General features: G+C 70.9%; 50 protein-coding genes (1 of these 50 only partly in view). 24 read left to right on the top strand and 26 right to left on the bottom strand.

All coding sequences use genetic code 11. From position 1 onward, the window contains the following. Nucleotides 1-309 precede the first annotated feature (309 nt). Nucleotides 310-663 (top strand): hypothetical protein, encoded by a 354-nt coding sequence (locus HLB44_RS04905; RefSeq protein WP_173121142.1) that lies wholly within the window; start codon nt 310-312, stop codon nt 661-663. Nucleotides 664-772: 109 nt separating this feature from the next. On the opposite strand, the gene HLB44_RS37745 is transcribed toward HLB44_RS04905, so the two are convergent. The 4 genes from HLB44_RS37745 to cysT form a co-directional block, all read right to left on the bottom strand. Beyond that, nucleotides 773-901 carry a hypothetical protein gene (locus tag HLB44_RS37745; RefSeq protein WP_281375108.1) on the bottom strand — a complete coding sequence of 43 codons (129 nt, stop codon included), beginning with the start codon at nt 899-901 and terminating at the stop codon, nt 773-775. Between the two features lie 280 nt (nt 902-1,181). Continuing rightward, nucleotides 1,182-2,201, bottom strand: a complete 1,020-nt coding sequence (locus HLB44_RS04900; protein ID WP_173121140.1) for a sulfate/molybdate ABC transporter ATP-binding protein — start codon at nt 2,199-2,201, stop codon at nt 1,182-1,184. Continuing rightward, nucleotides 2,198-3,046, bottom strand: coding sequence for a sulfate ABC transporter permease subunit CysW (gene cysW / locus HLB44_RS04895; protein WP_246312034.1), 849 nt, complete (start codon nt 3,044-3,046; stop codon nt 2,198-2,200). The genes HLB44_RS04900 and cysW overlap by 4 nt, the downstream gene beginning before the upstream one ends. A 65-nt stretch (nt 3,047-3,111) precedes the next feature. Then, nucleotides 3,112-3,948 carry a sulfate ABC transporter permease subunit CysT gene (cysT, locus tag HLB44_RS04890; protein ID WP_173121136.1) on the bottom strand — a complete coding sequence of 279 codons (837 nt, stop codon included), beginning with the start codon at nt 3,946-3,948 and terminating at the stop codon, nt 3,112-3,114. A 129-nt stretch (nt 3,949-4,077) separates the two neighbouring features. Here cysT and HLB44_RS04885 point away from each other — a divergent pair, with 129 nt between their 5' ends. The 6 genes from HLB44_RS04885 to HLB44_RS04860 all read left to right on the top strand — a co-directional run bounded on the left by HLB44_RS04885 (nt 4,078) and on the right by HLB44_RS04860 (nt 11,024). After that, nucleotides 4,078-5,301, top strand: a complete 1,224-nt coding sequence (locus tag HLB44_RS04885) for an NAD(P)/FAD-dependent oxidoreductase (protein WP_173121134.1) — start codon at nt 4,078-4,080, stop codon at nt 5,299-5,301. Between the two features lie 15 nt (nt 5,302-5,316). Continuing rightward, nucleotides 5,317-6,072 (top strand): class II glutamine amidotransferase, encoded by a 756-nt coding sequence (locus HLB44_RS04880; RefSeq protein WP_173121132.1) that lies wholly within the window; start codon nt 5,317-5,319, stop codon nt 6,070-6,072. 88 nt (nt 6,073-6,160) lie between these two features. Next, nucleotides 6,161-7,339 carry a sensor histidine kinase gene (locus HLB44_RS04875; RefSeq protein WP_173121130.1) on the top strand — a complete coding sequence of 393 codons (1,179 nt, stop codon included), beginning with the start codon at nt 6,161-6,163 and terminating at the stop codon, nt 7,337-7,339. Continuing rightward, complete coding sequence (locus HLB44_RS04870) at nt 7,329-8,399, top strand: sensor histidine kinase (protein ID WP_173121128.1); 1,071 nt, start codon at nt 7,329-7,331, stop codon at nt 8,397-8,399. Before HLB44_RS04875 ends, HLB44_RS04870 begins: the two co-directional genes overlap by 11 nt. Before the next feature lie 9 nt (nt 8,400-8,408). Beyond that, a complete protein-coding gene (locus HLB44_RS04865; protein ID WP_173121126.1) occupies nt 8,409-9,179 on the top strand; it encodes a LytR/AlgR family response regulator transcription factor in 771 nt (256 codons plus the stop codon). 150 nt (nt 9,180-9,329) lie between these two features. Then, nucleotides 9,330-11,024, top strand: a complete 1,695-nt coding sequence (locus tag HLB44_RS04860) for a M14 family metallopeptidase (RefSeq protein ID WP_173121124.1) — start codon at nt 9,330-9,332, stop codon at nt 11,022-11,024. Nucleotides 11,025-11,057: 33 nt separating this feature from the next. Here the strand turns inward: HLB44_RS04860 and pdxR are convergent, their stop codons facing one another. Beyond that, on the bottom strand, nt 11,058-12,449 hold the full coding sequence (pdxR, locus tag HLB44_RS04855) for a MocR-like pyridoxine biosynthesis transcription factor PdxR (RefSeq protein WP_173121122.1): 1,392 nt from the start codon (nt 12,447-12,449) through the stop codon (nt 11,058-11,060). 75 nt (nt 12,450-12,524) lie between these two features. Between pdxR and HLB44_RS04850 the strand changes: the two genes are divergently transcribed. The 4 genes from HLB44_RS04850 (at nt 12,525) to HLB44_RS04835 (ending at nt 16,069) form a co-directional block, all read left to right on the top strand. After that, a complete protein-coding gene (locus HLB44_RS04850) occupies nt 12,525-13,151 on the top strand; it encodes a LysE family transporter (protein ID WP_173121120.1) in 627 nt (208 codons plus the stop codon). A 36-nt stretch (nt 13,152-13,187) separates the two neighbouring features. Continuing rightward, the gene (locus HLB44_RS04845; protein WP_173121118.1) at nt 13,188-13,883 is read left to right on the top strand and encodes a response regulator; all 696 of its coding nucleotides are present in this window, start codon (nt 13,188-13,190) and stop codon (nt 13,881-13,883) included. Then, complete coding sequence (locus HLB44_RS04840) at nt 13,880-15,055, top strand: ATP-binding protein (protein WP_173121116.1); 1,176 nt, start codon at nt 13,880-13,882, stop codon at nt 15,053-15,055. Before HLB44_RS04845 ends, HLB44_RS04840 begins: the two co-directional genes overlap by 4 nt. 117 nt (nt 15,056-15,172) lie before the next feature. Continuing rightward, a complete protein-coding gene (locus HLB44_RS04835) occupies nt 15,173-16,069 on the top strand; it encodes a dioxygenase family protein (RefSeq protein ID WP_173121114.1) in 897 nt (298 codons plus the stop codon). 15 nt (nt 16,070-16,084) lie between these two features. Here the strand turns inward: HLB44_RS04835 and HLB44_RS04830 are convergent, their stop codons facing one another. Further along, nucleotides 16,085-19,363: a PAS domain S-box protein gene (locus HLB44_RS04830; protein WP_173121112.1), complete on the bottom strand. Its 3,279-nt coding sequence runs from the start codon at nt 19,361-19,363 to the stop codon at nt 16,085-16,087. A 275-nt stretch (nt 19,364-19,638) separates the two neighbouring features. On the opposite strand from HLB44_RS04830, the gene HLB44_RS04825 reads away from it, so the two are divergent. Both HLB44_RS04825 and HLB44_RS04820 read left to right on the top strand, forming a co-directional pair. Beyond that, nucleotides 19,639-20,493, top strand: a complete 855-nt coding sequence (locus tag HLB44_RS04825) for a TIGR02285 family protein (protein WP_173121110.1) — start codon at nt 19,639-19,641, stop codon at nt 20,491-20,493. Continuing rightward, entirely contained in the window at nt 20,490-22,883 is a 2,394-nt protein-coding gene (locus HLB44_RS04820) for an ATP-binding protein (RefSeq protein WP_173121108.1), read from the top strand. The genes HLB44_RS04825 and HLB44_RS04820 overlap by 4 nt, the downstream gene beginning before the upstream one ends. 4 nt (nt 22,884-22,887) lie before the next feature. Here HLB44_RS04820 and pyrF read toward each other — a convergent pair whose 3' ends face one another. Beyond that, entirely contained in the window at nt 22,888-23,718 is an 831-nt protein-coding gene (gene pyrF / locus HLB44_RS04815; protein WP_173121106.1) for an orotidine-5'-phosphate decarboxylase, read from the bottom strand. Between the two features lie 63 nt (nt 23,719-23,781). On the opposite strand from pyrF, the gene HLB44_RS04810 reads away from it, so the two are divergent. Then, nucleotides 23,782-24,291 (top strand): GNAT family N-acetyltransferase, encoded by a 510-nt coding sequence (locus HLB44_RS04810; protein ID WP_173121104.1) that lies wholly within the window; start codon nt 23,782-23,784, stop codon nt 24,289-24,291. Between the two features lie 7 nt (nt 24,292-24,298). Here HLB44_RS04810 and HLB44_RS04805 read toward each other — a convergent pair whose 3' ends face one another. The 4 genes from HLB44_RS04805 to HLB44_RS04790 all read right to left on the bottom strand — a co-directional run bounded on the left by HLB44_RS04805 (nt 24,299) and on the right by HLB44_RS04790 (nt 28,714). Then, entirely contained in the window at nt 24,299-24,841 is a 543-nt protein-coding gene (locus tag HLB44_RS04805; RefSeq protein WP_173121102.1) for a PEP-CTERM sorting domain-containing protein, read from the bottom strand. A 183-nt stretch (nt 24,842-25,024) separates the two neighbouring features. Further along, the gene (purB, locus tag HLB44_RS04800; protein ID WP_173121100.1) at nt 25,025-26,392 is read right to left on the bottom strand and encodes an adenylosuccinate lyase; all 1,368 of its coding nucleotides are present in this window, start codon (nt 26,390-26,392) and stop codon (nt 25,025-25,027) included. A gap of 40 nt (nt 26,393-26,432) precedes the next feature. Then, complete coding sequence (locus HLB44_RS04795) at nt 26,433-27,497, bottom strand: M48 family metalloprotease (protein ID WP_173121098.1); 1,065 nt, start codon at nt 27,495-27,497, stop codon at nt 26,433-26,435. Next, entirely contained in the window at nt 27,494-28,714 is a 1,221-nt protein-coding gene (locus HLB44_RS04790) for a YjgN family protein (protein ID WP_173121096.1), read from the bottom strand. The genes HLB44_RS04795 and HLB44_RS04790 overlap by 4 nt, the downstream gene beginning before the upstream one ends. Nucleotides 28,715-28,969: 255 nt before the next feature. On the opposite strand from HLB44_RS04790, the gene HLB44_RS04785 reads away from it, so the two are divergent. Next, a complete protein-coding gene (locus HLB44_RS04785) occupies nt 28,970-30,670 on the top strand; it encodes an ATP-binding protein (RefSeq protein ID WP_173121094.1) in 1,701 nt (566 codons plus the stop codon). 16 nt (nt 30,671-30,686) lie between these two features. Here HLB44_RS04785 and HLB44_RS04780 read toward each other — a convergent pair whose 3' ends face one another. Genes HLB44_RS04780 through HLB44_RS04745 form a run of 8 tightly spaced genes read right to left on the bottom strand, consistent with a single transcriptional unit; the run spans nt 30,687 to nt 39,630 of the window. Continuing rightward, on the bottom strand, nt 30,687-32,141 hold the full coding sequence (locus tag HLB44_RS04780; protein ID WP_173121092.1) for an amidohydrolase family protein: 1,455 nt from the start codon (nt 32,139-32,141) through the stop codon (nt 30,687-30,689). Further along, the gene (locus HLB44_RS04775; RefSeq protein ID WP_173121090.1) at nt 32,138-33,034 is read right to left on the bottom strand and encodes a MurR/RpiR family transcriptional regulator; all 897 of its coding nucleotides are present in this window, start codon (nt 33,032-33,034) and stop codon (nt 32,138-32,140) included. Before HLB44_RS04775 ends, HLB44_RS04780 begins: the two co-directional genes overlap by 4 nt. 7 nt (nt 33,035-33,041) lie before the next feature. Then, nucleotides 33,042-34,304, bottom strand: coding sequence for an amino acid deaminase (locus tag HLB44_RS04770; RefSeq protein WP_173121088.1), 1,263 nt, complete (start codon nt 34,302-34,304; stop codon nt 33,042-33,044). Continuing rightward, nucleotides 34,301-35,269, bottom strand: coding sequence for an ABC transporter ATP-binding protein (locus HLB44_RS04765; RefSeq protein ID WP_173121086.1), 969 nt, complete (start codon nt 35,267-35,269; stop codon nt 34,301-34,303). Before HLB44_RS04765 ends, HLB44_RS04770 begins: the two co-directional genes overlap by 4 nt. Then, complete coding sequence (locus tag HLB44_RS04760; RefSeq protein WP_173121084.1) at nt 35,266-36,294, bottom strand: ABC transporter ATP-binding protein; 1,029 nt, start codon at nt 36,292-36,294, stop codon at nt 35,266-35,268. Before HLB44_RS04760 ends, HLB44_RS04765 begins: the two co-directional genes overlap by 4 nt. Next, a complete protein-coding gene (locus HLB44_RS04755; RefSeq protein WP_173121081.1) occupies nt 36,294-37,127 on the bottom strand; it encodes an ABC transporter permease in 834 nt (277 codons plus the stop codon). Before HLB44_RS04755 ends, HLB44_RS04760 begins: the two co-directional genes overlap by 1 nt. Before the next feature lie 5 nt (nt 37,128-37,132). Then, nucleotides 37,133-38,074, bottom strand: coding sequence for an ABC transporter permease (locus HLB44_RS04750; RefSeq protein ID WP_173121079.1), 942 nt, complete (start codon nt 38,072-38,074; stop codon nt 37,133-37,135). Nucleotides 38,075-38,082: 8 nt separating this feature from the next. Then, nucleotides 38,083-39,630, bottom strand: coding sequence for an ABC transporter substrate-binding protein (locus tag HLB44_RS04745; protein WP_173121077.1), 1,548 nt, complete (start codon nt 39,628-39,630; stop codon nt 38,083-38,085). Between the two features lie 156 nt (nt 39,631-39,786). Between HLB44_RS04745 and HLB44_RS04740 the strand changes: the two genes are divergently transcribed. Next, on the top strand, nt 39,787-40,182 hold the full coding sequence (locus tag HLB44_RS04740) for a RidA family protein (RefSeq protein ID WP_173121075.1): 396 nt from the start codon (nt 39,787-39,789) through the stop codon (nt 40,180-40,182). On the opposite strand, the gene HLB44_RS04735 is transcribed toward HLB44_RS04740, so the two are convergent. Then, nucleotides 40,179-41,282, bottom strand: a complete 1,104-nt coding sequence (locus HLB44_RS04735) for a winged helix DNA-binding domain-containing protein (RefSeq protein WP_173121073.1) — start codon at nt 41,280-41,282, stop codon at nt 40,179-40,181. The two genes, HLB44_RS04740 and HLB44_RS04735, sit on opposite strands and share 4 nt — an antisense overlap. Then, nucleotides 41,243-42,610 carry a reverse transcriptase family protein gene (locus HLB44_RS04730; protein ID WP_173121071.1) on the bottom strand — a complete coding sequence of 456 codons (1,368 nt, stop codon included), beginning with the start codon at nt 42,608-42,610 and terminating at the stop codon, nt 41,243-41,245. The genes HLB44_RS04735 and HLB44_RS04730 overlap by 40 nt, the downstream gene beginning before the upstream one ends. Nucleotides 42,611-42,883: 273 nt before the next feature. On the opposite strand from HLB44_RS04730, the gene HLB44_RS04725 reads away from it, so the two are divergent. Further along, the gene (locus HLB44_RS04725; RefSeq protein WP_173121069.1) at nt 42,884-43,987 is read left to right on the top strand and encodes a hypothetical protein; all 1,104 of its coding nucleotides are present in this window, start codon (nt 42,884-42,886) and stop codon (nt 43,985-43,987) included. Between the two features lie 6 nt (nt 43,988-43,993). On the opposite strand, the gene amaB is transcribed toward HLB44_RS04725, so the two are convergent. Further along, entirely contained in the window at nt 43,994-45,496 is a 1,503-nt protein-coding gene (gene amaB, locus HLB44_RS04720) for an L-piperidine-6-carboxylate dehydrogenase (RefSeq protein ID WP_173121067.1), read from the bottom strand. A gap of 18 nt (nt 45,497-45,514) precedes the next feature. Further along, nucleotides 45,515-46,609: a saccharopine dehydrogenase family protein gene (locus HLB44_RS04715; protein WP_173121065.1), complete on the bottom strand. Its 1,095-nt coding sequence runs from the start codon at nt 46,607-46,609 to the stop codon at nt 45,515-45,517. A gap of 119 nt (nt 46,610-46,728) precedes the next feature. Between HLB44_RS04715 and HLB44_RS04710 the strand changes: the two genes are divergently transcribed. Next, nucleotides 46,729-47,169, top strand: a complete 441-nt coding sequence (locus tag HLB44_RS04710; protein ID WP_173121063.1) for an Lrp/AsnC family transcriptional regulator — start codon at nt 46,729-46,731, stop codon at nt 47,167-47,169. A gap of 25 nt (nt 47,170-47,194) precedes the next feature. On the opposite strand, the gene HLB44_RS04705 is transcribed toward HLB44_RS04710, so the two are convergent. Then, complete coding sequence (locus HLB44_RS04705) at nt 47,195-47,860, bottom strand: hypothetical protein (protein WP_173121061.1); 666 nt, start codon at nt 47,858-47,860, stop codon at nt 47,195-47,197. Between the two features lie 203 nt (nt 47,861-48,063). Continuing rightward, nucleotides 48,064-49,626: a phospholipase D-like domain-containing protein gene (locus HLB44_RS04700; RefSeq protein ID WP_173121060.1), complete on the bottom strand. Its 1,563-nt coding sequence runs from the start codon at nt 49,624-49,626 to the stop codon at nt 48,064-48,066. 162 nt (nt 49,627-49,788) lie between these two features. Here HLB44_RS04700 and HLB44_RS04695 point away from each other — a divergent pair, with 162 nt between their 5' ends. The 5 genes from HLB44_RS04695 to HLB44_RS04675 all read left to right on the top strand — a co-directional run bounded on the left by HLB44_RS04695 (nt 49,789) and on the right by HLB44_RS04675 (nt 54,808). Then, on the top strand, nt 49,789-50,433 hold the full coding sequence (locus HLB44_RS04695) for a Crp/Fnr family transcriptional regulator (RefSeq protein ID WP_173121058.1): 645 nt from the start codon (nt 49,789-49,791) through the stop codon (nt 50,431-50,433). Nucleotides 50,434-50,765: 332 nt separating this feature from the next. Then, entirely contained in the window at nt 50,766-51,617 is an 852-nt protein-coding gene (locus tag HLB44_RS04690) for an alpha/beta fold hydrolase (RefSeq protein ID WP_173121056.1), read from the top strand. A gap of 201 nt (nt 51,618-51,818) precedes the next feature. Continuing rightward, complete coding sequence (locus tag HLB44_RS04685; protein ID WP_173121054.1) at nt 51,819-52,721, top strand: amino acid ABC transporter substrate-binding protein; 903 nt, start codon at nt 51,819-51,821, stop codon at nt 52,719-52,721. 51 nt (nt 52,722-52,772) lie between these two features. Beyond that, a complete protein-coding gene (gene cuyB / locus HLB44_RS04680) occupies nt 52,773-53,516 on the top strand; it encodes a cysteate racemase (RefSeq protein WP_173121052.1) in 744 nt (247 codons plus the stop codon). A gap of 5 nt (nt 53,517-53,521) precedes the next feature. Beyond that, entirely contained in the window at nt 53,522-54,808 is a 1,287-nt protein-coding gene (locus HLB44_RS04675) for an FAD-dependent oxidoreductase (protein ID WP_173121050.1), read from the top strand. Nucleotides 54,809-54,820: 12 nt separating this feature from the next. Here HLB44_RS04675 and HLB44_RS04670 read toward each other — a convergent pair whose 3' ends face one another. Then, entirely contained in the window at nt 54,821-55,708 is an 888-nt protein-coding gene (locus HLB44_RS04670) for a LysR family transcriptional regulator (RefSeq protein ID WP_173121048.1), read from the bottom strand. Nucleotides 55,709-55,801: 93 nt separating this feature from the next. Between HLB44_RS04670 and HLB44_RS04665 the strand changes: the two genes are divergently transcribed. Further along, nucleotides 55,802-56,258, top strand: the 5' portion of a protein-coding gene (locus tag HLB44_RS04665; protein WP_173121046.1) for an alpha/beta hydrolase. Its footprint extends 410 nt past the window's final position; 457 of the gene's 867 nt are visible here — the first part of the coding sequence; its start codon is at nt 55,802-55,804; the stop codon falls past the right edge of the window.

Here is a 56,258-nt window from a genome sequence, read left to right as displayed (position 1 = left end):
TAGACAAGTTGTCTAGTCATACTAGACATGCGGGGGGTGGTGCCTCCGCAGAACTGCAAGACTTCCAAATTACTGAGTCGCAACTTGATCAAGGAGATCGTCATGTCGAACCCAGCAACCTGCATTCGCTCTCGCCCGAGGCCGGTAGCCCACGACTGGGCCATCGCGGCCGGAAAGGAGGCGTGACTCACGCCTCAATCAACGAAAGGTAAGGAATGTCGACTCAGCGCCAGCTAAATTGCGCGCCGGCCGGGGAGAGACTGGCAAGGCCGCATGCCGCTGTATTCGACTCACACAAGGGCACTTCGAATGGCAAAGACACTTGCCGCGATCATCGATGGTGTTCTCGTTCCTCCTGCCGAAGTGAAGGCACTTCGCGCACTTGTGCACCTGCGTCGCCCGGCAACCGTACCGGAGATCGCAAGGTCCATGAACGACGAACTCAGCGATGCATCGCTGTACACCTTGCTCGGCCGGTTGGCCGGACAGCGCGGGCTGGTGACCCGCGAAGAGGCGACCGTCGACGTACAGGGAACTGCACTAAGACGAGTCTTGTGGCGTCCTCACCCGGCGTCGGTACGTCATTTCAGTGATCCAGAGGAGACCACGGATGACACCACCTTCGCAGAAGGACCCAGAGCGCGAGCTCGGGCCCCCGGGTGACCGGATAAAAAGACTGGCACAGCGATGCGGCCCACTACGGGTTGTCCTGTCGCACAGCCACATCCTGCAGATCATCGAGGATCATCAGGCGATGTGGCTAGAGTGCCGGTCAGATGCCGAAAGGCATCAGATCCGGTCGCGCATGCGGCGCCAGATCGCACGAGCGATCGGCGTCACAGCGGGGCTCGATGTGAGCGCGCATGGGGTGTATGTGCTCGCCGTCGGGGATCTTGTCCACGGCGCGAGTTTGATGGTTCTCGGAATAGCGGCGGCCTACTGGCTGAGCAAGGGAGGCGGGTAGCCGGCAGCAATCGGCGTCGAGTGGAATGGCCGGGCGAGACCAGGTCGAACGCGATCAACGGTCGTGCGGTGGGGGACAGCTCGCGAGGGGCTGCGCTTGCAGAGCGCAGCCCTTTGTCGCTCTTGGCGGTTCGAGGCTCATTCCGCTGCTAGGGGTGCGGCGAATCAGAGCTTCAAGGGGTGGGGTGGACGTCCTACAACCTGGTGAGCTCAACCGCTCAGATCAACGCCGCCGGATCATCCACCGGCTCGCTGAAGCGCGTCACGCGGCGCGGCTGCAGGTGCACGCGCTGGCCGGGCGCGAGCTGCAGCGTATCGCGCAGCTGCAGCCAGCGCGCACGCGGCAGCTCGACATCGACAGTGCCTTCGTCGTCGCGCTTGAGCTCCAGCCGCGTCACCGGGCCCAGCGTCAGCACCTGCGCCAGCGTCGCGCTCCAGGTGCCGTCGCCGGCGTGCTCGACGATGTCGAGCTCGTGCGGGCGCACGTACAGCGCTTCGCTGCGGCCGTGGAACAGGTTGACGTCGCCGAGGAACTGCAGCACGAAGGGTGAGGCCGGCTTGTCGTAGACCTCGTCGGGGGAGCCCACCTGCTCGATGCGGCCCTCGTTCATCACGACGATGCGGTCGGACACTTCCATCGCCTCGTCCTGGTCGTGCGTGACGAAGACGCTGGTCACGTGCATCTCGTCGTGCAGGCGGCGCAGCCAGCGGCGCAATTCCTTGCGCACCTTGGCGTCGAGCGCGCCGAAGGGCTCGTCGAGCAGCAGCACCTTCGGCTCGACGGCCAGCGCGCGGGCCAGCGCGATGCGCTGGCGCTGGCCGCCCGAGAGCTGGTGCGGGTAACGATCGGCCAACCAGTCCAGCTGCACCAGCTTCAGCAGCTCCATCACCTTGGCCTTGATCTGCGCATCGCTCGGCCGCGTGTCCTTCGGCCGCACGCGCAGCCCGAAGGCGACGTTCTCGAAGATGTTCATCTGCGGGAACAGCGCGTAGTGCTGGAACACGAAGCCGACGCGGCGCTCGCGCGCGCTCGACGAGGTGGCGTCCTCGCCGTGGAACAGCACCTGGCCGCTGTCGGGCACGTCGAGCCCCGCGATGATGCGCAGCAGCGTGGTCTTGCCGGAGCCCGAGGGCCCGAGCAGCGCCACCAGCTCGCCCGACTCGACGGTCAGGTTCAGGTTGTCGCAGACCTTCAGGTGGCCATAGCGCTTGTTGAGGTCCCGAACTTCTATGCTCATGTCTTCACCTCGGCCTTCGCCGCCTTCATCTGCTGCTGCACGCGCCGCTCGACCGCGAGCTTGAGCACCAGCGTCACCAGCGCCAGCAACGCGAGCAGCGACGCGACCGCGAAGGCGGCGGCGAACTGGTATTCGTTGTAGAGGATCTCGATGTGCAGCGGCAGCGTATTGGTCTGGCCGCGGATGTGGCCCGAGACCACGCTGACGGCGCCGAACTCGCCCATCGCCCGCGCGTTGCACAGGATCACGCCGTAGAGCAGCGCCCACTTGATGTTCGGCAGCGTGATGCGGCGGAACAGCTGCCAGCCCGAGGCGCCGAGCACGGTGGCGGCTTCCTCCTGCTCGCGCCCTTGCGCCTGCATCAGCGGGATCAGCTCGCGCGCGACGAACGGGAAGGTGACGAACAGCGTCGCCAGCACGATGCCCGGCACCGCGAAGATGATCTTCAGGTCGTGGTCGCGCAGCCACTCGCCGAACCAGCCCTGCAGGCCGAACACCAGCACGTAGATCAGGCCCGCGATCACCGGGCTGACCGAGAAGGGCAGGTCGATCAGCGTCAGCAGCAGGCTCTTGCCCTTGAAGTCGAACTTCGCGATGCACCAGGCCGCGGCGACGCCGAAGATCGCGTTCAGCGGCACGCTGATCCCGGCGGCGATCAGCGTCAGCTTCACGGCCTCCCAGGCGTCGGGCTCGGTGATCGCGGCCAGGTAGACCCCGACGCCCTTCTTGAAGGCCTCGAAGAAGACGGCGGCCAGCGGCAGGAACAGGAACAGCGTCAGGAAGGCGAGCGCGATGCCGATCAGCAGGCGCCGCACCCACGCCGGCTCGGCGGTCGGGTGCCGCATCGCTGACGGCGAAAGGGAGCGGCCATCGGTCGCCGATGCGACGGGCCGAGAGAGGGCGACGGTGTTCATCCTTGTCCTTGCCGCCGCCGCGCCCAGCCCTGCAGCGCATTGATCACCAGCAGCATCAGAAAGCTCGCCGCCAGCATCACGACGGCGATCGCCGTCGCGCCGGTGTAGTCGTACTGCTCGAGCTTGGTGATGATCAAGAGCGGCGTGATCTCGCTGACCATCGGCAGGTTGCCGGCGATGAAGATCACGCTGCCGTATTCACCGAGCGCGCGTGCGAAGGCCAGCGCAAAACCGGTGATCAGGGCAGGCAGCACGATCGGCAGGATCACGCGGCGAAAGGTCTGCCAGCGGTTGGCGCCGAGGATCGCCGCGGCTTCCTCGTATTCGCTCGACAGGTCCTCCAGCACCGGCTGCAGCGTGCGCACGACGAAAGGCAGGCCGATGAACAGCAGCGCGACGAAGACGCCGATGGGCGTGAAGCTGATCTTGACCGGCAGCCACTGGCCGATCCAGCCGTTCTGCGCGTACAGCGCGGTCAGCGTGATGCCGGCCACGGCAGTGGGCAGCGCGAACGGCAGGTCGACCAGCGCATCGACGATGCGCTTGAACGGGAACTCGTAGCGCACCAGCACCCAGGCGATCACCAGACCGAAGACGGCGTTGGCCAGCGCCGCCAGCAGCGAGGCGCCGAAGCTTAAGCGGTAGCTGGCGACCACCCGCGGCGAAGCGACGGCATCCCAGAACGCCGGCCAGCTCATCGTCGCGGTCTTCAGGAACGCGGCCGACAGCGGCACCAGCACCACCAGGCACAGATAGGTCAGCGTCAGCCCCAGCGCCAGGTCGAAACCGGGCAACACGGAATGGCGGCGCAGCAGGGCACGGGACAGCAGCATCGGCACACAGTCGACGAAAAGCGCGATGCTAGGCAGCCCGGCTGCCGGGCCGAACGACCCATTCGGCGTTTGCTTATTCGAAAACCGACGAAGCGGATCGTGCCGGACCGCTGCCTACAATTTGGCGCAATGAGCCCGCCCGCCTTGCCCGAGAGCTGCGATGTGCTGGTCGTCGGCGCCGGCCCGGCCGGCAGCGCCTGCGCGACCGCGCTGGCGCGCGCCGGGCGCGACGTCGTGCTGGTCGACGCGCAAGCCTTTCCGCGCGACAAGGTCTGCGGCGACGGGCTGATCCCCGATGCGCATCGCGCGCTGCAGCGCCTCGGGCTGGCCGGCGAGGTGATGGCCGCGGCGCGCAGCGCGCGCCATGTCGGCTGCATCGGCCCGCGCGGCGGCCGCATCGACGTGCCGGGGCGGCTGGCGGTGCTGCCGCGGCGCATGCTCGACGACATCGTCAAGCGCGGCGCCGAACGCTCCGGCGCATGTTTCTTCGCGCCGTGGCGCTTCGAGGCGCCGCTCGAAGACGGTGGCCGGGTGATCGGTGCGCGCCTGAAGCAGGGCGATCAGCGCCGCGCGCTCCATGCACGCTGGACCGTCCTGGCCACCGGCGCCGTGCCGCAGGCGCTGCTGGCCGCCGGCATGTGCGAGCGCCAGACGCCCAGCGGCATCGCCCTGCGCGGCTATGTGCACAACCCGGCGATGCGCGGCCGCATCGAGGCGCTGGAGGTGGTCTGGCACAAGCGCCTGCGCAAGGGCTACGGCTGGATCTTCCCGTGCCCGGACGACACCTTCAACGTCGGCGTCGGCCTGGCGCACAGCCACGCCAAGGGCTCCGACGGCCACGCGACGATGGCCGACGTCAACCTGCGCGAGATGTTCGCCGCCTTCGCCGAGGTCTACGCGCCGGCGCGCGAGCTGCTGGCCGGTGGCACGTGGCTGGGCGCGATGAAGGGCGCGCCGCTGCGCTGCTCGCTCGACGGCGCGAAGCTCGCGCGGCCCGGGCTGCTGGTCACCGGCGAGGCCGCTGGCAGCACCTATGCCTTCACCGGCGAGGGCATCGGCAAGGCGCTGGAGACGGGCCTGCTGGCCGCCGATGCGCTGCTGGCGGATGACATCGATGACGCGCTGATGGCACGTTATCAAACCAGCATCGCCGCGCTGAAGCCGCGTTTCGACCTCTACGAGCGCGCCAACCGCGTCAACGACCATCCGTGGCTGGCCGACCTGCTGATCTGGCGAGCAAACCACAGCCCGCGCATCCTGCGCCGCATGGAAGGCGTGCTGGAAGAGACCGGCAACCCTGGCCACCTGGTCAGCCTGCGTGGCCTGACCAAACTCTTCCTGCCGATCCCCTGAGAAAGCGTCACCGACATGTGCCAGCTGCTCGGAATGAACGCCAACACGCCGACCGACGTGATGTTCTCGTTCACCGGCCTGGCCACCCGCGCCGCCGAGCACAAGGACGGCTTCGGCATTGCCTTCTTCGAAGACCGCGGCGTGCGCCTGTTCGTCGACCCGCACTCGGCGCTGGTGTCGCCGGTGGCCGAGATGGTGCGCCGCTATCCGATCAAGAGCGACAACGTCATCGCCCACATCCGCAAGGCGACGCAGGGGCACATCGCGCTGGAGAACACGCATCCGTTCATGCGCGAGCTGTGGGGCCGCTACTGGGTGTTCGCGCACAACGGCGACCTGAAGGGCTTCGATCCGCGCTTGCACGGCGCCTTCCGCGCCGTCGGTTCAACCGACAGCGAGCGTGCCTTCTGCTGGCTGATGCAGGAGCTGGCGAAGGCGCATGCCAGCGTGCCGTCGACGCCTGAGCTGACCTGCACGCTGCGCGAGCTGCTGCCGACGATCGCCCGCCACGGCACCTTCAACCTGCTGCTGTCGAACGGCCAGGCGCTGTGGGCGCATGCGACGACGGCGCTGTACTGGCTCGAGCGCCGCCACCCGTTCAGCGCCGCGCACCTGGCCGACGAGGACCTCTCGGTCGACTTCGGCGCGCTGACGCAGCCGACCGACCGCGTCGCGGTGATCGCCACCGAGCCGCTGACGCGTGACGAGCCGTGGACGGCCTTCGCGCCGGGTGAGCTGCGCGTCTTCGTCGGCGGGCGCACCACCGACTGAGCCGCGCCGGTGGCCGCTGATGCCACCGAACCGGCGTTTCGCCCGGCGCTGCGCCGGTGCCGCGACGCCGCCACCTAGACTGACGCCGATGCTGCACGCCCCCCCGCCCACGCCGCTGCCGCGCGCCGCCGCCGCGCGCTTCGCCCGCTGGTGGTACGGCGATCTCGGCCCCGAGCTGCGTGCCGAGGCCGAGGCGCTCGACCGGCGCCTGGTCCAGGGGGGCATCGGCTTGTGGCTCGGCGTGTCGGCGAGCCTGTCGGCCACCGTGCTCGGCTTGCAGGCGTCGGGGCTGCCGCTGCACTGGTCGGTGTCGGTCGCGCTGCTGTTCGTCATCGGCAGCGGCCTGGCGATGCGCCGCGCCTGGCTGCAGCCGGAGAAGTTCGATGGCCGCCGGCTGCGCAGTGCGGCGCTGCTGATGGTGCTGGCGACCTATGCCGGCGCACTCGGCGGCATCTTCGCCGGGCTGTGGGACGCCGGCGTGCCGGAGGGCGCCGGGCGCCTCGCGCGTGCGCTGTGGCGCGCCACGCCGGCGCAGCTGCTCGCCGGCATGGCCTTGCTGCTGCTGCTGTGGGCCGTGGCCTCCGGGCGGCGCGCGCAGATCCAGCGCGCGCTGCTGCGTTCGCAGCTCGAAGCGGAGCGTGACGCCGCCGCGCGCCATGCCGCCGAGGCGCGGCTGAAGCTGCTGCAGGCGCAGATCCAGCCGCACTTCCTGTTCAACACGCTGGCCGCGCTGCAGCACTGGGTCGATACCGGAGACCAGCGCGCCGCGCCGCTGCTGCGCTCGCTGACGAACTTCCTGCGCGGCTCGACCGAGCTGATGCTGCGCGAGCAGATCACGCTGGCCGACGAGCTGCCGCTGGCCGAGCACTACCTCGGCATCATGGCCTCGCGTTTCGGTGAGCGGCTGCGCTACCGGTTCGACGTTGCCGACGATTGCCGCGTCCAGCCGCTGCCGCCCGCGCTGCTGTTGACCTTGCTGGAAAACGCTGTCGAGCACGGCATCGCGCCGCTGCTGCGACCGGGCTGCATCACGTTGCGCGCGCGGCGCAGCGACGGCAGATTCGAGCTGACGATCGCCGACGACGGCGCCGGGCTGGCGGCGGCCTGGCACGACGGCGTCGGGCTGACCAATTCGCGGCTGCGGCTGCAGCACCGCTTCGGCGCGCGGGCGCGGCTCGAACTGCGCGCGGCGGCACAGGGCACCGTGGCCCGACTGACGATCGACGACGAGGAGCGCAGCGTCGCAGGGAGCGCAAATGAGCACTGACCGCATCGACTGGAGCCAGCTCTGGTACCCGGGCCCGACACGGGTCTTCAGCGACGCCGAGCTGGCGCGCGCCGGCGGCGACCGGCCGAGCCGCACGCTGGTCGTGGTGGTGCTGATCAATGTCGCGCTGGTCGTGCAGGGCCTGCTGCAGGTCTGGCCGGCGCAACAAATGCCACGCCTGCTCGCGCTGCTGGTCGGCCTGCTGTGGCCGGCCTGGCACGTGGCGCTCGCGCTGTGGCGCCGGCCGACGCGGCGCCGGCTCGCGCTGGCGTCGGTCGGGGCCGGCGTGGTCTGCACACTGCTGATCATGGCGCTGAAGTGGCGGCTCGCGGGCGATCCGTCGCTGCGCTGGTTCATCAACACCACCTTCATCGTGCTGCTCGGCTGCACCGTCGGCTTCCTGTTCGTCACCCTCTACCGCGGGCACCAGATCGACGCCCGCCTGCGCGAGCTCGCCGAGCGCGAGCAGGCGATCGACATGGCGCGCCAGCTGGCCACCGCGCAGATCCAGCCGCACTTCCTGTTCAACTCGCTGGCCTCGCTGCAGCACTGGGTCGACGCCGGCGATCCGCGCGCGTCGAGCCTGCTGCAATCGCTGACCGGCTACCTGCGCGCCACGCTGCCGTTGTTCAAGCGCGAGCGGCTGACGCTCGGCGAGGAGCTCGATGCCGCCGCGCGCTACCTCGAGGTGATGCAGGCGCGGCTCGGCGAGCGGCTGCGCTTCGTGATCCACGCCGATGCCGCGGCGCGCGCGCAGCCGCTGCCGCCGGGGCTGCTGCTGACCTTGGTCGAGAACGCCGTCGAGCACGGCGTGGGCCCGAGCATCGCCGGCGCCGAGGTGCAGATCACCGCGCGCCGCGACGGCGAGCGTGTCGTCGTCGAGGTGCGCGACAGCGGCGCCGGGCTGCCGGCGCGGCTCGACGAAGGGCTCGGCCTGAGCAACTCACGCGCCCGCCTCGCGCAGGCCTGGGGCGAGGCGGCGCGGCTCACGCTGCTGCCGCAGCCCGCGGGCGGCACCTGTGCCCGGCTCGAGCTGCCGGCGACTTCCGTTGTCAACTGACGCACCGAGATGAACCGCATCACCGCCCTGATCGCCGACGACGAAGAAGCCCCGCGCGCGCAGCTGCGGGCCGCGCTGCAGCGGCGCTGGCCCGGGCTGCAGATCGTCGCCGAGGCGGTCAATGGCGTCGACGCCTGGGACGCCTTCCTCGAGCACGAGCCGGCGCTGTGCCTGCTCGACATCCGCATGCCCGGCCTGACCGGCATCGAGGTCGCCGAGCGCATCGCCGGTCGCGCGCAGGTGGTCTTCGTCACCGCGCACGGCGACCATGCGCTGGCGGCCTTCGATGCCGGCGCGGTCGACTACGTGCTCAAGCCCGTCGATGACGAGCGGCTCGCGCAGGCGCTGCAGCGCGTGCAGGCGCGGCTGGCGCTGCCCGCGCCGCCGGCCGCCGCAGACGCGGTGGCGCTGCAGGCGCTGCTCGCGCAGCTGTCGGCGCAGGTGCGCCGGCCGGCCCCGCTGGAGGTGATCCAGGCCGGCGTCGGCAAGGAGGTGCGGCTGATCCGCATCGAGTCCGTGGTCTATTTCGAGTCCGACGCGCGCTACACCCGCGTCGTGCACGAAGGCGGCGAGGCGCTGATCCGCACGCCGCTGAAGGAGCTGCTGGCGCAGCTCGACGCGCAGCGTTTCTGGCAGGTGCACCGCTCGGTGATCGTCAACCACCACCACATCGCCGCGGCGCTGCGCATCGACGAGGGCACGATGCAGCTCAGCCTGCACGGCCGGCCGGAGAAGCTGCCGGTGTCGCGGCACTTCCAGGGGCGGTTCAAGGGCCAGTGAGCCGTCGGGCCGTTCCCAAGGCGAACACCGGAGGCCGCCAGGCCCAAGCTTGCCTCATGACCGCCCGGCGGAGCGGCCGCGGTACCCCGCGGACGAGGGGCGTGATGTGCGCGACACTCGGCAGCTTCGCCCGCCATGCCCATGCCACCCATGCCCGCGTTGCCCGTTCCCCGCTTCGACACCTTCTACCGCCACGCCGAGCTCGGCCAGCTGCTGCAGGACTATGCCGCCGCGCGTCCCGAGCTGGTCACGCTCGAATCGATCGGCAAGAGCCACGAAGGCCGCGACATCTGGCTGGTCACGCTGACCAGCGCCGCCACCGGCACCGACCGCGACAAACCCGCTTTCTGGGTCGACGGCAACATCCACGCCGGCGAGCTGACCGCGTCCACCGCCTGCCTGTACTGGCTGCACCAGCTGGTCAACGGCTACGGCAAGGAGGCGCAGATCACGCACCTGCTCGACACCCGCGCGATCTACATCTGCCCGCGCCTGAACCCCGACGGCGCCGAGCTCGCGCTGGCCGACAAGCCGCGCTACATCCGCTCGTCGACGCGGCCCTACCCGTTCGACGAGGACCCGGTCGAAGGGCTGACGGTCGAGGACGTCGACGGCGACGGCCGCGTGCTGCACATGCGTTTGCCCGATCCGCACGGGCCGTGGAAGTGCCACCCCGACGATGCGCGGCTGATGGTGCCGCGCGAGCCGGGCGAATTCGGCGGCCAGTACTACCGCGTGATGCCCGAGGGCACGCTGACGCACTTCGACGGCCTGCAGATCAGCGTCAATCCGAACCGCGAAGGGCTGGACCTGAATCGCAACTTCCCGTCGTACTGGCGGCAGGAGTACGAGCAGATGGGCGCCGGCCCGTACCCGACCAGCGAGCCCGAGGTGCGCGCGATGGTCGCCTTCATCACGCAGCATCCGAACATCGGCGCGGCGGTCAGCTTCCACACCCACTCGGGCGTGATCCTGCGGCCGATGGGCACGCAGAGCGACGACGACATGACGCCCGAGGACCTGTGGGTCTACAAGCGGCTGTCGGCGCTCGGCGAGAAGCTCACCGGCTACCCGGCGATCAGCATCTACCACGACTTCAAGTACCACCCGAAGGAAATCATCACCGGCACGCAGGACTGGGTCTACGAGCACCTGGGCGCGCTGTTCTGGACCGTCGAGATCTGGGCACCGAACAAGGAAGCCGGCATCACCGACTACGACTGGATCCACTGGTACCGCGAGCACCCGGTCGAGGACGACCTGAAGCTGCTGAAGTGGAGCGACGAACAGTGCGGCGGTAACGCGCACGTGACGTGGTACCCGTACCGCCATCCGCAGCTCGGCATGGTCGAGCTCGGCGGCTGGGACCGCCTGAACTACTGGCGCAACCCGCCGCCGCACCTGCGTGAGCGCGAGGCGGCGCGCTTTCCGGCCTGGCTGACGCAGCTGGCGCTGTCGCTGCCGAAGCTCGAGGTGCTGCGCACGGAGGTGCGCGCGCTCGGCCCCGACACCTGGCGCGTGCGCTTCGCGGTCGCCAACGCCGGCTACCTGCCGTCCAACGTCACCAAGCGCGCGATCGAGCGCAAGACCGCGCGCGGCGTGGTCTTCGAGCTGCACCTGCCGCCGGGCGTCGCGCTGATCTCGGGCAAGCAGCGCACGGTCGGCCCGCAGCTCGACGGCCATGCGCCGAAGAGCTCGCTGCAGGCCTTCCTGCCGAACAAGGAGATCACCGCCGATCGCGCGGTCGCCGAGTGGGTCGTCAAGGCGCCGCGCGGCACGCACCTGGCGTTGACGGCGAGTGCGGATCGGGCCGGCACCGTGCGCACGGAAGTGGCGCTGGACTGAAGCGTCGGCGCCGATCGACGGTGGCCGCGCGCTTTACGAGTTAGCTTTTGCCAGCCGCGCGAACGCGCGCCGGATCTCGCCCTCGTTGAGCCCGGCGTAACCGAGCACCAGCGCCGGCGGCAGCCGGTGCTGCGTGCAATAACCCGCCAGCGGCAGCACGCGGATGCCGCGCCGCGCCGCCGCGTCGACCAGCGCCGCCTCCTTGGTGCGCGCCGGCAGCCAGGCCAGCAGGTGCAGACCGGCCGCGATGCCGTGCGGCAGCCAGCCGGGGAAGTCCTGGGCCAGCGCATCGATCACCGCGTCGCGGCGCGCGCGGTACACCGCGCGCATGCGGCGCAGGTGCCGGTCGAGCTCGCCGCCGGCGAGGAAGTCGGCATAGGCCAGCTGCTCGATGAGCGGCGTGCCCATGTCCGACAGGCGCTTGAGCTCGGCCAGCGTGTCGCCCAGCGGCGGCGGCGCGACGATCCAGCCCAGCCGCAGCGCCGGCGCCAGGATCTTGCTCGCCGAGCCGGCGTAGATCACCCGTGACGGGGCCAGCGACTGCAGCGCGCCGATCGGCTCGCGGTCGTAGCGGTACTCGGCGTCGTAGTCGTCCTCGACGATCCAGCCGCCGCGCGCCGTCGCCCAGGCCGCCAGCTGCTGGCGGCGGGCCGCCGACAGCACCGCGCCGGTCGGGAACTGGTGGGCCGGCGTGACCAGCACCGCCTCGGCGCGGCTGGCCTCGAGCAGGTCGACCCGCAAGCCCTGCTCGTCGACGGGAATGTGCACGGCCTGCAGCCCGGCCGCGCTGATCGCATGCTGCTGGTCGGGGTGCGTCGGGTCTTCGATGCCGAATCGCCGCACGCCGTGCCGGGCCAGCGCCTTGGCGACCAGCCCCAGGCCTTGCGCGAAGCCGCTGCAGACCAGCACCTGCGAGACATCGCAGCGCACCTGCCGCACGCGGCCGAGGTAGTCGGCCAGGCCCGTGCGCAGCTCGGGCGTGCCGCGGGCGTCGCCGTAGCCGAGCGCTGGCGGCGTCAGGCCGCGAAGCACGCGGCGCGCGCTGCGGCTCCAGCGCGTGAACGGGAACAGGCGCAGGTCCGGCACGCCCGGCTTGAAGTCGAAGGCCCAGGTCGGCGCCACCGCGGCACGCTGCAGCGGTGCGGTCTCGATGCGGCCGGCGGCGACCGTCGTCGCGGCGCCGCGGCGCGTCGCGAGAAAGCCTTCGGCCGCGAGCTGCTCGTAGGCCTCGACGACCACGCCGCGCGCCACGCCGAGATCCGCGGCCAGCGTGCGCGTCGACGGCAGCGCGCTGCCCTGGCGCAGCCGGCCGCCGCGGATCGCGTCGCGCAGGGCCTGCTCGAGCTGCAGGTGCAACGGACCGCCGCTGCCGCGCAGCAGTTTGATCGGCAGCTCGGGCTGGTCACTGGACCTCGATTTCGACATCGAACTGGATCTTACGGGCAGACCAGTTCGCGGCGAGCATCGCGCCCATTCCCTATCCCCCAAGGAGCGTGCATCGTGTTTCCCGTCGACATCTGGCTCGCCTACACGCTGGCCTGCGTGCTGCTGGTGCTGGCGCCCGGCCCCGACAACTTGCTGGCGATCGGCCGCGGCCTGAGCCAGGGCCGGCGCGCGGCGGTGGCATCGGCGCTGGCCTCCGGCGCCGCGACGATGCTGCATGCGCTGGCCGCGACCTGCGGGCTGACGGCACTGATGCAAACCTCGGCGCTGGCTTTCTGGCTCGTCAAGCTGCTCGGTGCGGCCTACCTGGTGTGGCTGGGCGTGAAGGTGCTGCGCACGCGCGGGCTGATCAGCTTCGCGCCGGCCGAGCGCCAGCCGCTGCGCCGCATTCTGCTGACCGGGCTGCTGTCGGGATCGCTGAACCCGAAGCCGGGGCTCTTCGCGCTGGCCTTCATCCCGCAGTTCGTCGACCCGGCGCGCGGCTCGGTGACGGCGCAGATGCTGGTCTACGGCGCGTGGTTCGCGCTGTGGACGGCGCTGGGCTTCGCGCTGATGGGCGTGTTCGCCGCGCGGCTGTCGAACTGGCTGCGTGAACGCCCGCGTGCGGTCGCCGGCCTGAACATCGGCGCCGGCCTCGCCTTCGTCGGCGCGGGCCTGTCGGTGGCGGCACTGCGGCGCGCCTGATCGGCCTTCGATTTCCAAAGGCGCGACACTTCGGGGATGACACGCTGCCTGCTGGTCGACGACGACGCCGCGATCCGCACGCTGCTGGTCGATTTCCTGCAGCAGCACGGCATCAGCGTCGAGGCGCTGGCCGACGGCGCGTCGTTCCGGCGCTGCGCGGTGGATGCCGAGGTCGATCTGCTGCTGCTCGACCTGATGCTGCCCGACGACGACGGCCTCGCGCTGTGCCGCTGGATCAAGCAGCGGCGCCCGGCGCTGCCGGTGATCATGCTGACCGCGCAGGGCGATCCGATCTCACGCGTGCTCGGGCTCGAGATCGGCGCCGACGACTACCTGCCGAAACCCTTCGAGCCGCGCGAGCTGGTGGCGCGCATCCGTGCCGTGCTGCGGCGCGGCCGCGCGGTGGCCGCCGCCGCAGGCACGGAGCTGCAGTTCGCCGGCTGGCGCTTCGACCGGCTCGAGCGCCAGCTGCACGCGCCCGACGGGCTGCTGGTGGCGCTGTCGGCCGCCGAGTTCCGCCTCTTGAGCGCCTTCGTCGAGCATGCCGGCCAGGTGTTGACGCGCGAGCGGCTGCTGGAGCTGACGCGCAGCCCGGGCACCGAGGCCGCCGGCCGCAGCATCGACCTGGCGGTGTCGCGGCTGCGCGGCAAGCTCGCGGTGACCGGCACGCCGCTGATCCGCACGCTGCGTGGCGAGGGTTACCTGTTCGATGGGACGGTGAGCGCGGCATGAGCTGGCGCCGCCTCGACACGCTGTTCCTGCGGCTGTTCGTGCTGTTGTGGGTGATCCTCGTGGCCGCTCACCTGGTCGCCTATGCCGTCGTGATGGGCCAGGTTGCGCCTGGCCGGGCGGCCGACGTGGCGCGGCTGCCGATCCTGACCTCGCTGCCGCCGGGGCCGCCGTTCGAGCAACCGCGCGGCGCGATGCCGCCGCCACCCCCGCCACAGCGATCGGACATGCCGCCGCCGCCAGCTCCCCCGCCCGGCGAGCCGCCGGGCCAACCACGGGGCGATGGGCCGCCATCGCTTCCGCCGGCGATGCTGTGGCTCGACTACGGCCTGCGGGCCCTGGTGATCGCCTTCGGGGCCGCGCTCGGCGCGCGGTGGCTGGCTGCACCGATGCGCCGCCTGGCCGGCGCATCGACGGCGCTGGAAGCCGGCCTGGCGCGCGGCGAACCGCTGCCGGTGCTGGATGAACGCCGCGGCAGCGCCGAGATGCGCGAGACCGCGCGGGTTTTCAACCGCATGGCCGTGCGGCTGCGCGAGCAGTTCGACGCCCGCGGCCTGCAGCTGGCGGCGACTTCGCACGACCTGCGCACGCCCTTGACGCGCTTGCGCCTGCGCCTGGAGCCGCTGCCCGAGGCGCAGCGCGCTGCCGCCGCGCGCGACATCGACGAGATCGATGCGCTGCTCGACGACACGCTGGCCGTGCTGCGCGAGCAGCGCGCCGGCAGCGCGCCGCAGCCGATCGATGCCCTCGCGCTGCTGCAGGCGCTGGCCGACGACTTCGCCGAGCAGGGCGAGCCGGTGACGCTCGACGACACGCTGCCGCCCCTGTTGCGTGTTAGCGCGCGGCCGGCCGCCTTGCGGCGCGGCCTCGTCAATCTCGTGCACAACGCGCTGCGCCATGGCGGCTCGGCGCGCTTGAGCGCCCAGGCCGGCGTCGGCGGCTTCGTCGAGCTGCTGGTCGACGACGACGGCCCGGGCATTCCGCCCGAGCAGCTCGAGCGCGTCTTCGAGCCCTGGGTGCAGCTGGCGCCTGGACCCGAAGACGGCCCGCGACTTGGCCATGGCCTCGGCCTGGCGATCGCCCGCGAGCTGGCCGAGCGCGACGGCGGCCGGCTGGTGCTGGCCAACCGGCCCGGCGGCGGGCTGCGCGCGCGGCTGGTGCTTCCGGTGGGCTGAGTCACGTCGTCGCGCCGTTTGTGTCCGGGCCGACACACGGGCCACGAAGTCGAGCAACGGCGCTTGTGCACAGTGCAGGCATCGCGGCGACGCCGCTTCAGCCAGCCCCAGGACCCCATGCGCTTGCACGACGACCACCACGCCCACGACGGCGGCCTCGCCACCGACCTTCCGCTGCTGATCCGCCAGGCCGCAGACCGCCGCCGCGCGCTGCGCTGGCTGGCCGGCGGCGGCGCGGCCGCCGGGCTGCTGCTCGCCGGCTGCGGCGGTGGCGGCGATGACAGCACGGCCACGACGACGACGGGCACAGGCACGGGCACGGGGACGTCCATCGGCACCGGAACCTCGACCGGCACCGGCACCACCAGCTGCTCGGTGATTCCCGAGGAGACGGCCGGCCCCTACCCCGGCGACGGCTCGAACTCGAGCAACGGCGGCGTCGCCAATGCGTTGATGCTGTCGGGCATCGTGCGCAGCGACATCCGTTCCAGCATCGCCGGCGCCACCGGCACGGCCGCGGGCATCCCGCTGACGATGCGCATCCAGGTTGTCAACACCGGTGCCTCGTGCGCATCGCTGGCCGGTCATGCGATCTACCTGTGGCACTGCGATCGCGACGGCAACTACTCGATGTACTCGGCCAGCGTCGCCAACCAGAACTACCTGCGCGGCGTGCAGGCCACCGGCAGCGACGGCGTGGCGGTGTTCCAGACCATCTTCCCCGGCTGCTACGACGGGCGCATGCCGCACATGCACTTCGAGATCTACCGCAGCACGAACACGGCGACCAGCTTCTCGAACAAGCTGAAGACCTCGCAGATCGCGTTCCCGACCGATGTCTGCACAACCGTCTACAACACCAGCGCTTACGCGACGAGCCTGCGCAACCTGGGCCGCATCAGCTTCACCAGCGACAACGTCTTCAGCGACGGCTACAGCACCCAGCTCGCGACGCTGACCGGCAACACGAGCGACGGCTACGTCGGCACGCTGCAGGTCGGCATCTCCGCCTGACGCTGATTTCGCGCACTAGCCCAGATCGGGCGCCAGCTCCCCCGCCGCCAGCACGCGCTGCAGCGTCGTGCGCAGCCGGTTGGCGTCGATCGGCTTGGTCAGGAAGTCGTTCATGCCGATCTCGGCCGCGCGCTCGCGTTCGGAGGTCAGCGCCGCGGCGGTCAGCGCGACGATCGGCAGCTGCAGCAGCGAGTAGCGCTCGCGCAGCCGGCGTGTCGCCTCGTAGCCGCTCATGCCGGGCATCTGCACGTCCATCAGCAGCGCGTCGTAGGGCTGGCCGGCCGCCACGGCACGCTCGACGGCGACCAGCGCCTGCGGACCGTCGGCGGCCTGGCCGACCTGCACGCCCCACTGCTCCAATATCGCCGCGGCGATCATCATGTTGACCGCGTTGTCCTCGACCAGCAGCACGCGCGCGCCACGCAGCGGGTCGTGCTCGAAGGCGCCGTGGGCCGACGCGGCGGCCAGCTCGTCGACCGGCGGCAGCGGCAGCTCGGCATGGAAGCAGCTGCCGCGCCCCGGGCCGCTGTCGACGCCGACCTGCCCGCCCATCAGCTCGGCCAGCTCGCGGCAGATCGACAGCCCGAGCCCGGTGCCGCCGAAGCGCCGGGTGATCGATTCATCGGCCTGCGTGAAGGGCTTGAACAGGCGCGATTGCGTCTCGGCATCGATGCCGACCCCGGTGTCGTGGACCTCGAAGCGCACCCAGTCGTCGAGCGAGTGGTCGCGCGCCGTGTCCGCCTCGTCGCCGTCGGCCGGCCGCTGCACCAGGCGGCGCACGACCAGGCGCAGCGCGCCGTGGTTGGTGAACTTCAGCGCGTTGTGCAGGAAGTTGGCAAGGATCTGGCGCACGCGCAACGCGTCGCCGCGCACCACCGGCGCCAGCGCGGAATCGATCTCGACCGTGAACTCGAGCCCGCGGCTGTCGGCCAGGGCTGAATAGGCCTGCTGCAGCGAGTGCAGCAGCTCCAGCAGGTCGAAGGGATTGCTCTCGACGTCGAGCTTGCCGGCCTCGATCTTCGACAGGTCGAGGATGTCCGAGATGATCGCCGACAGCGTTTCGGCGCTGGCGCCGATCTGCTCCAGGTACTGGCGCAGGCGGCTCGGCTCGACGTCCGGCATGCGCGCCAGCCGCGCCAGCCCGACCAGGCCGTTCAGCGGCGTGCGGATCTCGTGGCTGGTGTTGGCGAGGAACGCGCTCTTGGCGCGGTTCGCCGCTTCGGCCTCGTCACGGGCACGCGCCAGCGCGGCATCGGCCTGGCGCTGTGCGGTGACGTTCTCGGCGATCCAGATCGTGCCGTTCTCGCCCGGCCGGTCGGGGTCGATCGCCTTGGCCCGCATGCGCACGGTGAAGGTGCTGCCGTCGCGGCGCATCGATGGGCGCTCGAACTCGACCTGCTCGCCGCGCCGCAGCAGCGGGCCGACGATGCGGCCGAGGTCGTTGTAGTCGTCGTCGCTGGGCCAGACCACGCGCCCGGGCTGGCCGACCAGCTCGCCCGGCGGCCAGCCGTACATCTGCTCGAAGTGCGGATTGACCATCACGAACTGGCGTTCGCGCGTGAAGGCGATGCCGACCGACGCGTTGTCGAGGATCGCCTCGCGCTCCAGCCGCGTGCGCGTGGCCTCGGTGAGATCGCGCGCATTGATCACCAGGTAGACGCGGCCGTCGCGCGCGAAGCGCGCCGCCGAGACCAGCAGCGGCACCACCGTGCCGTCGCGGGTGACGAAATCGATCGGCACGTCGCGCACCGCATCCTGCTGCGTCAGCGCCTGCATCAGCCGCTGGCGGTCCTCGGCCGAGCGCCAGATGCCGATCTCCAGCGCGCTGCGGCCGATCACCTCGCCGTCGGCGTAGCCGGTCAGCCGCTCGAAGCTGGCGTTGACCATCTCGTAGCGGCCGGTCTGCAGGTCGGTCAGCGTGATGACGTCCGGGCTCATCGACACCACCTGCGACAGCAGCGCCTGCGAGCGCCGCAGTGCGCGCTCGGCCGCGTTCTGCGAGGTCTCGTCGACGTAGATCGACAGCGTCGCCGGCGCGCCGTCGGCATCGGCGCGCACGGCGGTCTCGGTGACCTGCAGCGTCATGCCGGTGCGGGTGACGATCTCGTCGTCGAAAGGCGGCAGCGCCTCGCCCGGCGCCAGCCGCGTGATGCAGCTGAAGCGCTCGCGCGCGCGCAGCGCGCCGTCGCCCGGCGGATGCATCGTCGTCAGGTCGAAGCCGAGCATCGAGCGCGCCGCGTCGAAGCCGAACAGCGCCGCGGCGGCGGCGTTCGCATCGAGCACGACACCCTGCCGGTGCAGCACCAGCGGCGACGGCGTGCGGCGGAACAGCTCCTCGTAGCGCAGCTCGGTGGCCCGCAGCGCCTCGCGCGCGCGGCGTTCGGCGGTGATGTCGCGCGCGGCGCCCCAGTAGCCGATGAAGCGGCCCTCGGCATCCAGGCGCGGCTCGCCGCTGACCAGGAAGTGGCGCAGGTCGCCGCCCGGCAGCTGCCAGGCGACGGCGACGTCGCGGAACACCTCGCGCGCTTCCATGTCGGCGCGCAGCGTGTCGAGCAGCTCGTCGTCGAACTGCAGCTCCGGCAGGCCCCAGGCCGGCCGCCGCGGCAGCGCGCGCAGCGCGACGAACTGGCCGTGCGCATCGCGCTGCGAGACATGCGCCATGCGCAGCTGCGCGTCGGTTTCCCAGTAGGCCGACGCGGCGATGCCGAGCAGGCCGCGAAAGCGCCGCTCGCGCTCGCCGGCATCGTGGCCATGGGCCTGCACCAGGCGGCGGATCATCTGGCCGGCACCGGCGCCGATGGCCACCGCCGCCAGCTGCACCCCCGTGCGCACGGCGAGCGGCGGCTGGCCGTCCGGGGCCGGCGGCAGGAAGCCGCTCCACTCGGCCGCCGTCAGCACCCCCACGACGGCGGCTGCGCCGGCGGCGGTCATCGGTCCCTGCCGCTCGTCGGCGACGGCGCAGACCAGGCACGCGAGCAGGCCGAAGAAGGCGAGGCCGGGCGACTGCAGCCCGAGACCGGTGGCCAGCGACGCCGAGCCGACGACGACCAGCGCGCCGAGCGCCACCGGCAGCAGCGCGCGCTGCGCCTGTGGCTGCGACAGCCGCGTCGCCGCCATGCTGCCCAGTGCCAGCACGGCATAGCCGCCGGCGAGCAGGCCGGCGGGGGCGCTCAGCGCGTCCGAGCGCAGCAGGTGGCTCAGGAAGCCGACCGTGGCGGCCGCGGCGGCGGCGATGAAGAAGGCCCGCAGGATCGCGCCCCGCAAGGCCAGGTGGGGGGATGTCTCTGGCGGCACGCGTGAACTTCTCGTAGTCGCGGCGCGCAGTGTCGCAGGGATGACACAGGCTGGCTGCCCGGGTTTCGCCGGTCTGCGTTCCCGGGGGGGCCGGCCCGGCGCCGGCTTGCGGCTCACCGGGTGCGAGACTACGATTTGCCGCAGTCCAGGACGGCGTAACGGCGCGCAGCCCTGCCAGGGGGAGCAACCGACCGGCCGCCACAAGACCGGCACTTGCGTCTTGCCCAGCGGTCCCGGAGACCGGACGGGCAGCGACGAAGCGGCGAGGTGTGTCCATGACTCGAACTCGTTTGGCACGGCTGGTGCCGGTTTGCGTGCTGGCGTTGGCCGGTGTTGCCGGCAGCGGCGCGGTGCAGGCCCGCGACGTCATCACCTGGGGCTGGATCGACAACGCGCCGGGCTCGATGCCCACCGGGGCCGACCGCAACCAGGGCATCGAGGACCGCATCCGCCAGCTGCTGAAGGAACGCCTGACGCAGTACGACCACGAAGAGGTGCAGGCGCCGATCCCGCGCGTGATGAACGAGATCCGCTCCGGCAACCGCTGGTGCGCCACCGGCTTCGTCAAGACGGCCGAGCGCGAGACCTTCGCGACCTTCTCGCTGCCGGCGTCGTTCTGGCTGCCGCCGCAGCTGGTGGTGCGCAAGCCGCGGCGCGCGGAGTTCGAGGCGCTGGGCGAGCTGTCGCTGGAGCGGCTGCTGGCCAATCCGGCACTGCGCACCGGCGTCGTGCGCGGGCGCGCCTACAGCCCGGTGATCGACGGGCTGCTGCAGAAGCATCCGCCGGCGCAGGTGCACTCCGACTATGTCGACGGGCTGAAGATGCTGCTGGCCGATCGGCTCGATTACGTCATCGAGCTGCCGATCCGCGCCGCCTACTTCGGCAAGCGCCTGGGCGGCGACGAGCTGGTGGGTCTGCCGTTCAAGGAGATGTCCAACCACATCACGACCCATGTGCTGTGCGCGAAGAACGAGTGGGGCGCGCGCGTCATCGGCGAGATCGACGCCGTGTTGCGCGCCGAGCGAGCGACGCCGCGCTACCGGCAGGCGGTCGAGCAGTGGTCGGATGCCGACGGCGTGCGCCAGATCCGCAGGCTCTACGACGCAATCCTGGTGAAGCCGGAGCAGTGATCGACTCCATCGCCGCCCGGCTGCTGCGCATCATCTTCGGCGCCTACTTCGTGGTCACGGTGATCGTGACCGCGGTGCAGCTCACCGCCGAATACCGCCACACCGAGCAGCGCCTGCTGCAGGAGATCGAGAGCCTGCAGCAGACCTTCGGCCCCGGCATCACCGACGCGATGTGGCGCTTCAACTACGACGTGCTGCGCGGGCTGCTGTCGGGCATGCGCGAGCTGCCGATCGTGATGGGCGTGAAGGTCGAGGACCTGCAGGGCACGGTGATCGAGGCCGCCGGGATGGTGCTCGATGCGCAGGGTCGCCAGCTGCGCGCCGGACCCGGCGGCGGCTTGCAGCCGGCCGATCCGCGCGGCGGCCTGTTCGGCGAGATGTTCAGCCGCACCTTCGCGGTGGTCTACGTCGACGAGAACGGCCGCCAGCATCCGATCGGCCGCTGGACCGTGTATTCGAGCCAGCAGGTCGTGCTCGACCAGGTCAAGTACGGCTTCTTCCTGATCCTCGTCAACTCGGTCATCAAGACGGCGGCGCTGTGGTTCATCTTCCTGTTCGTCGTGCAGCGCTGGCTCGGCAAGCCGCTGCGCCAGCTGAGCGAGTTCGTCGGCGGGCTGAACATCGACAACCTCGGCGACAAGGTCTTCGAGCTGAAGGATCGCGGCCGCCACGAGCTGCACCAGCTGGCCGCCAAGCTCAACGAGATGACCGCCAAGCTGCGCCGCTCGGTCGCCGACAACAGCGCGCTCACCGAGCAGCTGCGCGGCAGCGAGGCGCAGCACCGCGGCATCGTCGAAGGGGCGCTCGAGGGCATCTCGCGCGTCTCGCTCGAAGGGCGCGTGCTCAGCGCCAACCCGGCGTCCGCGCAGATGCTCGGCTACGCCTCGGTGGACGAGCTGCTGGCCTCGGTGCACGACGTGAAGCACCAGCTCTATGTCGATCCGCAGGAGCGTGCGGCGGTGCTGGAGCGGCTGCTGACGCAGGGCACCATCGCCGGCCGCGAGGTGCAGCTGCGGCGCCGCGACGGCAGCACGCTGTGGGTGCTGATGAACGCGCGGCTGGTGCGCGACGAGCACGGCCAGCCGCTGTACATCGAGACCTTCGCCAGCGACATCTCGCAGCGCAAGCACGACGAGGCCGAGCTGGTGCGCCACCGCGACCACCTCGAGGAGCTGGTGCACGAGCGCACCGCCGAGCTGACCGCGGCCAAGGAGCGCGCCGAGGTCGCCAACCGCGCCAAGAGCGACTTCCTCGCCCGCATGAGCCACGAGCTGCGCACGCCGCTGAACGGCGTGCTCGGCTTCACGCAGCTGATGCAGCTGGCGGCATCCGTCGGCAGCCGCGAGGCCGCGCACCTGCGCATCATCCGCAGCAGCGGCGAGCACCTGCTGCGGCTGATCAACGACATCCTCGACCTGTCGCGGGTCGAGGCCGGGCGCCTCGAGCTGCACGCCAGCGCGGTCGAGCTGGTGCCGTGCCTGGCCGAGGTCGTCGACGCGGTGCGCGTGAAGGCCGAGGAGAAGGGCCTGCGCTTCGTCTTCGACGCCGCGCCCGGGCTGCCGCGGGCGGTCGAGGTCGACGACAAGCGGCTGCGGCAGGTGCTGCTGAACCTGCTCGGCAACGCGGTCAAGTTCACCGCCCGCGGCGAGGTCGCGCTGCGCGTGCAGCACGGGCCCGACCTGCCCGGCCGCGCGCGGCTGCGCTTCGAGGTCAGCGACACCGGCCCGGGCATCGCCGAGCAGCACCTGGACGCGATCTTCCTGCCCTTCGAGCAGGTCGGCGACATGCAGCAGCGCGAAGGCGGCACCGGGCTCGGGCTGGCGATCAGCCGCCAGCTGGTGCGACTGATGGGCGACGAGCTGCGTGTTCACAGCCGGCTGGCGGGCGCCGATGCGGAGGACGGCGGCAGCCGGTTCTGGTTCGAGCTGTCGCTGCCGATCGCCGGCGGCGGTGCGGGCGCCGAGGCACCGCAGCTCGTCACCGTGGCCTACAGCGGCGAGCGCCGCCGCGTGCTGGTGATCGACGACGTGGTCGAGAACCGCGCGCTGGTGGTCGAGCTGCTGCAGGGGCTGGGCTTCGACACCGACGAGGCGGCCGATGGCCGCGCCGGCATCGAGCGCGCGCTGGCGCAGCGGCCCGACCTGATCCTGATGGACAACGTGATGGCCGGCACGAGCGGGCAGGAGGCGACGCGGGAACTGCGCGCGACGCCCGGCTTCGCGACGCTGCCGATCATCGCCGTGTCGGCCAGCGCCAGCCTCGCCGACCAGGCGGCGAGCCTGGCCAACGGTGCCAGCGCCTTCGTCGCCAAGCCGATCGATTTCGACGTGCTGCTGCGGCACGTCGGCGAGCTGCTCGGGATCGAGTGGGTGCGGCGCTCGCGCCGCTAGGGGCTCAGCGGGCGGCGGCCAGCTGCCGGCGCGTGGCCTGGGCCGCGGCGCGGGCGGCGCTGGCGAAGTCGGCGCCCGACGAGGCGTAGAGGATCGCGCGCGACGAGTTGACGATGATCGGCCCGCTGGTCGTGCCGCCGGCATCGCCGCGCCAGCCGGCGCGCACCGTGGCCGCCGCATCGCCGCCTTGCGCACCCACGCCGGGGATCAGCAGCGGCAGCGTCGGCGCGATCTCGCGCACGCGGGCGATTTCCTCGGGATAGGTCGCGCCGACCACCAGCCCGAGCTGGCCGTTGCGGTTCCACGGCCCGGCGGCGAGCTGCGCGATGTGCTCGAACAGCGGCGTGCCGTCGGCGAGCTTCTGCGCCTGCAGGTCGCTGCCGCCCGGGTTGGAGGTGCGGCACAGCAGGATCAGGCCCTTGCCGTCGTAGCGCAGCCAGGGCTCGATCGAATCGAAGCCCATCAACGGCGACAGCGTCACCGCGTCGGCCTGGTAGCGCTCGAAGGCTTCACGCGCGTACTGCGCGGCGGTGGAGCCGATGTCGCCGCGCTTGGCGTCGAGGATCACCGGCACGTCGGGCGCGACGCGGCGGATGTGCGCCATCAGCCGCTCGAGCTGGTCCTCCGCGCGCTGCGCCGCGAAGTAGGCGATCTGCGGCTTGAAGGCGCTCACCAGGTCCTTGGTGGCATCGACGATGGCGGCGCAGAAGTCGTGGATGCGGTCGGCGTCGCCCTTCCAGGCGCCGGGGAACTTCGCGGGTTCGGGGTCGAGCCCGACACAGAGCATCGAATCGTGGCGGCGTTCGGCGGCGGCGAGGGCGGCGGTGAATTTCATCGGCGGCGGGGCATGCGGTGGCGGCGGGACGCCGATTGTCCCGCGCCGTGAAAATGCGCGGTCATGGAGATATTGACCACCGCCCGACTGCGCCTGCGCGAGTTCGACGAGAACGATGCCGCCTTCATCCACGCTTTGCTCACCGACCCGGCGTGGATCGCCAACATCGGCGACCGCGGCATCCGCAGCACCGAGGACGCGCGCATCTACATCCGCGACAAGCTGGTCGAGAACTACGAGCGCCTGGGCTACGGCTTCTGGGCCGTCGAGCGGCTCAGCGACGGCCTGCTGATCGGCATGTGCGGCCTGACGCAGCGCGAGTCGCTGCCGGCACCGGACATCGGCTATGCGCTGCTGCCGGCCTGGCGCGGCAGCGGCTACGCGCGCGAGGCTGCCGCCGCCTGCCTGCACCACGCGCGCGAGGTGCTGCGACTGCCGCGCGTGCTGGCGACGATCGCGCCGGAGAACGCGGCGTCGGCGCGAGTGCTCGAGTCGATCGGCCTGCGGCCCGAGGGCCGCGTGCACAACGAGTTCGGCGAGAGCTGCCTGTTCGGCTGGCCGGCAGGCGCCTGAGACAGGCTCAGGTGCGGCGACGCGCCTGCAGCGCGAGCCCGGCGAGTCCGAGCGCCAGCAGGGCCAGCGGCGTCGGCTCCGGCACGGCGTTCGCGACCGTCACGGTCACCGTCGCGGCGCCATGCTGGCCGGCGGCGTTGCCGGTCCACCAGGCAGCCTTGGTCGGGTCGTTGAGGTTGCCGGAGTCCCAGCCGAAGAAGTACGAGATCGACGACGTCGGGCTGTCGAAGGTCAGCCAGTCGAAGCTGTTGGCGCCGCTGTGCAGCCACTGCGTGACGGCCGAGCCGTTGTACACGAACGAGTACGGCATGTCGGTCACGAACTGGCCGTCGGTGTACTGGCCGCCGAGCAGGCTGCCGAGCGTGCCGCCCACGGCGCTGGAGGTGACCGAGAAGTCGATCACGTTGTAGGTGCCGGCGCCACCACCGGTACCGTCGGTCACGAACTGGCCGGTTTCCCCTGCGAAGGACCAGTTCCAGACGATGTCCGCTTGAGCGGATTGCGCGATGGCGGCAAGGGCCGCCAGCGCCAGGATCTTTTTCGACAGCATCACGTTCTCCCACATACCCATCCGGGCGACCGGCCTCGAGAGCAGGTTTGGTGCCAGCAACGCTAAGTCATTGATCTGTCAGTGAATTCGAGCTTCTGCTATTGCGTGATGTAAACATGTCCGACAGCACGGACGCGTTGGCCCCTGCCAGCCGAGAGGGCCGGCGCGGCGAACGGGGTCGCCCTACACCCGCTTCGCCAGGGACGCCGCGGCGCCGGTGTAGCCCGCCGGCGTCATCTTCAGCAGCCGCTCCTTTTCGGCGTCAGGCAGCGCGAGGCCGGCGATGAAGCCCTGCATCAGTGCCTGCGTCATCGGCTGGCCGCGGGTGAACTTCTTCAGCTGCTCGTAGGGCTCGGGCAGGCCGTGGCGGCGCATCACGGTCTGGATGGCTTCGGCCATCACTTCCCACGCGCCGTCCAGATCGTCGGCCAGCGCCTCGCGGTGCACTTCGAGCTTGTCCAGGCCGCGCGTCAGCGAATCGAGGCCCAGCAGCGCATAACCGAGCGCGCTGCCCATGTTGCGCAGCACGGTCGAATCGGTCAGGTCGCGCTGCCAGCGGCTGATCGGCAGCTTCTGCGCCAGGTGCGCCAGCAGCGCATTGGCGAGGCCGAAATTGCCCTCGGCGTTCTCGAAGTCGATCGGGTTGACCTTGTGCGGCATCGTCGACGAGCCGACCTCGCCTTCCTTCAGCCGCTGCTTGAAATAGCCGAGCGAGATGTAGCCCCAGACGTCGCGCGACCAGTCGATCAGGATCGTGTTGCAGCGGGTCATCGCATCGAACAGCTCGGCCATGTAGTCGTGCGGCTCGATCTGGATCGTGTAGGGGTTGAAGGCCAGCCCGAGGCGCTGCTCGACGACCTTGCGGCTGAAGGCCTCCCAGTCGAACTCGGGGTACGCGGCCAGGTGCGCGTTGTAGTTGCCGACAGCGCCGTTCATCTTCGCCAGCAGCGGCACCTGCGCGATGCGCTCGCGCGCGCGCTGCAGCCGCGCGACGACGTTGGCGATCTCCTTGCCGACGGTGGTCGGGCTGGCCGTCTGGCCGTGCGTGCGGCTCAACATCGGCAGCTCGGCCAGCGTGTGCGCCATCGTGCGCAGCCGGTCGACCACGCCGTCGAGCGCCGGCAGCAGCACCTGCTCGCGCGCGGCCTTCAGCATCAGCGCATGGCTGGTGTTGTTGATGTCCTCGCTGGTGCAGGCGAAGTGCACGAACTCGGCCGCCGCTTCCAGGTCGGCGTGGCCCTTGAAGCGCGCTTTCAGCCAGTACTCGACCGCCTTGACGTCGTGGTTGGTGGTCTTCTCGATGTCCTTGATCGCCTTGGCGTCGTTCTCGCAGAAGCGCAGCACCAGCGAGCGCAGGTAGCCGCGCGACACCTCGCCCAGGGATTTCAGCTCGCCGAAGCCGGCATCGGTCAGCGCGATGAACCATTCGACCTCGACCTGCACGCGCCGGTGCATCAGCCCGAACTCCGACATCAGCGGCCGCAGCGCCGTCATGCGGCTGGAATAGCGGCCGTCCAGCGGCGACAAGGCGGTGAGGGTCGAGAGCGTCATGGCGGTGTCCGAAGGCGGCGCGGCAAACCGCGAATTCTATTCAGGGCCCCGGCGCTGCCTCGCGCATGCGGCGGACCCGCTCGGCGTCCGGCGGGTGCGTCGCCAGGCCGATCGGCAGCTCGATGCCGGGCCTGGCCTGCTGCTGCCGGCGCAGCCGCTCGAACAGCACGCCGAAGTCCGCCGGGTCGATGCCGTTGGCGCGCATCAGCCGCGCCGCATCGGCATCGGCCTGGAATTCGAACTCGCGCGCATACGCCGCCTGGCCGAGCAGCACCGGCGCGGCGGTCAGCAGCGTCGAGAAGTCGCCCAGTACCAGCGAGGACAGCGCGCTCAGCAGCCCGACCTGCACCACCGAGCGCATGCCGTGGCGATGGCGCACGTGGCCGAGCTCGTGGCCGAGCACGCCGACCAGCACGTCGGGCCGGTCGGTGAGCAGCTCGACCAGCGCGTCGGTGACCACGATGTGGCCGCCCGGCAGCGCGAAGGCATTGGCGCCGAGGCCGCGCTCGGTCGACGCGCGAAAGTGCAGCTGCCAGGCGGGCAGCGGCGCGGCGGCGCCGCGCGCGCGCTCGACCGCCTGGCCGCGTTCGAGCGCGGCTGCGAAGCGGGCGCGCAGCGCGGCCTGCCGTTCGGTTGGCAGCTTGCTCGGCTGCAGCCACTGGTGCTCGAACTGCTCGAAAGCCAGCGCGCCGAGCTGCTCGTCGACGCCGATCGGCGTCAGCGCGACCAACCCGTGCGCTGCCGCCGGCAGGCCCCAGCGCCAGCTGCCGACCAGCACCACGACCAGCAGCGCTGCGGCCAGCGCGACGCCGCGCCAGCTCTGCATCCAGCGCACCACCAGCCGCTCGCGCAGGCCGCTCGCGGTGGCCCAGGCATCCCAGGCCGCGGCGTCCGGAGCGCTGATCAGCCCCTGCCCCGGCAGGTACGCCTGGCGCGCGCCGTGGCGCTGGCGCTCCGGCCAGCCGACCTGGCGCAACGGCACGCTGCGGCTGACCCCGTCGCCCTCGATCAGCAGCCGGCGCTCGCGGATCGCGAGCCGCACCGGCTGCGCGCGCGCCGAGTGGCCGTCGAAGTAGTCGGCGACGAGGACCGGCGGTTCGGTCACAGCCCGATGTCGATGCCCAGCAGGTCGCCCGCGGCGTCGCCGGCCGCTTCAGGGGTGCCGCGCGCCGCCGCTGCGGCGCTCCATTGCTCGATGTCGTCGGCGGCATCGATGCTCACCGCTTCGAGCCGCAGCCGGGTCATCGCGATCACCGCGAAGGGCCGGTACAGCCCCAGCGTCACCAGCATCAGCACCAGGTTCTTGGCCATCAGCCCCATCAGCGCGCCGAAGCCGAGCCGGCTGTCGAAGCTCAGCCGCGGCGAGCGCGTGGCGCTCCAGACCAGGTTCTGCAGCCGCGCGACCGCATACGACTGCGTCAGCAGCAGGGTCACCAGGTAAGCCAGCAGCAGCAGCCCACCGAAGCCGATCGAGGCCCGGAGCGCCGCGTCGCCCCGCAGGTGGCGCATGTCGGGCAGCACCGCGGCCGCGGCGATGCCGATCAGCCCCAGCGGCAGCACGCTGACTAAGAAGGTGCGCAGCGCCCAGCCGTAGAAGGAGCGGGTGCGCACGTCGAGCTGCGTGACCTCGCCGGCCAGCGCGTAGTGCCCGTGCTGGTAGCGCTTGATGCGCGCCAGCGTGTACGGCAGCAGCAGTGCGATGGCCAGCATGCTGAAGCCGGCGATCGCCGCGCGCAGCGCCGAGGGCTCGGGCTGGCCCGGCTGGCCGAGGCCCGCGCTGGCGACCAGCATCACGGCAAGCGGCAACAGCAGCGGCAGCAGCGCGGCATAGGCGCCGCGCAGGTCGCCGTCGAAGCGCATGCGCAGCCCGCGCCAGCTGGTGTTGGCCAGGCGGAAGCGCAGCGACGATTGCCACAGCGCCGGCCACAGCAGCGCGAACGCGGCGCCGGCCAGCGCACCGGCGGTGACCGAGAACTGCCCGGCGCCGACGTAGACCGCCCCGAAGACCAGCATCAGCAGGAAGCCGCGCAGCATCTTCCACGGGTCACCGTGGAAGCCGAGCGCGTGGCCGCCGACGACGGTGTTGGCGTGGAAGTAGCGCAATCGCCGCGCCTTGGCGAACGGGTGGTACAGCCCGAGCGTGACGATCGTCAGCAGCAGATTGACGATCCAGATGCGGAAGTACTCGCTGCCGGAGCCGGTGAAGCGCAGCGGCAGGTTGCCCGCGCTGGGCGGCGGCGCCGTGGCCCGGCGTACCGGTGCGGCACGCGACTGGACGGGTGCGGCTGCCGGCGGCAGCGGCATCGTGTTCTGGAAATCCATCGATCCTCCCTGGACCCCTTCCCTGAGGTGGCGGCGATTCTAGGAGCGGCCGGTGGCATGCGCAGCCCCCATCCGACGGATGGCGCGCAGTGCGCCGTGACCGGCGCTCGCGTTTTCCGCACCGGCCGCCCATCGCCAGCCGGCGGTGGCGCCGAAACATTTTTTGCATTTTTGTATTTTTTGCTGGTGTCTGCGCGTTCAGGCTGGTTATGCTGGCCCGGCAGCGGCCTTGTTTCCGCCGCCCTGGGAGCGCGTATGCACACATCCGGCTTGCTGCGGCGCCGCTGGCGAATGCTCGGGCTGGCCATGGTGCTGGTGCTGACGCTGGCGCCGGCAGCGCAAACGGCCGAGGACCTGCTGTCTCCCGACGAGCGGGCCTGGGTCAACGCGCACCCCACGGTGCGGCTGGCCACCAGCAGTGACTACGGGCCGTTCACCTTCATCGACGGCGATGGCCAGGTGCGCGGGCTGTCGATCGACTACGTGCAGCGCATCGAGCAGTTGACCGGCCTGCGTTTCGAACGCCAGCCGCCGGCGGGCTTCAGCTTCAACCTGCAGCGCCTGGGCCAAGGCGAGATCGACGTGCTGATGTCGCTGCGCGACACGCCCGAACGCCGCCAGACGCTCGGCTTCTCGCGGCCGTATGTGTCGGTGCCTGCGGTGCTGGTGCGGCGACGCGAAGCCGGCCGGGCGCTGGCGCCCGAGCTGCAGATGGGCGAGCGCGTGGCGGTCAGCAAGAACTACGCGGTCGGCCCCTTCCTCGCCGAGCGGTTCCCCGCCAACCCGCAGGTCGTGATGGCCGACGACAAGCTGCTGCTGCGTGCGCTGGCCTCGGGCGAGGTCAATGCGGGCGTGCTCGACCTCGCCGGCGCCACCTACCTGATGCGCACGCAAGGCATCGGCAACCTGCAGATCGCCGGCGATGTCGGCTTCGCCTACGACCTGGGCATCGGCTACCGCAAGGACTGGCCGATGCTCGGCCGCATCCTCGACAAGGCGCTCACGCGCATCGATCCGGCCGAGCGCCAGGCGATGGCCGACCGCTGGTTCCTCGCCAACCCGGATTCCGGCGCCTTCAGCCGCCAGCTGCTGTGGACCATCGGCGTGCTGCTGGCGGCGGTGCTGGCCGGGCTGCTGATCGTGCTGGCGTGGAACCGCTCGCTGCGGCGGCTGGTGGCGCAGCGCACCGCGCAGCTGCGCGAGGAGCTGACCGAGCGCCAGCGCCTGCAGGACGCCGACCGCGCGCGCCAGACCGCCGAGATGGCGAACGCGGCGAAGTCGCAGTTCATGGCGCAGGTCAGCCACGAGCTGCGCACGCCGCTGAATGCGGTGCTCGGCTACGCGCAGCTGCTGGCCGTCGACCCCGGCCACCCGGTCGACGACACGCAGCGCAAGCGCATCGGCCACATCGAGGATGCGGCGCGCCACCTGCTGCTGCTGATCGAGGACATGATGAGCTTCTCGCGGCTGGAGGCCGGCACCTTGTCGCTGGAGATTCGGCCGACCGTGCTCGGCGAGGTGCTGGCGCGCTGCCTGGCGCTGGCCGAACCGGCGGCGCAGGCGCAATCGCTGAAGCTGCGCTGCGAGCTCGACGAACTGTGGCGGCTGCGCGTGATGGCCGACCCGGTGCGGCTCGAGCAGGTGCTGCACAACCTGCTGTCGAACGCCATCAAGTACAACAAGCCCGGCGGCTGGGTCGAGGTGCGCGGCGCCGCGGCGCCCGACGGCGAGGTCTGCGTCGAGGTCGTCGACAGCGGCATCGGGCTGACACCGACGCAGCAGTCGCAGCTGTTCCAGCCCTTCAACCGCCTCGGCCGCACCGACAGCCAGGGCACCGGCATCGGCCTGGTGATCTGCAAGCAGTTGATCGAGCGCATGGGCGGCGCGATCGGCGTGAAGAGCCGGGCCGAGCACGGCAGCACGTTCTCGCTGTGCCTGCCGGCGGCGGGGGTCTAGCTAGCGGCAGGCTCCGTCACGCCGCTGCGTGCCGCAGCAGGCGTCCGGCGCGCGGCAGGGTTTCGCCAGCGCGATCCTCGCCGCGGTGGCTCAGCACGCCGTTGACGAAGACCTGCGTGATGCCTGCGCTCGGCGCCTGCGGATCGTCATAGGTCGCGCGGTCCTGCACGCGGGCCGGATCGAAGACCGTGACGTCGGCGAACCAGCCCGGCTGCAGGCCGCCGCGCTCATTCAGGCGGAAGTGGCGCGCCGACAGCCCGGTCATCTTGTGCACCGCCTGCTCCAGCGTCAGCAGGCCGCGATCGCGGCAGTAGTGCGCCAGCACGCGCGGAAACGCGCCCCACAGCCGCGGATGCGGATGGCGATCGTGCGGCAGGCCGTCGGAGCCGATCATGCTCATCGGGTGCGCGATCACCCGCGCGACGTCGTCCTCGTGCATCTGGAAATAACACGCGCCGCCCGGCTGCAGCCGGCGGCAGGCCTGCTGCTGCGAGACGCCCCATTCGGCGGCGATGTCGGCGAGCAGTCGGCCGCTCATGTCCGGATAGGGTTCGGACCAGGTCAGGCGCACGTCGATCACGCCGTCGACCAGGTCCTCGCGCAGCACCGTCGAGCCCGCGGTGTAGGGGTAGACATCGAGCGCCAGCGGCTGCCGCCGCGCCAGCGCCTCGATCAGCGGCAGCGTCTCGCGCGTGCGGCCCCAGTTGGCCGGGCCGGCGCACTTGTGGTGCGAGATCACCAGCGGCACGCCACCTTCGAAGGCGGTGTCGCCGGCTTCGTGCAGCGCCTCGATGATCGCCTGCATCTCGCTGCGCAGGTGCGTCGCATAGACGCCGCCATGGCGCGCGACGGTGCGCGCGAGCGGCAGCAGCTCCTCGGGCGGCGCAGCGAAGGCCGGCTCGTAGAACAGCCCCGACGACAGGCCGATCGCACCGTCGGCGAGGCAGCCGTCGAGCAGCGCGGCCATGCGCTTCACTTCAGCCGGTGTCGCCGCGCGGTCGAGCCGGTCCATCGTCGCGAAACGCAGCGTCGTGTGGCCGATCAGCAGCGCGACGTTGACTGCCGGCCGCGCGGCGTCGAACGCTTCGCGGTAACTCGCGACGCTGGCGTGGCGGAACGAGTCGCGGCCGAGCAGGTTCAAGGGCGGCGGCGGATCGTCGCTGAGCCAGGGCAGCAGCGAGATGCCGCAGTTGCCGGCGATCACCGTCGTGATGCCTTGCGACAACTTCGGCGTCATCGCCGGCTGCTGCAGCACGATCGCGTCGTCGTGGGTGTGCACGTCGATGAAGCCGGGCGCGACCACGCGGCCGCGGCAGTCATGGTGCGCGAGGCCGCTCACATCGTGCGTCAGCGGCAGGGCGTGCCCGATCGCCGCGATGCGCTCGCCGATCAGCAGCACGTCGGCCTCGACGCCGGCCGCACCGCTGCCGTCGATCACCAGCCCGCCGGTGAGCAGATGGCCTCGGCTCACTCCGCTTCGCCCCAGTTCAGCTGCGGGTGATGCCGCGTATCGAGCCCGTGCGTCGCCAGCACCTGGCGCACGCCGGCCAGCCGCCGCACCGCCTTGTCGCCCAGGCGCTGCGCGATCAGCACCGTCAGCACCTCGATCACGGTCAGGTGCGCGAGGTAGGCCTCGGTGCCGACATGCATCACCGGGTCCTCGGGCACGCGGATGCCGAGCACGATGTCGGCCTGTTTCGCCAGGGGGGTGCCGGCCTGCGTCAGCGCGATGACGGTGGCCTTCTGCGCACGCGCGACGGCCACCGCTTCCATCAACGAAGGCATGCCGCCGACGTGCGAGATCGCGAACGCGACGCTGCCCGAGTCGAGCGTCGCCGCCGACACCAGCTGCAGGTGCTGGTCGAGGTAGGCGTTGGCCACCAGGCCCATGCGGAACAGGCGCGCCTGCATGTCCGAGGCCATGAACGACGAGGTCGCGCCGACGCACCAGCAATCGATGCGCGACGCGCGCACGATCGCCGCCGCGGCGGCCTCGAGCGCATCGGTGCTCAGCTGCGCCTGCACGCCGTTGACCGCGGCGGCGGCGCTCTTGATCACCTTCGAGACGACCTGCTCGGTGCTGTCGTCGAGCTGCACGCGCCGGTGCAGCGGCGAGCCGCTGACCGCCAGCTCCTGCGCCAGCGCGAGCTTGAATTCGCGCAGCCCCGCGAAGCCCAGGTCGCGCGCGGTGCGCATGATCGTCGGCACCGAGCTGCCCGAGCGCTCGGCCAGCGCCTCGAAACTCTCGTTCAACGCGCGCTCGGGGTCGCTGCGGATCAGGGCCAGCACCTCGCGCCGCGCCGCCGACAGCGGCTCGGCGCCCTCGGCCAGCAGCTCGGTGATGCGTTGCAGGACGCTGGTCATGTCGGTGTCAAAAACAAGTGACGATCGCGTCGATCACGCGGTACGCGTCGTCGACGATCGGCATCCAGCGCCACTTGTCGAAGGTGGTGCAGGGGTGCGACAGGCCGAGCACGATGCGGTCGCCGACGGCCAGACTGCCGAGCTCGCCGCGCAGGTAGCCGTGCTGGTCGTTCAGGCCGCTGATCGTCCAGTCGGCCGGCACGGGTTGCAGCGTGCGGCGGCCGCGCGCGATCACCTGCAGCGGGATCGGCCAGCCGAGGTCGGACGAGATGTCGCGCTTGCCGACCGCGAGGATCGCCAGACCCGGTTCGGGCAGCGACTGCACGACGGCCCAAACTTCCATCGCTGCTTGCAGGCCCTCGGCGTCGCTGCAGCCGACGCGCTGGTTGACCAGCGACACCAGCCGCCGGTAGTTGCCCTGGTCGTGCGTCACGTAGCAGCCGGAGCGCAGCAGGCCGCTCACTTTTCGCGTCAGCTGTGGTTTCAGTCCCGGCACGACGAGGTCGAAGATCGCCGAGCCGCCCGCCGAGACGATGACCTCGTCGTTGTCGAACAGGTTTTCGCGGTCGGCCAGCAGCGCGATCTCGGTGACACGCTGCATCAGCGCGTCGGTGAAGGCGCGGTCCTGGGCATCGTCGCCCTGCGCAGCCAGGCCCTCGTAACACTCGACGCCGGCGAGCGTGACGGCGGGACTCGCATGCGCGCGGCGGGCCAGTTCCGTGGCGGCTTCGGTCGTGCGGCAGCCGGTGCGGCCGCCGGGCAGGCCGACCTCGAGCAGGACTTCGAAAGGCGTCGCCGGCTGCCTCGCCTCGATCAACTCGAGCTGCGCAATCGAGTCGAGCAGGAACAGCAGGCGCAGGCCCTCGTGCTGCGTCTTCAATGCCGCGATGGCCCGCAGATCGGCATCGGCCAGCACCTGATTGGCGATCAGGATGCGCCGCGCGCCGGCCTCGACGGCGACCCGCGCCTGGCCGACCGTCGCCAGCGTCAGGCCCCAGGCGCCGGCATGGAGCTGGCGCTGGAACAGCTGCGGCGACATCGACGTCTTGCCGTGCGGCGCCAGGCCGATGCCGCGCTCATCGCAGAAGCGCTGCATCCACTGCAGGTTGTGCTGCAGCGCGCTGCGCTTGATGACGGCCAAAGGCAGCGGCAGGTCGCCATCGAGCACGCTCCAGCCCTGCGCGCCGATCTGCGAGCGCCTCAGCGGCGGCGCGGACGCCGGGTAGCCCTTGCTGGTGGGATCCAGCAGCGGGTCGAGCACGTCGTTCATGCGAAGAGTTCCTTGATGCGGATGCAGGCCGAGAAGCGGCCGGGTGCGCATTCTTCCAGGGCCGGCCGCGTGACGGCGCAGGCGTCGATGGCATGCGGGCAGCGGGTGCGAAAGACGCAGCCGGACGGTGGGTCCACCGGGCTCGGAATGTCCCCCTTCAGCACGATGCGCTGCGTCGGGATCTCCGGGTCCGGTTTCGGCGAGGCGGCCAGCAGCGCCTGCGTGTACGGATGCAGCGGGCGCTCGAACAGGTCCTCGGTGCGCGCCACCTCCATCACGCGGCCGAGGTACAGCACGATCACGCGGTCACACAGGTACTCGACGACATCGAGGTCGTGCGAGATGAACAGCATCGTCAGCTGCAAGCGCTCGCGCAGCTCGCTCAGCAGGTTGACGACCTGGGCCTGGATCGACACATCGAGGGCCGACAGCGGCTCGTCGGCGACGATGAATTCGGGCTCCACCGCCAGCGCCCGCGCGATGCCGATGCGCTGGCGCTGGCCGCCGGAAAATTCGTGCGGGTAACGGCTGGCGTGCTCGGGCCGCAAGCCGACGAGCTGCAGCAGCTCGGCGATGCGGGCCTCGGATTCACCCTTGCCGCGCGCCAGGCCGTGCGCCGCCAGCGCCTCGCCGAGGATCGCGCCGATGCGCATCTTCGGGTTCAGGCTCGCATAGGGGTCCTGGAAGATGATCTGCAGCTTGCTGCGCAGCGCACGCATGCGCTTCGGCGCCGCAGTGCCCAGGTCCTCGCCGCGGTACAGCACCTGGCCCGAACTGGCATCGATCAACCGCAGCAGCGTGCGCCCGATGGTGCTCTTGCCCGAGCCCGACTCGCCGACCAGCCCGAGCGTCTCGCCGGGCTGGATCGTGAACGACACGTCGTCGACCGCGCGCACCGGCCGCGCGGTGGGGCCGAAGTAGCGCTTGAGCTGCTTGACTTCGATCAGCGCCGGAGAAGCGTTCATGCGGCGAGGGCTCCGAGGTCGGCGTGGGTCAGCACGCAGCGCGTCTGCCGCTGCGCGCCGTCGTCGCGCAGGGCCGGCATCGCGGCATCGCACTCGGCGCGCACATGGTCGCAGCGCGGCGCGAAGGCGCAGCCCGGCGGCGGCGCGAACGGGCTGGCGACCTGGCCGCGGATGGCGATCAGGCGACGCGGGCCGCTAACGCCAGAAAAGCGCGGCTGCCGGGCCGGCAGGCAGGCGAGCAGGCCCTGCGTGTACGGGTGGCGCGGCCGCGCGAACAGCTCGCGCACGGGCGCGGTCTCGACGATGCGGCCGGCGTACATCACCGCGACCTGGTCGGCATGGTGGGCGACGACGCCGAGGTTGTGCGTGATGAAGAGGATGCTGGTGCCGGTCTCGCGCTGCAGCCGGCGCATCAGCTCGAGGATCTGCGCCTGGATCGTCACGTCGAGCGCGGTGGTCGGCTCGTCGGCAATCAGCAGCGTCGGATCGCAGGCCATCGCCAGCGCGATCATCACGCGCTGGCGCATGCCGCCGGACAGCTGGTGCGGATACTCGTGCAGGCGCTGCGCGGCCGCGGGGATCTCGACCAGCTCCAGCATGCGCAGGGCCTGCGCGAGTGCGCCGCGCCGGTCGGCGCCCTTGTGCAGCCGCACGCTCTCGGCGATCTGCTCGCCGATCGTGAAAACAGGGTTGAGGCTGGTCATCGGCTCTTGGAAGATCATCGCGATCTGGTTGCCGCGGATCCGGCGCATCTGCGCTTCTGGCAGCTGCAGCAGGTCGACCCGCCGTCCCTCACGATCGACGAACCACGCCTCGCCGCTGACCGTGGTCCTTGCGGTGCGCGCGAGCAGGCGCATCAGCGTCAGGCTGGTCACCGACTTGCCGGAGCCCGATTCGCCGACCAGCGCGGTGGTCTGTCCCGGATGGATCGCGAAGCTGACATCGGCGACCGAATGCACGGCGCCCTCGTCGGTGTGGAAGCAGGTGCTGAGGTTGTTGACCTCGAGGCGCGGTGGCGTGCTCATCACATCGACTTCTTCAAGCGCGGATCCAGCAGGTCGCGCACGCCATCACCGAGCAGTTGCAGCGACAAGGCCGTGACGATGATCGCCAGCCCCGGGTACAGCACGACGCCGATCGCCTGGTGCGCGTACTGCTGGCTGCCGGCGACCATCGTGCCCCAGGTCGGAATCTCCGGCGGCACGCCGACGCCGAGGAAGGACAGCGCGGCTTCGGCGAGGATCGCGTAGGCGAAGATGAAGGACGACTGCACGAGGATCGGCGACACCAGGTTGGGCAGGATGTGGCGGCCGAGGATGCGCGGGGTCGACAGGCCCAGCGCGCGGGCCGCCTCGACGAACAGCAGCTCGCGCACCACCAGCGTCGAGGCGCGCACGACCCGCGCGACGCGTGGCGTGTAAACCAGCACCAGCGCCAGCACGACGTTCAGCAGCGAGGGCCCGAGGATCGCCACCAGCGCAATCGCCAGCAGAATGTCGGGCAGCGACATCATCGCGTCGACGATGCGCATGATCGGCGCGTCGAGCCGCCGGAAGAAGCCGGCGATCAGGCCCATCAGCGTGCCGCCGACGATCGCGCCGAGGGCCGTCAGCGCGGCGATCGCCAGCGAATAGCGGCCGCCGAAGGCGATGCGCGAGAAGAGGTCGCGGCCGAGCTCGTCGGTGCCGAGCAGGTGGTCGGCGCTCGGGCCTTTCAGGCGCTGCAGCACTGCCGTGTCGTTCGGGTCGTGCGGCGTCAGCCATTGCGCGGTCAGCGCGATCAGGCCGATCGCCAGCAGCAGCAGTGCGGCGATCAGCACGACGCGGCGCCGGAACAGCTTGAGCAGGGCAGTTTTCATCGTCTCTAGAAGCGCACGCGCGGGTCGACCACCGTGTAGAGCAGGTCGACGAGGAAGTTGATCACCACGTAGATCACCGCGATCACCAGCAGCGCGCCCTGGATCACTGGGTAGTCGCGCCGCAGCACCGCGCTGACGACCAAGTTGCCGACGCCGGGCAGGCCGAACACCGTCTCGGTGACGACCGCGCCGCCGATCATCAGCGCCAGCGTCAGGCCGATCACCGTGACGATCGGCACCAGCGCGTTGCGCAGCGCGTGCTTCAGGATCACGATCCTTTCGGGCAGGCCCTTGGCGCGCGCGGTGCGCACGTAGTCCTCGTTCAGCACGTCGAGCATCGATGCGCGCGTGAAGCGGATGATCAGCGCCGAGTTCAGCAGGCCCAGCACGGCAGCCGGCAGCACCAGGTGGCGCAGCCGCTCGGCCAGCGGCGCGCCGGGATCGCCATAACCCGACACCGGGAACCAGCCCAGCGACACTGCGAACAGTTGCATCAGCACCAGGCCGAGCCAGAAGCTCGGAATGCTGGCCCCGAGCATCGCCAGCGACGTGAAGACCTGGTCGATCCACTTGCCGCGGAACACCGCGCCGACGATGCCGGCGGGCACGCCGATCAGCGCGGCAATCGCCACCGCCAGCAGCGCCAGCAGCGTCGTCGGCTCGGCCCGCTCGGCCAGCGCCTGGGTCACTGGCCGCTGCAGGAAGATCGATTGGCCGAGGTTGCCCTGCGCCAGCTCCTTCAGCCAGTAGCCGAACTGGATCGGCAGCGGCCGATCGAGGCCGTACTGCTGCTGCACGCGGGCGATGTCTTCGGCCGTGGCCTGGTCACCGAGCAGCACCGCGACCGGATCGCCCGATGCGGCGCGCGTCAGCATGAAGACCAGCACCGCGACGATCGCCATCACGACCGCCATGCCGGCCAGTCGTGACCCCAGGTACTTCCACATCGCGGCGCTCAGCCCTTCAGCTTCACGTTCCAGAAGAACGGCCACGTTGCGGGCGTGTAGCCCTCGAGGTTCGGCGCCTTCGCCGACAGGCTGTTGAACTTGCCGACGTTGATGTACGGCACCTCGTCGTAGACGACCCGCTGGATCGGACCCCACAGCGCGGCGCGTTTCGCCGGGTTGGTTTCCTGGTTGAACGCGGCCAGCGCGGCGGTCTTCGCCGGCGTGCCCCACCAGCCCGGTGCGCCATCGCCCAGTTGCGGCGGCGACAGCATCGGCTCGGGGAACTGGCCCGAGTGCGTGATGTACAGGTCCCACAGCTTCGGGTCGTTGCGTCGCTGCACCAGCGTGGCCCAGTCGACGACGTTGAGCTCGGGCTTGAAGCCGGCGCGTTTGAGCTGCTCGGCGAGGATCAGCGCCATGTTGTAGTGGAAGTCGTACTGCCGGCTGGTCAGCACGCGGATGGTCTCGCCCTTGTAGCCGGCGGCTTCGGCGGCGGCCTTGGCCTTCGCGGCATTGCGCTCGTTGTACGCGGCCACGCCGGCGTCGGAGTAATACGGCGTGCCCTTCGGAAAGTGGTTGCCTTCGGCGATGAAGAAACGCGTATCGCCGAAGCCGGCCGCCAGCATCTCGCCCTGGCCGACGGCGATCTGCAGCGCGCGCCGCAGCGGCAGCGAGGCCATCGCGCCTTCCTTGGTATTCAGCACCAGGTAGGGGAAGCCGAACGACGGCGTCATCACCGGCACGGTCTTCGTCGCCGCCTTCTCCAGCCGCGGCAGCGCCTCGATCGGCAGCAGGTCGGCGTACTGGAACTGGCCGGCCAGCGCCCCTTCGACGCGCGTGTTCGCATTCGGCACCGGCACGAAGCGCAGCTCCTCGACAGCAGCTTCCCGCTTGCCGCCGTAACCGCTGGGCGCCTCCTTGCGCGCGCTGTACTGCTCGAAGCGGATCAGCAGCACGTACTGGTCCGGCCGCCGCTCCTTGAAGCGGTAGGGCCCCGTGCCGATGAACTGCGTCAGCGGCGTGGCGATCGCCTCCTTGGCCATGATCGCCGCCATGCCGCTGGGCAACGCGAGCTGCGGCAGCAGCGGCGCGTACGGCGCCTTCAACACCAGCTCGACGCTGTGCGGACCCTTGGCCTCCAGCGAAGCCAGCTCCTTGCCCACTGCCTTGCCGCGCGGCGCCATCTCCATCCAGCGCTTCAGGCTGGCGACCACGTCGTCGGCAGTCAGCTCGCGCCCGCTGTGCAGTTGCACGCCCTTGCGCAGCGCAATCGTGTACTTCAGGCCGTCCTTCGACACCGCCGGCAGCGCCTCTGCCAGCATCGGCACGATCGCCCACTTGGCATCGAAGGTGTACAGCGGCTCGTAGACGTGCTGCATGATCGTGCCGACCAGGTCGGCGGTCGAGGCCATCGGGTCCAGCGTCTGCGGCTCGGCAACCATCGCCAGGTTCAGCGCCGACTTCGGTGCCTGCGCATGGCTCGCGAAGGGCAGCGCCGAGGCGGCGCCGCTGCCGGCAACCAGGGCCAGCCAATGCCGGCGGGAGGCGGGAAGCATCCGGGTTCTCCGTTGGCGTGAAATGGAATTTCAGCGAACGGACGATATTAGGACTACATGGCACCAAGAATCGGTGAAAACCCGCAATTCTTGGCTGGTGATTGAAATTGCATTTCAGTTCGGTGATCATTCGGCCTCCGTCACGGAGATTCCGACATGCCCCTCGAACACCTCGGCAACCCGCCGCTCGCTTCCGACCGCCAACCGCGTCCGTTTTCGCCTGCCGTGCGCGCCGGTGACTTCGTCTACGTCTCCGGCCAGGTGCCTGCCAATGCGGCCGGCGAGATCGTCGTCGGCGGCATCGAGCTGCAGACGCGTCAGGTGTTCGAGAACCTGAAGCAGGTGCTGGCGCTGGCGGGTTGCACGCTGGACGATGTGTGCAAAGCAACCGTTTGGCTGCACGACGCGCGCGACTTCGGCGCCTTCAACCGGGTCTATCTCGAACAGTTCGCCGGCAACAAGCCCGCGCGTTCGACGACCGAGGCGCGGCTGATGGTCGATGCGAAGGTCGAGATCGACGTGATCGCCTATCGTCCGAAAGACGCGGCTTAAGCGAATCGCAGCGCGCGCCGCGTGGCCTCCGGCGCGACGAAGGCGAGCAGCCGCAGACCCTCGGCGCGCATCTCTGCGCGCGCTGCCGCGCTCGGGCGTTCGAGCGCGCTGATCACCAGCGTTGCCGCATCGCCGTCTCGCTCGACGTTCCAGGTCGCGCCGACGAAGCCGTCGACCAGCACCGTCGCGCGGATGATGCCGTTGACCGTGAAGATCGCTGCCTTGTGCGCCGGGTCGAGGATGCGGCGCCGATCGTCGTGCGACAGCAGCAGGTTGTCCCATTCGGGCACGAAGCGCACCGGCGCCGGCGTGTCGGCCCGCGGCCGCGGTGCGCGCGGCAGGTCGAAGAGCTCGCGGCCTTGGCTGTCGCGAAAGGTCTTCAGGCTCGGCCGCAGGCGCTCGAACACCGCGCCGAGGCCGCTCAGTCCCGACCAGACCATCGCATCGCGCGCGCTCGCCGGGCCGAACGCCGCGAGGTAGCGGCGCACCAGCGTGTCGGGCGTCGCCGCGCTCGCCGGCGTCTGGCGCAGCCAGTGATCGAGCAGGCCGAGCGGCGCGCTGCGGCGCTCGTTCCAGGATCCGGCCGGCGGCAGCTGGGCCAGCCCGAGCTGCGCGCGCGCGGCCTGCGCCAGTGCGTCGGCCGGCCGGTCGGGCCAGTGCTGCTGCAGCGCGGCACCGAGCTGCGCGCTGGTCAGCGGTCCCGCGGCCAGCAGCGGCCGCGCTGCGGCAGCGACCTCCGCCTGCGCCAGCCCGGCGAGCTGGCGGCCGCGGCTGGCCTGCACGCCGCGTTCGAGCACCGGCGTCAGCAGCGCGCGCCAGGCCAGCGCATCACGCGCGCTGACCAGGTGCAGCGTCGCGCGCATCAGCGCCAGCCGAACGACGCGGCGTTTCGCAAGCGCGGTTTCCAGCGCCGCGCGCTCGAAGCCTTCGAGCCGGCTCCACAAGCCGATGTACGGTGGGTTCGGCGCCTGCGTCTGCATGCCGGCCAGCGCCTCGATCGCCTTCACCGGCGGCAACGCGGCCCGCTCGAGCAGCAGTTGCCGCGCCAGCAGTGCGCGATTCAGCGCACGGGTGTCGAGGACGGGGCAACGTTCAGCCATCGGATGCCTTCGAAAAGCTTCTGGAGCTTGGCGCCGCGCGCCGGGTTCAGCTGCGTGACCCAGGCGAGCTGGCCGCGCAGCTGCTGCGGGTCGTCTGCCGGCGACGGCCCGTCGCGCGTGCACCGGTGCAGCCGGGCCTTCAGCCGATCGAAGCTCGCGCGGTCGAGGTTCGGGTGTGCATTGACCACGATGCCGGCCACTTGCTGACGCTGGTGCGCGGGCATCGTCAGCGTCTTGCGCGGCTGCAGCGCGAAGCCCTCGTCGCGCACGATCGCCTCGACCCAGGCCTGGAGCTCGCGCCGGCGCTTCGCGCACGCCGCCGGGCCGGAGATCACCAGGTCGTCGGCATAACGCGTATACGACGCGTCGAAGCGCTTCGCCAGGCCGTTCAGCCGCAGATCGAGCCGGAAGCAGCACAGGTTGGCGAGCGCCGGCGAGGTCGGCGCGCCTTGCGGCAGGTGCGCCGAGGCGAGCCGCTTCGCGCCGAGCACATCGAGGCCGCCGTCGTCCTGCAGCCGTTCGCGCAGCGCCACCGGCGTGCGCGCCGTCGTCAGTGCGGTCAGCGTGCGCGCGGCACCGTCGGGATAGCCCAGCGTGTGCCACAGCGCGTGCACGCGTGACGCGGGGATGCTGTTGAAGAAATCGCGCAGGTCGAAACGCAGCACGACGGCGCGGCCGGCGTGCGCCGCCGCGTGATCGATCACCGAGCGGCCGCTGACGTAGCCCATCGCGGCCTCGTGCGCGGGCACGTGGTCGAGCAGTCCGTCGAGCAGGTGGCGCTGCACCGCTTTCAGCGTGGCCATCGGCGCCTCGATCAGGCGCAGGCCGCCGCTGCGCTTTGGCATCAGCAGGCAGCGGTAGTGCGTGGCGGCGGCGCGCCCGCCGGCGCCGGGCGGGCGCCAGGCCCGCGCCGGCGCGGCGAGCCAGGCCAGCTGCTCGCTGTCGAGGCCGAGCCAGCTCGCCAGATCGGCGTGCGTGGCCAGTGCCGGCAGTTCCAGCTCGTGCAGGCCGAGCGGCCGGCGCAGCATCGTCGCCGGCCGCAGGATCAGGTGGCGGATGCGCGGCGGGTGTTCGGCATCGAAGGCTGGATCGAATGCCGGCAAGACGGCGATGCGCCGGCCGAGCGCCTGGACGTCCTCACGCAGCGGATCGAAGGGCAGCAGCGCATCGACCAAGCCCGCGAGCCACGCCGGACGCTTGCCGAGGGTGCTCGCCGCACGCGCCAGCAATGCGTCGCGCAGGCATCCGCCCGGCAGCAGGGCGTCGGCCAGCAGTGCATGGGCGAGGGCACGGGCCAGCCACTGGCGGTAGGTCGACGAAGCGGGCATCGGCGGGGCAAAGGTGGCGCCGGTGGCTTCCCAACTGAGCAGGTGATGCGCGACCAGGTCTGCGCGTCAGCGCAGGTCCGGTCACGCGCCGAAAAGATCGAGTGCTGGAACCTGCCGCGGGGAAACCCCGCGGCCCGAAACCACCGCACGGGGTCGGTGAGCCTCGGCAAGACTTGGGAAGGCCGGCGCCGCGGCGATCTTAGCCGCGTCGATTGCGTGGCAGCAACATGGCGGCAAACCTGCTCCAGCAGAATCGGTGACAGGAGAACACGCATGAGACAGCGACACCTGGCGGCCGCCGCGCTGCTTGGCCTGGCCAGCACCTGCGCCACCGGGCAGGCGGTCTTCGACACCGCGACGCAGCAGCTGACGGTGCCGACGATCGACGTCGGCGGCCAGCTCTACCGCAACCTGGTCGTGCGGCTCGATGCCGACGGCCGCTTGACGATCATCAGCCTGCAGCCCCCCGTCGACGATGCGACGCGTTTCGCTGCCGCGACGACGGCCGCCAACAGCGCGAGCAACGCCTGCGCGGCGATCCGGCCGTTCTACTGGGAGGTCGGCGACAAGGTCCAGCGCCAGGCCGGCGGCTCGGTGCGCGCAGCGGGCAATGCGACGGTCTACGAGGCCGGCACGGTGATGAACATCGCATCGGCATCGAAGTGGCTGTACGGCGCCTACGTCGCCGAGCAGCGCGGCGGCGCGCTGACGGCCGAGGACATCACCTTCCTGAACTTCACCAGCGGCTACGTCAACTTTCCGGTCAACGGCTGCGAGCCGGGCGACACCGTGGCGTCCTGCGTCGCGCGCGGCAGCAACGGCCAGCAGACGCCGGCCGAGATCGGCCGCTTCCATTACAACGGCGGCCACATGCAGAAGCACGCCAGCCTCGCCTCACCCGGCATGAACCTCGGCGCGCTGAACAACGCCACGCTGGCCGCCGAGATGCGGCGCGTGCTCGGCACCGACATCAGCTTCAGCTTCACGCAGCCGCAGCTGCCCGGCGGTGCGCGCACCACGGCGCGCGACTACGCGACCTTCCTGCGCAAGCTGCTGAACAGGCAGTTGAAGCTCGGATCGATGCTCGGCCACCACCCCGTGTGCACGAACCCGGCCACGTGCCCGAGCGCCACGTCCGCGCCGGTACCGGCGCAGATGAGCTGGCACTACGCGATCGGCCACTGGGTCGAGGACGACCCGGCGACCGGCGACGGCGCCTTCAGCAGCGCCGGTGCGTTCGGCTTCTACCCGTGGATCGACGCGGCGCGCAGCCACTACGGCGTGATCGCGCGCGTCGCGCTGTTCGGCAACGGGGCGGAGTCGGCGGCCTGCGGCGCGGCGATCCGCCGCGCCTTCATCAGCGGCGTGGTGCCGTGAGGCGCTTCAGACGTCGAACTTGACGCCTTGCGCGAGCGGAAGGGCGCGCGAGTAGTTCACCGTGTTGGTGACGCGGCGCATGTACGCGCGCCAGCTGTCCGAACCCGACTCGCGGCCACCGCCGGTTTCCTTCTCGCCGCCGAACGCGCCGCCGATCTCGGCGCCCGAGGTGCCGATGTTGACGTTGGCGATGCCGCAGTCCGAGCCGCGCGCCGACAGGAAGGTCTCGGCCTCGCGCAGGTCGTTGGTGAAGATCGCCGACGACAGGCCTTGCGGCACCGCGTTCTGCAGTGCCAGCGCGTCGTCGAAGGCTTCGTAGCGCAGCATGTAGAGGATCGGCGCGAAGGTCTCGTGGCAGACCACCGCCGTCTGGCCCGGCATCTGCACCAGCGCCGGCTCGACATAGAACGCGTTCGGCTGCGCATCGGCGAGCACGCGGGCGCCGCCGGCGACCTGGCCGCCTTGCGCACGGGCATCGGCGAGCGCCTTCTGCATGCCGTCGAACGCGGCCTGGTCGACCAGCGGGCCGACCAGCACGCCGCTCTCGCGCGGATCGCCGATCTTCAGGCTCTTGCGCGCACGCTCCAGGCGCGTGACCAGCTCGTCGTGGATGCTGGTGTGCGCGATGACGCGGCGCGTCGTCGTGCAGCGTTGGCCGGCGGTGCCGTAGGCCCCGAACAGGATGCCGCGCACGGCCATGTCCAGGTCGGCCGACGGCGTCACGATGATCGCGTTGTTGCCGCCGAGCTCGAGCAGACAGCGGCCGAAGCGCGCCGCGACGCGCGGACCGACCGCGCGGCCCATGCGCGTCGAGCCGGTGGCCGAGACCAGCGCGACCAGCGGGTGATCGACCATCGCCTCGCCGGTCGCGGCACGGCCGTTCAGCACCTGGCTCAAGTGCGCCGGAGCGTCCGAGCCGAAGCGCGCCAGCGCGCGCTCGAACAGCGCCTGCGTCGCCAGCGCCGTCAGCGGCGTCTTCTCCGACGGCTTCCAGACCACCGAGTCGCCGCAGACCAGCGCCAGCGCGGCATTCCAGGCCCACACCGCGACGGGGAAGTTGAAGGCCGAGATCACGCCGACGACGCCCAGCGGATGCCACTGCTCCATCATGCGGTGGCCGGGGCGCTCGCTGGCGATCGTCAGGCCGTGCAGTTGTCTGGACAAGCCGACCGCGAAGTCGCAGATGTCGATCATTTCCTGCACTTCGCCTTCGCCTTCGCTGGTGACCTTGCCGGCCTCCAGCGTGACCAGCGCGGCCAGCGCCGACTTGTGCGTGCGCAGCTCCTCGCCGAACAGGCGCACCAGCTCGCCGCGGCGCGGTGCCGGCACGTTGCGCCAGGCGAGGAAGGCGGCATGCGCGCGCTCGACGGCGGCATTCATTGCCTCGGCGCCGGCATCGGCGACGCGGCCGAGGATCTGGCCGTCGATCGGCGAGCGGGCTTCGAGGGTGCCGGCGTCGAATGCGGCGGCGGGCACGCCGAGCGTGCTGAGCAGGTGTTGCGGGGTCATGCGGGTCCTCTTGGGATTTCAGCCGATCGATTCGACTTGCCGCGACTGTTGATACGCGCTGCCGAAGCGGTTGGCCAGGAAGGCCGGCAACTCTACCTGTTCCTGCCGGATGAAGCCCCGTTGCGGCAGTTTGCCCTCACGGAACAGATCGACCGCGGCGCAGATGCCGGCGGCGGTGGTGATCTGGATCGCCGACAGCGGGTGGCCCTCGCTGCGGTCGGCAAAGATCTTGCGCGCGAACACTTCCTGCAGCAGCGCACCGTTCTTCATGCCCGAGACGGTGACGAAGACCAGCACCACGTCCTGCATCGTCGCCGGCATCGAGCGCCGCATCACGCCCTTCAGCAGTTCCTGGTCGCCCTTCAATTGCAGGTCACCGAGCAGGAACTGCATCAGGTCGCGGTGGCCGGGGTAGCGCACGGTCTTGTAGTCGAGGTTGCGTACCTTGCCCTGCAACGTCTCGCACAAGGTGCCCAGGCCGCCGGAGGTGTTGAAGGCCTCGTACTCGGTGCCGTCGAGCGAGAAGTGCTCCAGGCCTTCGAGCGGCAGCGCGTTGATCAGCTGGCCGTCGAAGATCGCCTCGCAGGGGTGGCAGTACTCGTTGATCAGGCCGTCGACGCTCCAGGTCAGGTTGTACTTCAGCGCATTGGTCGGAAAAGCCGGCAGCGCGCCGACGCGCATCTTGACGTCCTGCAGCGAATCGAAGCTCTTCGCCAGGTGGTGCGCGACGATGCCGATGAAGCCGGGCGCCAGGCCGCACTGCGGCATGAAGGCGGTCTTCGCGCCTTCGGCGATGCGCATGATCTCCTTGGTCGCCGCGATGTCCTCGGTCAGGTCGAAGTAGTGGCAGCCGGCTTCCAGCGCCAGGTGCGCGGCGGTGATCGCCAGGTGGTAGGGCAGCGCGTTGACGACCGCCTGCTGCCCGCGCAGCACCGCGGCCAGCGCGGCGCGATCCTCGGTGTCGACGACCTGCGTGATCACGCCCTGCCCGGCGCAGCGCGCCAGTGCCGCCGCATTGCGGTCGACCACCGTGACCTGGTAGTCGCCGCTGTCTCCCAACAGGCGGGCAATGGTTTGGCCGATGTGGCCGGCGCCGAGCAGGGCGATGCGCATGGACGTCTCCGTGATGACTAGCGAATCCCGCCAGTCTAGGAAGCGTCACCGACGAAAGAAAGCGCGAGTTCGTCGAAAAAACTTAAGATCTCGACGAAACGTCAATCGGATTCGTCGAAATGGCTTTGGACACGGTCGACCGCGACCTGATCACGCTGCTGCAGGTCAACGCCCGCGAGAGCACGGCGAACCTGGCGCGCAAGCTCGGCATCGCGCGCACGACGGTGGTGGCGCGCCTGGCCCGGCTCGAGCGGGATGGTGCGGTGGTGGGCTACACCGCGCGGCTGGGGTCGTCGGCCGGGGTGCCCGCGGTGCAGGCGCACGTGGGCATCACGCTGCAACCCAAGAGCGGCCGCGATGTCGTGCGGCGCCTGCAGAAGCTGCCCGAGCTGCAGTGGCTGAGCTCGGTCAGCGGCGAGTTCGACTACATCGCGATCCTGAAAGCCGAGACGACCGCCCGGCTGGACCAGTTGCTCGACGAGATCGGCGAGCTCGACGGGGTGATCAAGACGCACACCTCGGTGGTGCTCGCGGTGCGCGTCGATCGCAATGCCGGCTGAAGCGCGCGGCGCCTTCGGCCTGCCTTCAGCTTGGCGCCATCACCTTCGGCACGGCTTCGTCGACCGCCTGGTGCACCAGGTCCAGCAGCACCGACAGCTTCTTCTCGTTCGGCACCGCGTTCCACGGACTCGGGTCGACGTCCGGGCGCGTGTTGACGAGCACGCGCGACGCGCGCAGCCGCTGCTGCGCGAGGATGCGGCCGTCTTCGAGGTCGATCAGCGCCAGCCGCAGGTGCGCGTAGGGCGCGAGCCAGCCGCGCGCGTTGACCAAGGTCTGCTGGTTGAACATCTCCTCGGTGTGGTTGACGTAGTAGCCCAGCCCTTCGAGCTGGCCGACGCCGAGGTTGCCATGGGTCGCCTGCAGCCAGGCATCGGAGCGGTGCTTGGACAGCAGCAGCAGGTGCGTCGCGCCGGTCGCGCGCAGGTCCTTGATCACGTCGTTCGGCAGCCGCGCGCGGTCGCCGGAGAACCACAGGTCGTGGCCCTGGAACAGCGTGGCCTCGGTCGGCGCGACCAGCGTCGTGCGCGCCTTCGGATCGCCGCCCAGCACGGCGTTGCGCATCAGCTTGACGATCGCCGTGTCCAGCGCACCGGGCGCCAGCGCCACGCGCGTGCGCTGGTGCTGGCTGAGGTTGCTGCCGACGGTGTTGGCCTCCATGACGTTGACCATCTCGTCGCCGATGAGCGACATCAGAACGAGCGTGCGCGTCCGCGCGGTGCGCTCGCCCGTCGCCTGCGCCGACGCATGGTCCGCAGCCAGCGCCCCACCCAGCAAGACCGTTCCCCGAACCAGACATTCACGCCGCTTCATCACCGACCACCTCGCGCATCGAAAGGCCGGAACGCTAGCACGGGCGGCCGGCGGCGCACCGCAGCTCCCCGCCCGCTCGCCGATCAGAGCAATTCCTCATCGACCAGCTGCTGACCCAGCCACTGCTTCAGGCTCTGCGCGACGGTGAGGTGCGGCTCGTCGCGGTGCACGACTTCCGCGCCGGCGTGCTGCGAGATCCATTCGATGCGACCGTCGTCGGCCAGGCGCAGGCGGTAACTTTCGGGCAGCCGATCGCGCTGCAGCAGGCCGGCAACCTCCGCGGCCAGCGCCGGGCTGTCGATCACCAGGCCGGCCTCGGTGTTGCTGCGTGCCGAGCGGTGATCTAGGTTCATCGAGCCGATGAACAGGAAGCGGCGGTCGACGACGGCGAGCTTGGCGTGCAGCCGGCCGACCGAGGCCGAGCCGCGCGGCGCCGCATCGTCACGCGCGGCGGCGCGCTGTGCCAGCGGCATCAGCTCGTACAGCTTGACGCCCATCTTCAGCAGCGCCATGCGGTGCTTGGCGTAGCCCGCGTGCACCAGCGGCTCGTCGGTCGTCGAGATCGAGTTCGTGATCAGCTTGTAGTGCACCTTGTTCAGCAGCGCGGCCTTGATGGCCGTCACGCTCGATGCGGCCGGCACGACGTAGGGCGAGGCGATCAGCACTTCCTCGCGCGCCGTGCTCACCAGCTCGGCATGGCGGTGGGCGACCGCACCATCGGCGCCAGGACCACGCTCGTCGGCCTTGGCCGGCGCATCGGCCAGCACCTGCGCCGGCGCGAACAGCAGCGCGAGGCGCCCTTCGGCCAGCTGCTGCGCGACGCCGCTGCGCCCGAGGGCGTCAGTCGTCGCCAGCGCCGGGTCGAAGACCACGGCATCGGCGGCGCTCGAGAAGGCTTGCGTCGCCGCCGCGGGGTCGAAGCCGGCAGCCTGCAGTGCGGCGATCGGGTACACGTGCTCGCTGTTCCAGTAGCCGTCGAAGGCCGCCGACAGCTCGGCCACGGCCGGGCCGGTGGCCAGCGTGTCGAGGTCGATGAAGTTGACGGCGTCGGCGCGGCCGAAGTACTCGTCGGCAATGTTGCGGCCGCCGGTGATCGCGATGCGGTTGTCGGCGACGAACAGCTTGTTGTGCATGCGCCGGTTGATGCGCGCGAACTGGTGCAGCGACAGCACGATGCGCGTGGCGAAGCCGGCGTCGCGCACCGGCAGCGGGTTGAACATCCGCACCTCGACGTTCGGCAGCGCGGCGAGGCCGGCGAGCATCGCATCCTGGCCCGCGGCGTACAGGTCGTCGACCAGCAGGCGCACGCGCACGCCGCGCGCGGCGGCGTCGCGCAGCGCACGCAGCAGCTGCCAGCCGCTGCGGTCGTGGGCGAGCTGGTAGTACTGCAGGTCGAGCGACTTGGCGGCGCGCTGGGCCAGCGCGATGCGCGCCTCGAGCGCCTGCGCACCGTCGGGCAGCAGCCGGAAGCCCGACAGCGCCTGCTGCGCCTCGGGCGTCGATTGCGCGGCGATCTGAGCCAGCGACGTGTCGGCCACGTCGTGGCGGGCCTGGCTCGGTGCACGCTGCACGCCGCTGGGCAGACCCGCGCAACCGCCCAGACCCAGCATCACGACCAGCGCGAGCATCGAAAGGCGGTTCGTCATGGTCGGCTCCGGGGGTGTCGCCCGCCCCTTCGCCCGCCGTCTCCGGCCTCCTGCGAAGGGGTGACGTCACTCTAGGAATCGGGCCTCTTCATCACGAGTGACGACTGCGCCGGGGGGTGGTGACATTGATCACAGCGCCGTAGCGGCCCACAATCGCGCTCCATGACGCAGCACCCGTCAGTCGTCGACGACGCGATCTCGAAGTCGCTGCTGGCCGAGATCGGCAAGCAAGGGGGCACGCGCAACTTTCCGGCGCATGCGATCCTCATCAACGAGGGCGACGACACCGACTCGCTGTACATCGTGCTCAGCGGCCGGGTGAAGGCCTACGCCAGCTCCGAGGAAGGGCGCGACGTCGTGCTCGGCGAGATGGGCCCGGGCGAATACTTTGGCGAGCTGTCGTTCGACGGCGGGCGGCGCTCGGTGTCGGTGATGGCGCTGGAGCCGACGAGCTGCCGGGTGGTCCCTGGCGAGCAGCTGCGCCAGTTCCTCGCCGACCATCCGGATTTCGCGGTGCACCTGGCGGTGAAGCTGAGCCGCCTGGTGCGGCGCCTGACCGAGCAGGTCAAGAGCCTGGCGCTGCAGGATGTCTACGGCCGCATGGTGCGCGTGCTGATGGAGCTGTCCGACCCGGTGGACGACGAGCGCATCGTGCGGCAGAAGCTGACGCAGCAGGACATCGCCGACCGCGTGGGCTCGTCACGCGAGATGGTCAACCGGGTGCTGAAGGAATTGGCGACGGGCGGCTACGTCAGCGTGCGCGACGGCCGCCACGTGATCCACCGCAAGCTGCCGGCGGCCTGGTAGGCGCGCGCCGGCCGCCATCGCCCGCGCGTCGGGCGCTCAGAACAGCCCCCCGATCACCGCGATCGTCATCGCCGGGGCGACGAGGCCGACGCACAGGATCACGATGGCGAAGAGGACGTTGTCGAAGCCTGCGTTCATGAGGGACTCCTGAGGGGTCGTTGGGGCCGGTGCAACATCGCCCCGGTGTGCAACAAATTTAGGCGGCGCCCCCCAGGCCTTCGAGACGATCACTGCGCAGCGCCGGAGTGCGCTTTGTCACTACCGCAGGTGCCGCGGATCGACGCGATGTGCAGATCGCACAATCCTGTTCCGTCCCCGCTGCTGAAACACCAATGCTGATCACCATCGAACCGGGCGTGCGCCTGTTCGTCGACATCGAGGGCCCCGCGTTCGTGCCCGACGGACCGCGCCTGCGCGAGAAGCCGACGCTGCTGTTGCTGCACGGCGGCCCGGGCTACGACCACTCGGGCTTCAAGCCGGCCTTTTCACGCCTGGCCGACATCGCGCAGATCGTCTACGTCGACCACCGCGGCCACGGCCGCAGCGACCGCCGGCCCGAAGCCGAGTGGACGCTGGACACCTTCGCCGACGATGTCGTGCGGCTGTGCGATGCGCTCGGCATCCAGCGCCCGATCGTGCTCGGCCAATCCTTCGGCGGCTTCGTCGCGCAGCGCTACATCGCGCGCCATCCGCAGCATCCGGCGAAGGTGATCCTGTCGAGCACCTCGCCGCGCCTGTCGCTCGAGCGCAAGCTGGTGATGTTCGAGCGGCTCGGCGGCGCGCAAGCGCGCGCGGTCGCGCAAGCCTTCTGGACGCAGCCGAACGCCGAGAACTGGGCCGAGTACAACCGCGTCTGCAAGCGCTGGTACAACACGCGGCCACCGGCGGATGCCGAGGCCGCCGAGCGCATCATCTTCAACGAGCCGATCCTGTTCGCCTCGGCCGGCGGCGAGCAGCAGACGATGGACCTGCTGCCCGGGCTGGCGCACGCGCAGTGTCCGGTGCTGGTGATGGCCGGCGCACAGGACCCGGTGTGCCCGCTGGCCGATGCCGAGGACATCGTCGCGGCGCTGCCCGAGCGCTGGCGGCAGTTCGCGGTGTTCGACCGTTCGGGCCACGGCGCGTGGCGCGACGAGCCCGATGCGGCATTCGCACGGCTGCGCGATTTCGTGCTGCAGGCCTGAGAGCCCGCCCGGCCGCTCCGAAGGGGCTCGCACCGCAGTGCGAAGCACGGAGTTCGCCCAGTGAGACCGATGGGTGACCCGGCGTGGCCGCCGGGCGTCGATAAGTCTGGCTTATCCCTCGCCGCCGAAACCCGATTGCCGCGGGTTGGGCGGCGCTCCTAGCATCGGGGCCTCCGCTTTCAGCGACGAAAGGACTCCCGCATGCGCACTTCCTTCTGCCTGGCCGCCGCCGCGTCGGCCGCTGTCCTCGGTGCCGCGTTCGCGCCGGCCCAGGCCCAAGGCACCGGCACGCTCGACAAGATCAAGTCCAGCGGCTCGATCACCGTCGCCTACCGCGAGTCGTCGATTCCCTTCTCGTACCTCGACGGCAACGCGCAGCCCACCGGCTTCGGCTGGGAGATCTGCCAGCGCATCGTCGCCGAGGCAAAGAAGGCCAGTGGCCGCGCCGACCTGAAGGTCGCGACGCAATCGGTGACCTCGCAGAACCGCATCCCGCTGCTGGTCAACGGCACCATCGACATCGAGTGCGGCTCGACCACCAACAACAGCGACCGGGCCAAGCAGGTCAGCTTCGCGACCAACTACTTCTACACCGGCACGCGCTTCCTCGTGAAGGCCGATTCGCCGGTCAAGGCGCTGGCCGACCTGAAGGCGAAGAAGGTCGTCTCGACCACCGGCACGACGAACTACCAGATCCTGCGCCGGCTGAACAACGAGCAGAACCTGAACTTCGAGCTGCTGGCGGCCAAGGACCACGCCGAGTCCGCGCTGATGGTGCAGCAAGGCCGCGCCGAGGCCTTCGGCATGGACGACATCCTGCTGTACGGCCTGCGCGCCAGCGCGCAGAACCCGGCCGAGTGGGCCGTCGTCGGCGAGCCGATCCAGGTCGAGCCCTACGCGATCATGCTGCGCAAGGACGATCCGGCATTCAAGAAGCTGGTCGACGACACGTTGGCCGGCATGATGAAGAGCGGCGAATTCGAGACGCTCTACAAGAAGTGGTTCCAGTCGGCGATTCCGCCCAAGGGCATCAACCTGAACGCGCCGATGAGCAAGGAGCTGCGCGACAACCTGAAGGCGCTGTCGGACAAGCCGGCGCTGTGAGCCGCTGCGACCCGCAGTGCAATGACGCTTGGCGATTTTCGGACGAGCACCATGGGCGTTAGCGACTGCAGCGACATCGTCGGCGTGCTCGGCGGCATGGGTCCGGCGGCGACGCTGGACTTCCTGCACAAGATGCTCGAAGCCACGCCGGCACGCTCCGACCAGGAACACGTGCCGGTGCTGGTGGCGTCGATCCCGCAGGTGCCCGACCGCACGGCCGCGTTTCGCGGCGAAGGCGATTCGCCGCTGCCGGCGCTGCTGGCCAGCGGCCGGCGCCTGGCCGAAGGCGGCGCCGGCGTGCTGGTGATGCCGTGCAACACCGCGCACCTGTGGTTCGACGCGCTGCAGTCGGCGCTCGGCCTGCCGATGCTGCACCTGGTCGACGCCGCGCTGGCCGAGGCGGTGGCGCTGGCCGGTCCGGCGGCGCGCATCGGCCTGCTGGCCACCGATGCGACCTCGGCCGCCGCGCTTTATCCGAACCGCACGCCGGCCGGCAGCGCGCTGCAGTGGGTGATGCCGACCGCCGGCGAGATGCTCGACGCGGTGATGCCGGGCATCGCCGCGGTCAAGGCCGGCGATCACGCACGCGGTGGCGCACTGCTGCAGCGCGCGGCCGATGCGCTGGCCCGGCGCGGCGCGCAGGCGCTGGTGCTCGGCTGCACCGAAATCCCGCTGGTGCTCGATGCCGAGCGTTCGCCGCTGCCGCTGATCGACGCCACCGCCGCGCTGGCGCGGCGCGCGGTGGCCTGGTCGCTGGCGCGGCGGGCGGGCGCGGCGGTCGCGATCGCCGACTGACCGGCATGACCCACGCGACGCCGCGCGGCCGCACGGTCTGCATCGTCGGCGCCGGCATCGTCGGCGCGGCCACCGCGTATGCGCTGGCGCGCGAGGGCTGGCAGGTCACGCTGGTCGATGCGCGGCCGGCGCCGGGCCTCGGCGAAAGCCGGGCCAATGGCGCGCAGCTGAGCTACAGCTATGTCGAGCCGCTGGCGACACCGGCGGCGCTGCGTGCGCTGCCGGGCTGGCTGCTGTCGGACGACAGCCCGCTGCGCTGGCGGCCGCGCCCGGAGGCCGCCCACCTGCGCTGGCTCGCCGCGTTCGTCGCCGCCTGCCGCTGGAGCGAGGTGCGCCGCACGACCGCCGCGCTGCTCGCGCTGTCGGGCCTGAGCCGCACGACGCTGCAGCGCTGGCTGGCCGAGCAGCCCGGCATCGCCGGCGCCGCGTTGCACCGCCAGCCGGGCAAGCTGGTGCTGTACCGCGATGCGGCGGCCCGGGCCGCGGTCGAACGCCAGCTCGCATGGCAGCGCGCGCTCGGCTGCACGCAGCGCGTGGTGAATGCCGACGAATGCCGGGCGCTCGAGCCGGCGCTCGGCGCCAGCGCGGCGGCCGGCGGCGGGCCGATTGCGTTCGGTGTCTGGACGGCCGACGAGGAAGTCATCGATGCCTCGCTGCTGGCGCAGGCGCTGGTCGACGCGAGCGGCGCCACGCGCTGTTTCGGCAGCCCGGCGCTCGGCTTCGAGCTGCGCGGCGGACGGGTCGTCGCGCTGCGGCTGGCCGGGCGGACCCTCGAGGCCGATCAGTTCGTGCTGGCCGCCGGGCCGGCCTGCGCCGAGCTGCTGCAGCCGCTGGGCTGGGCGCCGGCGATCGAGCCGATCCGCGGCTACAGCATCACGCTGCCGGTGGTCGATGCCGCGGTGGCGCCGCGCGCCAGCGTCACCGACCAGGGGCGCAAGCTGGTCTACGCGCGGCTGGGCGAGCAGTTGCGCGTCGCCGGCTTTGCCGAGCTGTGCGGCCTGGACCGGCGCATCGACCCGCGCCGCATCGCCGCGCTGTGCGATGCCGTGCGCGAGACCTTTCCCGGCGCCTGCCGCTTCGTCGACCCGCAGCCGTGGGCGGGGCTGCGGCCGGCGACGCCGGGCGGGCGGCCGCTGGTCGGCGCGACGCGCTGGCCGGGGCTGTGGCTCAACGCCGGCCACGGTGCGCTCGGCTTGACGCTGGCCGGCGGTTCAGCCGCGCTGATAACGGATTTGATGAGCGGCCGCCATGCCGCGATCGAGACGCGGCCCTTCAGCGTCGAGCCGGCCTGATCCGCTCCGGCGTCACGTGTCCGCCGTCACCGCGCGGAACGCGGCGATGAAGTCGGCCACCGGCCGCGTCGAGCGCTGGCCCTGCGGCAGCAGCGCGCGCACCTCCACCGGCACCTCGGGCAGCAGCGTGCGCACATGCAGCCGATCGCCTTGGCCGGCGCGCGCGGTGAACGAATCGATGATCGCCGGCCCGAAGCCCTGCTCGGCCAGCACCATCGCGATGTGGTGGGTCTGCACCGTGATGCCGGCGCGCGGCGCGAGGCCCAGCCGCGTCCACTGGTCGGCCAGCATCGCGCCGAGCGGATCGCGCTCGTCGATGCGAATGAAGGGCGCACGCAGCAGCTCCTCCAGCGCGACGGTCTGGCGCCGGTCGGCCCGCGGCGTGGCGACCGGCGAGACGCAGACCAGCCGCCCGGTGGCGACGACCTCCTCGTGCAGCGCCGGGTGCGGCAGGCTGCCGTAGACGATGCCGACATCACCTTCCTGCAAGGCAATCGCGCGCACGATCTCGCGCGTGTGCAGCGTCTGGATCGACACCGGCATGTCCGGGTGGCGCTTGCGGAAGCGCTGCAGCGCCGCCGGCAGCGCATGCACGGCGAGTGACGGCACGATCAGGATGCGCAGTGGGCTGTCCGCGCCGCTGCCCAGCGCGAGCGCGAGGCGCCGCACCGATTCGAGCTGCGACATCAGCCCTTGCACCTCGGGGTACAGCGCCTGCGCCTCGCGTGTCGCGACCAGCCGGTTGCGCTGGCGCGTGAAGAGCGCATAACCCAGCTGCAGCTCGGCATGCTGCAGCGCCTGCGTGATCGCCGGCTGCGAGACGTGCAGCAGCCGCGCCGCGGCGCTGGCGCTGCCGGTCAGCATGATCGCGTTGAAGACTTCGATGTGCTTGAGGCGCATGACGGCGGCCAACAGGGGTTGGCCGATTCTGCAGCCGTGACTCGGGTGCGCCCCGGCTGGCGGCGGTGCCGCCGCTGCCTACACTGCGGCCCGATGCAAACCCTGCAAACCGAAGACGGCCTGCCGCTGCACCTGCGCCACTGGGCGCTGGCCGCAGCCGCCGGCAGCGCGCCGGCCGCGCGCGGCAGCGTGCTGATCGTGCATGGCCTGGGCGAACACATCGGCCGCTACGCGCATGTCGCGGCGCACCTGAATGCCAACGCCTGGCACGTGATCGGCTACGACCAGCGCGGCCACGGCGCATCCGGCGGTGCGCGCGGCGCGATGGCGACGCCCGACAGCCTGCTCGACGACCTGGCGCGGGTGATCGATGCGCTGCGGCAGGCGCGCCCGGGCCCGCTGGTGCTGCTCGGGCACAGCATGGGCGGGCTGATCGCCGGGCGCTTCGTCGCCGAAGGGCTCGCGGCGCAGCCTGCGCCGTGGTGGCGACCGGTCGAGGCGCTGGTGATGTCGTCGCCGGCGCTCGATCCGGGCATGAACGCCTTCCAGA

This window comes from Pseudaquabacterium terrae (assembly GCF_013266755.1).
GTDB lineage: Bacteria > Pseudomonadota > Gammaproteobacteria > Burkholderiales > Burkholderiaceae_C > Pseudaquabacterium > Pseudaquabacterium terrae.
This window is presented reverse-complemented; position numbering and strand designations above follow the sequence as displayed.

Excerpts from the sequence above, each read along its gene's own strand:
- HLB44_RS04870 (WP_173121128.1), top strand. The coding sequence starts at position 7,329 with ATGAGCACTGACCGCATCGACTGGAGCCAGCTCTGGTACCCGGGCCCG.
- HLB44_RS04835 (WP_173121114.1), top strand. The coding sequence starts at position 15,173 with ATGCGCTTGCACGACGACCACCACGCCCACGACGGCGGCCTCGCCACC.
- pdxR (WP_173121122.1), bottom strand. The coding sequence starts at position 12,449 with ATGTCGAAATCGAGGTCCAGTGACCAGCCCGAGCTGCCGATCAAACTG.
- HLB44_RS04730 (WP_173121071.1), bottom strand. The coding sequence starts at position 42,610 with ATGCCCGCTTCGTCGACCTACCGCCAGTGGCTGGCCCGTGCCCTCGCC.
- HLB44_RS04770 (WP_173121088.1), bottom strand. The coding sequence starts at position 34,304 with ATGAACGACGTGCTCGACCCGCTGCTGGATCCCACCAGCAAGGGCTAC.
- HLB44_RS04845 (WP_173121118.1), top strand. The coding sequence starts at position 13,188 with ATGACACGCTGCCTGCTGGTCGACGACGACGCCGCGATCCGCACGCTG.
- HLB44_RS04715 (WP_173121065.1), bottom strand. The coding sequence starts at position 46,609 with ATGCGCATCGCCCTGCTCGGCGCCGGCCACATCGGCCAAACCATTGCC.
- HLB44_RS04765 (WP_173121086.1), bottom strand. The coding sequence starts at position 35,269 with ATGAACGCTTCTCCGGCGCTGATCGAAGTCAAGCAGCTCAAGCGCTAC.
- purB (WP_173121100.1), bottom strand. The coding sequence starts at position 26,392 with ATGACGCTCTCGACCCTCACCGCCTTGTCGCCGCTGGACGGCCGCTAT.
- HLB44_RS04790 (WP_173121096.1), bottom strand. The coding sequence starts at position 28,714 with ATGGATTTCCAGAACACGATGCCGCTGCCGCCGGCAGCCGCACCCGTC.
- HLB44_RS04885 (WP_173121134.1), top strand. The coding sequence starts at position 4,078 with ATGAGCCCGCCCGCCTTGCCCGAGAGCTGCGATGTGCTGGTCGTCGGC.
- HLB44_RS04810 (WP_173121104.1), top strand. The coding sequence starts at position 23,782 with ATGGAGATATTGACCACCGCCCGACTGCGCCTGCGCGAGTTCGACGAG.
- pyrF (WP_173121106.1), bottom strand. The coding sequence starts at position 23,718 with ATGAAATTCACCGCCGCCCTCGCCGCCGCCGAACGCCGCCACGATTCG.
- HLB44_RS04900 (WP_173121140.1), bottom strand. The coding sequence starts at position 2,201 with ATGAGCATAGAAGTTCGGGACCTCAACAAGCGCTATGGCCACCTGAAG.
- HLB44_RS04695 (WP_173121058.1), top strand. The coding sequence starts at position 49,789 with ATGACGCAGCACCCGTCAGTCGTCGACGACGCGATCTCGAAGTCGCTG.
- HLB44_RS04675 (WP_173121050.1), top strand. The coding sequence starts at position 53,522 with ATGACCCACGCGACGCCGCGCGGCCGCACGGTCTGCATCGTCGGCGCC.
- HLB44_RS04700 (WP_173121060.1), bottom strand. The coding sequence starts at position 49,626 with ATGACGAACCGCCTTTCGATGCTCGCGCTGGTCGTGATGCTGGGTCTG.
- HLB44_RS04710 (WP_173121063.1), top strand. The coding sequence starts at position 46,729 with ATGGCTTTGGACACGGTCGACCGCGACCTGATCACGCTGCTGCAGGTC.
- HLB44_RS04685 (WP_173121054.1), top strand. The coding sequence starts at position 51,819 with ATGCGCACTTCCTTCTGCCTGGCCGCCGCCGCGTCGGCCGCTGTCCTC.
- cysW (WP_246312034.1), bottom strand. The coding sequence starts at position 3,046 with ATGCGGCACCCGACCGCCGAGCCGGCGTGGGTGCGGCGCCTGCTGATC.
- HLB44_RS04905 (WP_173121142.1), top strand. The coding sequence starts at position 310 with ATGGCAAAGACACTTGCCGCGATCATCGATGGTGTTCTCGTTCCTCCT.
- HLB44_RS04670 (WP_173121048.1), bottom strand. The coding sequence starts at position 55,708 with ATGCGCCTCAAGCACATCGAAGTCTTCAACGCGATCATGCTGACCGGC.
- HLB44_RS04745 (WP_173121077.1), bottom strand. The coding sequence starts at position 39,630 with ATGCTTCCCGCCTCCCGCCGGCATTGGCTGGCCCTGGTTGCCGGCAGC.
- HLB44_RS04825 (WP_173121110.1), top strand. The coding sequence starts at position 19,639 with ATGACTCGAACTCGTTTGGCACGGCTGGTGCCGGTTTGCGTGCTGGCG.
- cysT (WP_173121136.1), bottom strand. The coding sequence starts at position 3,948 with ATGCTGCTGTCCCGTGCCCTGCTGCGCCGCCATTCCGTGTTGCCCGGT.
- HLB44_RS04755 (WP_173121081.1), bottom strand. The coding sequence starts at position 37,127 with ATGAAAACTGCCCTGCTCAAGCTGTTCCGGCGCCGCGTCGTGCTGATC.
- HLB44_RS04875 (WP_173121130.1), top strand. The coding sequence starts at position 6,161 with ATGCTGCACGCCCCCCCGCCCACGCCGCTGCCGCGCGCCGCCGCCGCG.
- HLB44_RS04725 (WP_173121069.1), top strand. The coding sequence starts at position 42,884 with ATGAGACAGCGACACCTGGCGGCCGCCGCGCTGCTTGGCCTGGCCAGC.
- HLB44_RS04860 (WP_173121124.1), top strand. The coding sequence starts at position 9,330 with ATGCCCGCGTTGCCCGTTCCCCGCTTCGACACCTTCTACCGCCACGCC.
- HLB44_RS04880 (WP_173121132.1), top strand. The coding sequence starts at position 5,317 with ATGTGCCAGCTGCTCGGAATGAACGCCAACACGCCGACCGACGTGATG.
- HLB44_RS04705 (WP_173121061.1), bottom strand. The coding sequence starts at position 47,860 with ATGTCGCTCATCGGCGACGAGATGGTCAACGTCATGGAGGCCAACACC.
- amaB (WP_173121067.1), bottom strand. The coding sequence starts at position 45,496 with ATGACCCCGCAACACCTGCTCAGCACGCTCGGCGTGCCCGCCGCCGCA.
- HLB44_RS04690 (WP_173121056.1), top strand. The coding sequence starts at position 50,766 with ATGCTGATCACCATCGAACCGGGCGTGCGCCTGTTCGTCGACATCGAG.
- HLB44_RS04735 (WP_173121073.1), bottom strand. The coding sequence starts at position 41,282 with ATGGCTGAACGTTGCCCCGTCCTCGACACCCGTGCGCTGAATCGCGCA.
- HLB44_RS04760 (WP_173121084.1), bottom strand. The coding sequence starts at position 36,294 with ATGAGCACGCCACCGCGCCTCGAGGTCAACAACCTCAGCACCTGCTTC.
- HLB44_RS04785 (WP_173121094.1), top strand. The coding sequence starts at position 28,970 with ATGCACACATCCGGCTTGCTGCGGCGCCGCTGGCGAATGCTCGGGCTG.
- HLB44_RS04740 (WP_173121075.1), top strand. The coding sequence starts at position 39,787 with ATGCCCCTCGAACACCTCGGCAACCCGCCGCTCGCTTCCGACCGCCAA.
- HLB44_RS04840 (WP_173121116.1), top strand. The coding sequence starts at position 13,880 with ATGAGCTGGCGCCGCCTCGACACGCTGTTCCTGCGGCTGTTCGTGCTG.
- cuyB (WP_173121052.1), top strand. The coding sequence starts at position 52,773 with ATGGGCGTTAGCGACTGCAGCGACATCGTCGGCGTGCTCGGCGGCATG.
- HLB44_RS04775 (WP_173121090.1), bottom strand. The coding sequence starts at position 33,034 with ATGACCAGCGTCCTGCAACGCATCACCGAGCTGCTGGCCGAGGGCGCC.
- HLB44_RS04750 (WP_173121079.1), bottom strand. The coding sequence starts at position 38,074 with ATGTGGAAGTACCTGGGGTCACGACTGGCCGGCATGGCGGTCGTGATG.
- HLB44_RS04805 (WP_173121102.1), bottom strand. The coding sequence starts at position 24,841 with ATGCTGTCGAAAAAGATCCTGGCGCTGGCGGCCCTTGCCGCCATCGCG.
- HLB44_RS04865 (WP_173121126.1), top strand. The coding sequence starts at position 8,409 with ATGAACCGCATCACCGCCCTGATCGCCGACGACGAAGAAGCCCCGCGC.